Annotated in this window: 53 protein-coding genes and 6 tRNA genes (1 of these 59 running past the window's edge); 16 read left to right on the forward strand and 43 right to left on the reverse strand. The window is 57.4% G+C overall.

The features are described 5' to 3' along the window. Positions 1-128: 128 nt before the first annotated feature. The 11 genes from RRB22_11115 to RRB22_11165 form a co-directional block, all read right to left on the reverse strand. Positions 129-204, reverse strand: a tRNA-Val gene (locus RRB22_11115). A 13-nt stretch (positions 205-217) separates the two neighbouring features. Continuing rightward, on the reverse strand, positions 218-490 hold the full coding sequence (locus RRB22_11120; protein MDT8384959.1) for an HU family DNA-binding protein: 273 nt from the start codon (positions 488-490) through the stop codon (positions 218-220). Between the two features lie 280 nt (positions 491-770). After that, on the reverse strand, positions 771-3,206 hold the full coding sequence (lon, locus tag RRB22_11125; GenBank protein MDT8384960.1) for an endopeptidase La: 2,436 nt from the start codon (positions 3,204-3,206) through the stop codon (positions 771-773). A gap of 273 nt (positions 3,207-3,479) precedes the next feature. Continuing rightward, positions 3,480-4,760, reverse strand: coding sequence for an ATP-dependent Clp protease ATP-binding subunit ClpX (gene clpX / locus RRB22_11130; GenBank protein ID MDT8384961.1), 1,281 nt, complete (start codon positions 4,758-4,760; stop codon positions 3,480-3,482). Positions 4,761-4,876: 116 nt separating this feature from the next. Further along, positions 4,877-5,512, reverse strand: a complete 636-nt coding sequence (gene clpP, locus RRB22_11135; GenBank protein ID MDT8384962.1) for an ATP-dependent Clp endopeptidase proteolytic subunit ClpP — start codon at positions 5,510-5,512, stop codon at positions 4,877-4,879. A gap of 104 nt (positions 5,513-5,616) precedes the next feature. Continuing rightward, positions 5,617-6,924, reverse strand: coding sequence for a trigger factor (tig, locus tag RRB22_11140; GenBank protein ID MDT8384963.1), 1,308 nt, complete (start codon positions 6,922-6,924; stop codon positions 5,617-5,619). Positions 6,925-6,998: 74 nt separating this feature from the next. Next, positions 6,999-7,083, reverse strand: a tRNA-Leu gene (locus tag RRB22_11145). Positions 7,084-7,336: 253 nt separating this feature from the next. Further along, positions 7,337-7,412: transfer RNA gene (locus RRB22_11150), tRNA-Lys, on the reverse strand. Between the two features lie 88 nt (positions 7,413-7,500). Then, a tRNA-His gene (locus RRB22_11155) sits at positions 7,501-7,576 on the reverse strand. An 82-nt stretch (positions 7,577-7,658) separates the two neighbouring features. Beyond that, positions 7,659-7,735 (reverse strand) — tRNA-Arg (locus RRB22_11160). A gap of 82 nt (positions 7,736-7,817) precedes the next feature. Further along, positions 7,818-7,894, reverse strand: a tRNA-Pro gene (locus RRB22_11165). A gap of 185 nt (positions 7,895-8,079) precedes the next feature. On the opposite strand from RRB22_11165, the gene folD reads away from it, so the two are divergent. Next, positions 8,080-8,934 (forward strand): bifunctional methylenetetrahydrofolate dehydrogenase/methenyltetrahydrofolate cyclohydrolase FolD, encoded by an 855-nt coding sequence (gene folD, locus RRB22_11170; protein ID MDT8384964.1) that lies wholly within the window; start codon positions 8,080-8,082, stop codon positions 8,932-8,934. A gap of 19 nt (positions 8,935-8,953) precedes the next feature. Here folD and cysS read toward each other — a convergent pair whose 3' ends face one another. After that, entirely contained in the window at positions 8,954-10,381 is a 1,428-nt protein-coding gene (gene cysS, locus RRB22_11175) for a cysteine--tRNA ligase (GenBank protein MDT8384965.1), read from the reverse strand. 317 nt (positions 10,382-10,698) lie between these two features. Here cysS and RRB22_11180 point away from each other — a divergent pair, with 317 nt between their 5' ends. From RRB22_11180 to RRB22_11190, 3 genes are all read left to right on the forward strand, one after another. Continuing rightward, positions 10,699-11,223 carry a peptidylprolyl isomerase gene (locus RRB22_11180; GenBank protein ID MDT8384966.1) on the forward strand — a complete coding sequence of 175 codons (525 nt, stop codon included), beginning with the start codon at positions 10,699-10,701 and terminating at the stop codon, positions 11,221-11,223. Positions 11,224-11,290: 67 nt separating this feature from the next. Beyond that, positions 11,291-11,791, forward strand: a complete 501-nt coding sequence (locus RRB22_11185; GenBank protein MDT8384967.1) for a peptidylprolyl isomerase — start codon at positions 11,291-11,293, stop codon at positions 11,789-11,791. A gap of 172 nt (positions 11,792-11,963) precedes the next feature. After that, the gene (locus tag RRB22_11190; protein ID MDT8384968.1) at positions 11,964-12,704 is read left to right on the forward strand and encodes a UDP-2,3-diacylglucosamine diphosphatase; all 741 of its coding nucleotides are present in this window, start codon (positions 11,964-11,966) and stop codon (positions 12,702-12,704) included. Between the two features lie 6 nt (positions 12,705-12,710). On the opposite strand, the gene RRB22_11195 is transcribed toward RRB22_11190, so the two are convergent. Further along, positions 12,711-13,475 carry a hypothetical protein gene (locus RRB22_11195; protein MDT8384969.1) on the reverse strand — a complete coding sequence of 255 codons (765 nt, stop codon included), beginning with the start codon at positions 13,473-13,475 and terminating at the stop codon, positions 12,711-12,713. Positions 13,476-13,597: 122 nt separating this feature from the next. After that, complete coding sequence (locus RRB22_11200) at positions 13,598-14,401, reverse strand: ferritin-like domain-containing protein (protein ID MDT8384970.1); 804 nt, start codon at positions 14,399-14,401, stop codon at positions 13,598-13,600. A 336-nt stretch (positions 14,402-14,737) separates the two neighbouring features. On the opposite strand from RRB22_11200, the gene RRB22_11205 reads away from it, so the two are divergent. Next, positions 14,738-15,376, forward strand: coding sequence for a PEP-CTERM sorting domain-containing protein (locus tag RRB22_11205; protein MDT8384971.1), 639 nt, complete (start codon positions 14,738-14,740; stop codon positions 15,374-15,376). A gap of 132 nt (positions 15,377-15,508) precedes the next feature. On the opposite strand, the gene amrS is transcribed toward RRB22_11205, so the two are convergent. Next, a complete protein-coding gene (gene amrS, locus RRB22_11210; GenBank protein MDT8384972.1) occupies positions 15,509-16,627 on the reverse strand; it encodes an AmmeMemoRadiSam system radical SAM enzyme in 1,119 nt (372 codons plus the stop codon). Positions 16,628-16,742: 115 nt separating this feature from the next. Between amrS and amrB the strand changes: the two genes are divergently transcribed. Together amrB and amrA are read left to right on the forward strand one after the other, a co-directional pair. After that, positions 16,743-17,561 (forward strand): AmmeMemoRadiSam system protein B, encoded by an 819-nt coding sequence (amrB, locus tag RRB22_11215; GenBank protein ID MDT8384973.1) that lies wholly within the window; start codon positions 16,743-16,745, stop codon positions 17,559-17,561. Further along, entirely contained in the window at positions 17,548-18,168 is a 621-nt protein-coding gene (gene amrA / locus RRB22_11220; protein ID MDT8384974.1) for an AmmeMemoRadiSam system protein A, read from the forward strand. The genes amrB and amrA overlap by 14 nt, the downstream gene beginning before the upstream one ends. Positions 18,169-18,217: 49 nt before the next feature. Here amrA and RRB22_11225 read toward each other — a convergent pair whose 3' ends face one another. Further along, entirely contained in the window at positions 18,218-19,180 is a 963-nt protein-coding gene (locus RRB22_11225; GenBank protein MDT8384975.1) for a pentapeptide repeat-containing protein, read from the reverse strand. 274 nt (positions 19,181-19,454) lie between these two features. On the opposite strand from RRB22_11225, the gene RRB22_11230 reads away from it, so the two are divergent. Together RRB22_11230 and RRB22_11235 are read left to right on the forward strand one after the other, a co-directional pair. Beyond that, the gene (locus RRB22_11230; protein ID MDT8384976.1) at positions 19,455-20,972 is read left to right on the forward strand and encodes a flagellar hook-length control protein FliK; all 1,518 of its coding nucleotides are present in this window, start codon (positions 19,455-19,457) and stop codon (positions 20,970-20,972) included. Beyond that, a complete protein-coding gene (locus tag RRB22_11235; protein MDT8384977.1) occupies positions 20,969-21,271 on the forward strand; it encodes an EscU/YscU/HrcU family type III secretion system export apparatus switch protein in 303 nt (100 codons plus the stop codon). The genes RRB22_11230 and RRB22_11235 overlap by 4 nt, the downstream gene beginning before the upstream one ends. 28 nt (positions 21,272-21,299) lie before the next feature. Here the strand turns inward: RRB22_11235 and RRB22_11240 are convergent, their stop codons facing one another. The 22 genes from RRB22_11240 to RRB22_11345 form a co-directional block, all read right to left on the reverse strand. Then, positions 21,300-21,692: a DUF2802 domain-containing protein gene (locus tag RRB22_11240; GenBank protein ID MDT8384978.1), complete on the reverse strand. Its 393-nt coding sequence runs from the start codon at positions 21,690-21,692 to the stop codon at positions 21,300-21,302. A 271-nt stretch (positions 21,693-21,963) separates the two neighbouring features. Continuing rightward, entirely contained in the window at positions 21,964-22,449 is a 486-nt protein-coding gene (locus RRB22_11245) for a chemotaxis protein CheW (GenBank protein MDT8384979.1), read from the reverse strand. Positions 22,450-22,636: 187 nt separating this feature from the next. Beyond that, entirely contained in the window at positions 22,637-23,371 is a 735-nt protein-coding gene (locus tag RRB22_11250; GenBank protein ID MDT8384980.1) for a chemotaxis protein CheW, read from the reverse strand. A 41-nt stretch (positions 23,372-23,412) separates the two neighbouring features. Continuing rightward, positions 23,413-24,219, reverse strand: a complete 807-nt coding sequence (locus RRB22_11255) for a ParA family protein (protein MDT8384981.1) — start codon at positions 24,217-24,219, stop codon at positions 23,413-23,415. Then, complete coding sequence (gene motD, locus RRB22_11260; GenBank protein MDT8384982.1) at positions 24,220-25,143, reverse strand: flagellar motor protein MotD; 924 nt, start codon at positions 25,141-25,143, stop codon at positions 24,220-24,222. Positions 25,144-25,181: 38 nt separating this feature from the next. Beyond that, positions 25,182-25,922 (reverse strand): flagellar motor protein, encoded by a 741-nt coding sequence (locus RRB22_11265; protein ID MDT8384983.1) that lies wholly within the window; start codon positions 25,920-25,922, stop codon positions 25,182-25,184. Between the two features lies 1 nt (position 25,923). Then, positions 25,924-27,039 (reverse strand): chemotaxis response regulator protein-glutamate methylesterase, encoded by a 1,116-nt coding sequence (locus tag RRB22_11270; protein ID MDT8384984.1) that lies wholly within the window; start codon positions 27,037-27,039, stop codon positions 25,924-25,926. Positions 27,040-27,177: 138 nt separating this feature from the next. Next, complete coding sequence (locus tag RRB22_11275; protein MDT8384985.1) at positions 27,178-29,283, reverse strand: chemotaxis protein CheA; 2,106 nt, start codon at positions 29,281-29,283, stop codon at positions 27,178-27,180. A gap of 43 nt (positions 29,284-29,326) precedes the next feature. Then, positions 29,327-30,088, reverse strand: a complete 762-nt coding sequence (locus RRB22_11280; protein ID MDT8384986.1) for a protein phosphatase CheZ — start codon at positions 30,086-30,088, stop codon at positions 29,327-29,329. Between the two features lie 2 nt (positions 30,089-30,090). Continuing rightward, a complete protein-coding gene (locus RRB22_11285; GenBank protein MDT8384987.1) occupies positions 30,091-30,471 on the reverse strand; it encodes a chemotaxis response regulator CheY in 381 nt (126 codons plus the stop codon). 64 nt (positions 30,472-30,535) lie between these two features. Beyond that, on the reverse strand, positions 30,536-31,291 hold the full coding sequence (locus RRB22_11290) for an RNA polymerase sigma factor FliA (protein ID MDT8384988.1): 756 nt from the start codon (positions 31,289-31,291) through the stop codon (positions 30,536-30,538). After that, a complete protein-coding gene (locus RRB22_11295; GenBank protein ID MDT8384989.1) occupies positions 31,288-32,166 on the reverse strand; it encodes a MinD/ParA family protein in 879 nt (292 codons plus the stop codon). The genes RRB22_11290 and RRB22_11295 overlap by 4 nt, the downstream gene beginning before the upstream one ends. After that, positions 32,159-33,604, reverse strand: a complete 1,446-nt coding sequence (gene flhF / locus RRB22_11300) for a flagellar biosynthesis protein FlhF (GenBank protein MDT8384990.1) — start codon at positions 33,602-33,604, stop codon at positions 32,159-32,161. The genes RRB22_11295 and flhF overlap by 8 nt, the downstream gene beginning before the upstream one ends. Positions 33,605-33,640: 36 nt before the next feature. After that, positions 33,641-35,716, reverse strand: coding sequence for a flagellar biosynthesis protein FlhA (flhA, locus tag RRB22_11305; GenBank protein MDT8384991.1), 2,076 nt, complete (start codon positions 35,714-35,716; stop codon positions 33,641-33,643). A gap of 2 nt (positions 35,717-35,718) precedes the next feature. Continuing rightward, on the reverse strand, positions 35,719-36,855 hold the full coding sequence (gene flhB / locus RRB22_11310; protein ID MDT8384992.1) for a flagellar biosynthesis protein FlhB: 1,137 nt from the start codon (positions 36,853-36,855) through the stop codon (positions 35,719-35,721). A 15-nt stretch (positions 36,856-36,870) separates the two neighbouring features. Beyond that, a complete protein-coding gene (fliR, locus tag RRB22_11315; protein ID MDT8384993.1) occupies positions 36,871-37,650 on the reverse strand; it encodes a flagellar biosynthetic protein FliR in 780 nt (259 codons plus the stop codon). 25 nt (positions 37,651-37,675) lie between these two features. Next, positions 37,676-37,945 carry a flagellar biosynthesis protein FliQ gene (fliQ, locus tag RRB22_11320; protein ID MDT8384994.1) on the reverse strand — a complete coding sequence of 90 codons (270 nt, stop codon included), beginning with the start codon at positions 37,943-37,945 and terminating at the stop codon, positions 37,676-37,678. A 187-nt stretch (positions 37,946-38,132) separates the two neighbouring features. Continuing rightward, positions 38,133-38,873, reverse strand: a complete 741-nt coding sequence (gene fliP, locus RRB22_11325; GenBank protein MDT8384995.1) for a flagellar type III secretion system pore protein FliP — start codon at positions 38,871-38,873, stop codon at positions 38,133-38,135. Positions 38,874-38,914: 41 nt separating this feature from the next. After that, positions 38,915-39,439, reverse strand: a complete 525-nt coding sequence (fliO, locus tag RRB22_11330) for a flagellar biosynthetic protein FliO (protein ID MDT8384996.1) — start codon at positions 39,437-39,439, stop codon at positions 38,915-38,917. A gap of 13 nt (positions 39,440-39,452) precedes the next feature. Next, the gene (fliN, locus tag RRB22_11335) at positions 39,453-39,914 is read right to left on the reverse strand and encodes a flagellar motor switch protein FliN (GenBank protein ID MDT8384997.1); all 462 of its coding nucleotides are present in this window, start codon (positions 39,912-39,914) and stop codon (positions 39,453-39,455) included. Next, a complete protein-coding gene (gene fliM / locus RRB22_11340) occupies positions 39,907-40,923 on the reverse strand; it encodes a flagellar motor switch protein FliM (protein MDT8384998.1) in 1,017 nt (338 codons plus the stop codon). Before fliM ends, fliN begins: the two co-directional genes overlap by 8 nt. 67 nt (positions 40,924-40,990) lie before the next feature. Further along, positions 40,991-41,557, reverse strand: coding sequence for a flagellar basal body-associated FliL family protein (locus RRB22_11345; protein MDT8384999.1), 567 nt, complete (start codon positions 41,555-41,557; stop codon positions 40,991-40,993). A 321-nt stretch (positions 41,558-41,878) separates the two neighbouring features. Between RRB22_11345 and RRB22_11350 the strand changes: the two genes are divergently transcribed. Beyond that, on the forward strand, positions 41,879-42,919 hold the full coding sequence (locus tag RRB22_11350; protein MDT8385000.1) for a cytochrome c peroxidase: 1,041 nt from the start codon (positions 41,879-41,881) through the stop codon (positions 42,917-42,919). Between the two features lie 40 nt (positions 42,920-42,959). Here RRB22_11350 and RRB22_11355 read toward each other — a convergent pair whose 3' ends face one another. From RRB22_11355 to RRB22_11370, 4 genes are all read right to left on the reverse strand, one after another. Beyond that, positions 42,960-43,262: an STAS domain-containing protein gene (locus RRB22_11355; protein ID MDT8385001.1), complete on the reverse strand. Its 303-nt coding sequence runs from the start codon at positions 43,260-43,262 to the stop codon at positions 42,960-42,962. A 217-nt stretch (positions 43,263-43,479) separates the two neighbouring features. Continuing rightward, on the reverse strand, positions 43,480-44,943 hold the full coding sequence (locus RRB22_11360; GenBank protein ID MDT8385002.1) for a flagellar hook-length control protein FliK: 1,464 nt from the start codon (positions 44,941-44,943) through the stop codon (positions 43,480-43,482). A gap of 182 nt (positions 44,944-45,125) precedes the next feature. Next, positions 45,126-45,557 (reverse strand): flagellar export protein FliJ, encoded by a 432-nt coding sequence (fliJ, locus tag RRB22_11365; GenBank protein ID MDT8385003.1) that lies wholly within the window; start codon positions 45,555-45,557, stop codon positions 45,126-45,128. A gap of 153 nt (positions 45,558-45,710) precedes the next feature. Then, positions 45,711-48,623 (reverse strand): EAL domain-containing protein, encoded by a 2,913-nt coding sequence (locus RRB22_11370; protein MDT8385004.1) that lies wholly within the window; start codon positions 48,621-48,623, stop codon positions 45,711-45,713. Between the two features lie 251 nt (positions 48,624-48,874). Here RRB22_11370 and RRB22_11375 point away from each other — a divergent pair, with 251 nt between their 5' ends. The 4 genes from RRB22_11375 (at position 48,875) to hflD (ending at position 51,764) form a co-directional block, all read left to right on the forward strand. After that, positions 48,875-49,516 carry a pseudouridine synthase gene (locus RRB22_11375; protein ID MDT8385005.1) on the forward strand — a complete coding sequence of 214 codons (642 nt, stop codon included), beginning with the start codon at positions 48,875-48,877 and terminating at the stop codon, positions 49,514-49,516. After that, a complete protein-coding gene (locus RRB22_11380) occupies positions 49,434-49,880 on the forward strand; it encodes an NUDIX hydrolase (protein ID MDT8385006.1) in 447 nt (148 codons plus the stop codon). The genes RRB22_11375 and RRB22_11380 overlap by 83 nt, the downstream gene beginning before the upstream one ends. A gap of 67 nt (positions 49,881-49,947) precedes the next feature. Then, entirely contained in the window at positions 49,948-51,066 is a 1,119-nt protein-coding gene (mnmA, locus tag RRB22_11385) for a tRNA 2-thiouridine(34) synthase MnmA (protein MDT8385007.1), read from the forward strand. A 53-nt stretch (positions 51,067-51,119) separates the two neighbouring features. Then, complete coding sequence (gene hflD, locus RRB22_11390) at positions 51,120-51,764, forward strand: high frequency lysogenization protein HflD (GenBank protein ID MDT8385008.1); 645 nt, start codon at positions 51,120-51,122, stop codon at positions 51,762-51,764. 116 nt (positions 51,765-51,880) lie between these two features. On the opposite strand, the gene acnB is transcribed toward hflD, so the two are convergent. Then, the gene (acnB, locus tag RRB22_11395) at positions 51,881-54,451 is read right to left on the reverse strand and encodes a bifunctional aconitate hydratase 2/2-methylisocitrate dehydratase (GenBank protein MDT8385009.1); all 2,571 of its coding nucleotides are present in this window, start codon (positions 54,449-54,451) and stop codon (positions 51,881-51,883) included. Positions 54,452-54,704: 253 nt separating this feature from the next. Here acnB and purB point away from each other — a divergent pair, with 253 nt between their 5' ends. Both purB and RRB22_11405 read left to right on the forward strand, forming a co-directional pair. Next, a complete protein-coding gene (gene purB / locus RRB22_11400; protein ID MDT8385010.1) occupies positions 54,705-56,072 on the forward strand; it encodes an adenylosuccinate lyase in 1,368 nt (455 codons plus the stop codon). A gap of 72 nt (positions 56,073-56,144) precedes the next feature. Beyond that, positions 56,145-57,671: the 5' portion of a transporter substrate-binding domain-containing protein gene (locus RRB22_11405; protein ID MDT8385011.1), read on the forward strand. 900 nt of this gene lie beyond the right edge of the window; 1,527 of the gene's 2,427 nt are visible here — the first part of the coding sequence; its start codon is at positions 56,145-56,147; its stop codon lies beyond the right edge, outside the window.

The following is a 57,671-nucleotide window of genomic DNA, read 5'->3' on the forward strand; positions in this document are numbered from 1 at the left end:
CCCGCGACCCCCGGCGTGACAGGCCGGTATTCTAACCAACTGAACTACCACTCCCCAACATAAACCTGATTCCCTAATTAACTTCAAGCTATTAACGTTTAATTTATAGCCAAAGCCAATTAAAGCAATGGTGGGTGCTGAGGGACTTGAACCCCCGACATTCGCCGTGTAAAGGCGACGCTCTCCCAACTGAGCTAAGCACCCCCAGGAGAGCGCGCTAGTTTACGGCATCCTTCAGCGCTTTACCAGCCTTAAAGACAGGATTTTTTGAGGCCTTGATTTCAATGGCTTCGCCGGTACGCGGGTTGCGGCCGGTGCGGGCTGCGCGATCCTTCACACTGAAGGTACCAAAACCGATCATGGCAACCTGGTCCCCATTTTTTAAGGCGCCGGTAATAGCTGCGACTAAACCGTCAACAGCACGACTGGCGGCGGCTTTGGAAATATCTGCACTGTCTGCAACGGCATCGATCAATTCTGCTTTGTTCACGTTAGAACACCTCTCTGTGTAGTTTTTCTATGGCTTTATTAGGAGTTGCGAGTCGTCTCGCAAAAAAACACCGCCTGCACGTTATTATTATCCAGGCGGCTGATGTGTGTCGCCACGTTTTATACCAATGGCGGTTCACCTGTGTCAAGGATTGTGCGGCATTTGGGCCCAATTCACCAGCCTTTTCCGGCAAATCACTCCTCCAAAAATAATAGCGACCGACCAAAAAAAAGCCGCCACCGGAAAATTCCGGGGCGGCATTTCAAATCAGAAATGGTGATTAATGCGTCTGGATGGTTTTGCGTTTCGGCGCTTTGCGTGTCGGTGGCACCTTGGCGCCGGGTTTACCCTGCGGCAACGGTTCCGGCATATGTTGCAAGGCCACCTGTAGCACCTCATCGATCCAGCGCACCGGCCGAATATCGAGATCCTGCTTGATATTCTTGGGAATATCCGCCAAATCACGTGTATTTTCGAACGGTATCAGCACCGTTTTGATGCCGCCACGGTGTGCCGCCAACAGCTTTTCCTTCAGGCCGCCGATGGGCAAAACTTCACCACGAAGGGTGATTTCTCCGGTCATCGCGACATCGGCACGCACGGGTATTTCCGTCAACACCGAGACCAGCGCCGTGCACATGCCCACACCGGCACTCGGGCCATCTTTCGGCACGGCACCTTCCGGCACGTGGATATGGATATCGCTCTCGGTATAAAACTCCGGGTCCAGGCCCAGGGTTTTGACGCGGCTCCGCACCACGCTCATCGCGGCCTGGACGGATTCTTTCATCACATCGCCCAGCTGACCGGTCACGCTGTGTTTGCCCTTACCTGGCATCTTCACGGCTTCGATGGTCAGCAGTTCGCCACCCACTTCGGTCCAGGCAAGGCCTGTGACCTGACCGATCTGATCGGTCTCTTCGGCACTGCCAAAGCGGAACCGTCGCACCCCTAGAAACTTTTCAAGGTTGCGAGAAGTCACGTTAATTTTTTTGGTCTTAGGCTCCAACAAAATTTGTTTGACGACCTTGCGACACAGCTTTGAAATTTCGCGTTCCAGCCCGCGCACACCCGCTTCACGGGTGTAATAGCGAATAATATCGCGGATCGCAGGCTCATTAATGTGAATCTCGCTTTCTTTCAGGCCCGTTTGCTCAACCTGCTTGCTCACTAGATAACGCTCGGCGATATTGACCTTTTCGTCTTCGGTGTAACCGGCAAGTCGAATCACTTCCATTCGATCCAGCAATGGTCCAGGAATGTTAAGTGAGTTCGCGGTGGCCACAAACATCACGTCCGACAGGTCGTAATCGACTTCCAGATAGTGATCATTGAAGCTGTTGTTTTGCTCTGGATCGAGCACCTCCAGCAGGGCGGAGGCCGGGTCGCCACGGAAATCCATGGCCATTTTGTCGAGCTCATCCAGCAGATACAGTGGATTACGCGTTTCAACCTTGGCCAGATTTTGCACAATCTTGCCCGGCATCGCGCCGATATAGGTGCGCCGATGACCGCGGATCTCGGCCTCGTCACGCACACCACCCAGAGACATGCGAATAAATTTGCGATTGGTCGCACGCGCAATGGATTTACCCAACGAGGTCTTGCCCACACCGGGAGGTCCCACCAGACACAGAATGGGTCCTTTCACTTTTTTCGCACGCTGCTGCACGGCAAGGTACTCGAGAATACGTTCTTTTACCTTCTCCAGGCCATAGTGATCCGCTTCCAGCACTTCCATTGCCCTGGCGAGGTCGTGCCGCACCTTGGTCCGCTTCTTCCACGGCACATTGACCAACCAGTCGATATAATTTCTGACCACGGATGCTTCTGCCGACATCGGCGACATCATGCGCAGTTTTGACAATTCCGCATCGGCCTTTTCACGGGCCTCTTTGGACATGCCGGCCTTTTCAATCTTGCTGGCCAGTTCATCCAGTTCATTATGGCCATCATCCATATCACCCAGCTCTTTCTGGATGGCCTTCATCTGCTCGTTGAGATAATACTCGCGCTGGCTTTTTTCCATCTGGCGTTTGACGCGGCCACGAATGCGCTTTTCGACCTGCAACAGATCGATCTCCGCCTCCATCAGCGCGATGATATGTTCAAGACGTTCGCGCATGTCATCAATTTCGAGAATAGCCTGCTTCTCCTCGATTTTCAGTGACATGTGCGCGGCGATGGTGTCGGCAAGACGGCCCGGCTCTTCGATACCGGCCAATGACGACAGAATCTCTGGCGGGACTTTTTTACTGAGTTTCACGTACTGGTCAAACTGTGCAAGCACAGAGCGCATCAGCACCTCGCTTTCACGTTCATCCAGTCCTTCGCTTTCGTTACCCAGCAGGCTGACCTGCGCCTGGAAATAGTCTTCGGTGCCCAGGTAATTCAACACCTTGGCGCGCTCGCTACCCTCGACCAGCACCTTGATGGTGCCATCGGGCAATTTCAACAGCTGCAGGATATTGGCAACCGTGCCGGTACGATAAAGATCATCGGGCTCAGGGTCGTCCTGTGAGGCGCTCTTTTGGGCGGCGAGCAGGATCTGCTTGTCATCTTCCATGGCGGCCTCAAGGGCGTTAATGGATTTGTCACGCCCCACAAACAGGGGGATGACCATGTAGGGATAGACCACTACATCACGCAGCGGCAGGACAGGCATGATCTGCGGCTGATCGTTGATTACATCTGAAGTTTTGTCTTTGTCCGACATTTCGGGCATCCCTCGAGTGGCATATATGAGCCGAGTATGGCACGTACCTATCAAGTCGGCAGAAATCGCGCCGGCCTTTAGTTTAATAAAGTTCAATAACAATCTTAGGGCTCTGCCCCCCGACTTCAAGGCTTGAGTCGATATTTGATTACTTATATGTACATAAATGCCGCATACGAGTGGGTTTCAGGGGAGGCAAAATAGAAAAAAGCCGGGAAAACCCGGCTTTTATAATAAAAATCTATGACATTCAGCCCGTTAGAGGCAGTTTGTCTAGTCGGAAGCAGCCCGATGCTGCTCGCCCCCCTCATAGATCAGCAGAGGTTTCGATTTAGCATTAATCACATCGGCATCAATGATGGCCTTGCTCAAACCTTCCAGAGTTGGCAGGTCATACATGGTATCCAGAAGAATCTTTTCCAGGATGGAGCGTAAGCCACGCGCGCCGGTCTTCCGTTCCATGGCCTTTTTTGCCACGGCATGCAGGGCCTCGTCACGGAATTCCAGTTCGCAATCTTCCATTTCAAACAATTTGGCATATTGCTTGGTAATCGCATTTTTTGGCTCGGTCAAAATCCGTACCAGCGCATCCTCATCCAGTTCTTTCAAGGTCGCAATAACCGGCAGACGACCGACAAATTCCGGAATCAGGCCATAGCGGGTGAGATCTTCCGGCGCCACATCTTCAAGAACCTCACCAATACTTTTCTGATTGGCTTTGCTCTGTACCACGGCCGAAAAACCGATGCCGCTCTTTTCGGATCGCTCACGGATCAACCGATCGAGACCATCAAAAGCGCCACCACAGATAAACAGGATATTGGCCGTGTTGACCTGCAAAAATTCCTGCTGGGGATGTTTGCGACCACCCTGTGGGGGGACCGAGGCAATGGTACCCTCGATCAGTTTCAGCAAGGCCTGCTGCACACCTTCTCCCGATACATCGCGGGTGATCGAGGGATTGTCGGACTTGCGGGAAATCTTGTCGATTTCATCAATATAAACAATGCCGGTTTGGGCCTTGTCCACATCATAATCGCATTTCTGCAGCAACTTCTGGATGATGTTTTCCACATCTTCGCCAACATAACCCGCCTCGGTGAGGGTGGTCGCATCGGCAATGGTGAATGGCACATCCAACAGTCTGGCCAGGGTCTCCGCCAACAGGGTTTTACCGCTACCGGTTGGACCGATTAGCAAAATATTACTTTTGGACAGCTCCACATCGTCTTTCTTGGTGCCTGCCTCAAGCCGCTTATAATGGTTGTAAACGGCGACCGAGAGGATTTTTTTGGCACCGGGCTGACCGATGACATATTCATCCAGTCGTTGATTGATTTCACGCGGCGTTGGAAGCTTGCTATTCCCATGACCGGCGACCTTCTCCTCCACCTCTTCGCGGATGATGTCGTTACACAGCTCAACACACTCGTCACAGACAAATACAGAAGGCCCAGCAATGAGCTTCCTGACTTCGTGCTGGCTCTTTCCGCAAAATGAGCAATACAGCAGCTTGCCGCCATCATCACCCTTGTTTTGCCTGTCGTCGCTCATGATTACCTCTGGAAATTTCTAGGGGATGGACATCCAGATGAGCCCTCACCCTTAGATAAAATATCGTCGTTAGCCGGGATTTACTTTAGCGTCACCGGGCAGACGTGGCAACCGTATTAAATATCAGTCTTTTCCGGAATGGCGCGTCGCTGCAGTACTTCATCAATTAGCCCGTAAGCCACTGATTCTTCACCACTCATGAAGTTGTCGCGATCGGTATCCTGGGAGATTTTCTCCATCGGCTGGCCGGTGTGATCCGACATGATTTTGTTCAGGCGGTCACGGATCGAGAGAATCTCCCGGGCGTGGATTTCGATATCCGTCGCCTGTCCCTGCACACCGCCCAGGGGTTGATGGATCATCAGGCGAGAATGTGGCAGACAAAAACGCTTACCCTTGGCGCCGCCGGTCATCAGTAAGGCGCCCATACTTGCGGCCTGGCCGATACACATGGTGCTCACGTCACAGCTGATGAACTGCATCGTGTCATAGATCGCCAAACCCGCCGTGACGGAGCCGCCCGGTGAGTTGATGTAAAAACTGATATCTTTATCCGGATTTTCGGATTCCAGGAACAGCATCTGCGCCACGATGACATTGGCAACGTGATCATCCACCTGCCCGACCAGAAAAATGACGCGTTCCTTAAGCAGCCGAGAATAGATGTCGTAAGAACGCTCACCACGTGCAGATTGCTCTACCACGATGGGAATCAAATTCAGGTTCTCAATCGGATTACTGACACCGGCCATCATTCCTGTTCCTGCGTAAGGCGAGTTTTTCATGGGTATGTGCAATCTCTCTTATTGGCTATTGAGTCATTAGTCTATGCAGTGGACGCACCAGGCGCCATAGATCAGCTCGCAGTCTGCCCCGGATTCATAAGAGCGTCAAATGAGATCGGTTGGTCGCTAACCTTGGCCTGCGCCAGTACGGATTCGACCGCCATCTCTTCCAGGGTGACATTTTCCAGCTCTTTCAAGCGGTCTTTGTCACTGTAATAATATTTCACCACGTCTTCGGGGCGCTCATAGGTTGAGGCCAGCTTTTCTACGGCCTCGCGCAGGCGGGCCGGCGGCACACTGATATTATTGGCCTTGATCACCTCCGAAAGGATCAGGCCCAGTGACACACGACGCCGCGCCTGAGTCTCAAATTGTGCGGGATCCACATCCTGCACCTGACCGGCGCCGGCATATTGCTGCAGGGCCTGCTGGCGTTGCTTCACCAGGGTATCGATTTCACTGTCGACCAGCGCCTTGGGCACTTCCAGCAGGTCCAGACCCATCAGACCGTCGAACACCTGTTCTTTGATGCGATTATTGATAGCCTGGTCGGCCTCACGCTGCATATTGTCGCGCACCTGCTGTTTCAGGGCAGCCAGACCGCCTTCCTTGACACCGAAATCGGCCGCGAATTCATCATTCAGCTCCGGCAGTACCGATTCTTCCACCTTACGCACGGTGGTTGCAAACGCCGCGGCCTTACCCGCCAGCTCTTTTGCATGGTAAGCCTCGGGGAAGGTCACGTTTAACGTCAGCTCCTGCCCGGCCTTGGCGCCCGTCAGCTGTTCTTCAAACCCACTAATCATGCGTCCGGCACCCAGCTCAACCGGCACCTGCTGACCTGCACCTCCAGGGAATTCCTCGCCATCGATGGAGCCAACGAAATCGATAGTCACCTGGTCGCCAGTCTTGGCGGCGCGATCCACTTCCTGCCAGGTTTTGCGTTGGGCGCGAATGGTGTCCAGCATCTTGTCGATATCGGCATCACCGATCTCCAGCACAGGACGTTCCACTTTGATTTTGTCGAAGCCTTTTAGTTCAAACTCAGGGTAAACCTCAAAGGTCGCGGTAAACTCAAAATTCTCAGTCGCATTACCGGGCTCGATCAGCGGCATGCCGGCGGGGCGCAGTTTTTCCTGCACCACGGCCTGATAAAAGCTGTTCTGCATGACTTCGCTCATGACTTCCTGGCTTACCGAACCGGCGAACTTCTTACGCACCACGCTGAACGGCACCTTGCCGGGGCGAAAACCATCAATTTTGACACGCCCAGCCAGGTCTTTCAGGCGCTTTTCGACTTCGCCATCGACGTTCTCTTTAGGCACTGTCACCGTCATCCGACGTTCCAAACCGCTGGTCGTTTCAACAGAAACTTGCATTGCTATTTCCCCACTTAAAGATGAATTCACCCAATCAGACCAACGCGAACGCTAGCCTTCATGTTATCAAAATATGGTGCCGCCCCCCGGACTCGAACCGGGACGGGTTGCCCCACCAGAACCTAAATCTGGCGTGTATACCAATTTCACCAGGGCGGCGTAATAAAAATTATAAGCGCGACTTCATATCAGTCACACCTATGGGCTCTCACGGGTTGCCCCATCAGAACCGGGTTGGGCCGAACCATGCCACCGGCCTTGAATCTGTGGTGACCCTGACCGACCCGCACTGCATTCTACCATCGCCTTGTGATGACAGAAATCGAAACCAGTGATTTTCTGTGGATCAAGCTCGCATCCACAAAAAAGCCCGGCATTTACCCTCTGGGGCATAAAGGCCGGGCTTTTGGACTGGTGGGCCATGTAGGACTTGAACCTACAACCAATTGATTAAGAGTCAACTGCTCTACCAATTGAGCTAATGGCCCAAACTGGGCACCCTGTAACTTTCCCGTACCAGGGTCAAAAACTGATGTCATTCATACCGCCTGGCGCGAATGACTTACTCATAATATATGGGGTGGACGATGGGACTCGAACCCACGACGACTGGAATCACAATCCAGGGCTCTACCAACTGAGCTACGCCCACCATCGGTCATCAAACCGGGCCGCGATTATACATTACGCGGCAATAAAATGAACACCGAGTGACGGCGAACATCTGAAAAACATGGCGCGCCCGGCAGGATTCGAACCTGCTACCCTCGGCTTAGAAGGCCGATGCTCTATCCGAATGAGCTACGGGCGCATCGTTTGGTCAACAGGTTGAACCGAGTGCCTCATGCCTACAACTTGCCTAAAACTTGCCTAAAACTTGCCTACAAAAAATGTGGTCGGGGTAGAGAGATTCGAACTCCCGACATCCTGCTCCCAAAGCAGGCGCGCTACCAGACTGCGCTATACCCCGAACTGAGGGCGGGCATTATAGCGGCAGTGTCCGACGGATGCTATCCGCAGGCGCAGACTTTTCGGTAAAATTTTTGGCCCGCGCACAATCACGACAAAAAAGGCGGGGATATTGGCGAAACAGCGAAGGCCATGCGATTATAGCGCCCCTGAAATTTCACGGCTTTACCAACCTCTGAGTCACCCATGAGCGCACATATTATTGATGGCAAGGCCATTGCCGCCGAACTTCGACAAGACATCAAGAGCCGCGTCGAGCAGCGGCTTGCCAAGGGGTTGCGCGCGCCGGGGCTGGCGGTGGTCCTGGTGGGGTCGGACCCCGCCTCACAGGTCTACGTCGACAGCAAGCGCCGCGCCTGTGAAGAGGTGGGCTTTGTCTCCGTGGCACACGATCTGCCCGCGGACACCCAGGAGGCCGCCCTGCTGGCGCTGATCGACGCACTCAATGACAATCCGGACATCGACGGTATCCTGGTGCAACTGCCCCTGCCCGCCCACATCGGTACGGAAAACGTCATCGAACGCATCCACCCCGACAAGGACGTGGACGGTTTTCACCCCTACAACGTGGGACGCCTGGCGCTACGCCAACCCGTGCTGCGTCCCTGCACCCCGCGCGGCGTCATTACCCTGCTGGAAAAGATCGGTCAGAACCTTCGCGGCATGGATGCCGTGATAGTCGGCGCCTCGAATATCGTCGGTCGGCCCATGGGCCTGGAACTGTTGCTGGCCGGCTGCACCGTGACCACCTGCCATCGTTTTACCCAGGATCTGGAGGCGCACGTCCGTCGCGCTGACTTGCTGATTGTGGCGGTCGGCAAGATCGGTATCGTCGATGCCGAATGGATCAAACCCGGTGCAGTGGTTATCGATGTGGCGATCAATCGCAATGCGGACGGCAAGCTGGTGGGCGACCTGGACTTTGAGGCCGCCCGCCAGCGTGCCGGATGGATCACCCCGGTGCCCGGTGGCGTGGGACCGATGACCGTCGCCACCCTGTTGCAGAACACGGCGGATGCCGCTGACCAGCTACACCGATAACCGGCCTAGCGCGTTAGACCTATTCCCGTCGCCAGGTGGTGCCGGCGGCGCCATCTTCCAGCACAATACCCTGTGCCGCCAGGGCGTCACGGATGCGGTCGGATTCGGCCCAGTCCTTGTGGGCGCGGGCCTGCAGGCGCTGATCGATAAGGCTCTCAATCTCGTCAGAGGACAGGCCCTGGCCTGCCGCGCCAGACCCGCCCTGTGTCTCACCCTGTAAAAATGCTTCGGGTTCACGGGTGAATAATCCCAAATAGCCACCAAGATGTTTTAATGTTCTACCCAGTTGAGCCGCCTTTTCGGGCGCTTCATTCCGCATCCGGTTTATTTCCCCTGCCAACTCGAACAACACCGCAATCGCCTTGGGGGTATTAAAATCATCATCCATGGCTTTTGCGAAGCCTATCTCATAAAAACCCTCTTCAAATTCGGCACCGACCTTATCCTCAATTAAATCAAGACCCCGTAAGGCCATATACAAAGTGGTCAGCGCCGCCCTCGCCTCATCCAGGTGTTTGTCGGAATAGTTCAGCGGGCTGCGGTAGTGGCTGTTAAGGACGAAAAACCGCACCACTTCGGGATCATAGCGTTCAAGCACCTCACGGATGGTGAAAAAATTGCCCAGCGACTTGGACATCTTTTCCTCATCGATACGCACGAAACCGTTGTGCATCCAGACATTGACGAACTTTTCGCCAGTGGCCGCCTCGCTCTGCGCGATCTCGTTTTCGTGGTGCGGAAACTGTAGATCCAGCCCGCCGCCATGAATATCAAAATGATTGCCCAGACAACAGGTCGCCATGGCCGAGCACTCGATATGCCAGCCAGGACGGCCGGCGCCCCAGGGCGAGGGCCAACTGACCGCTTCTTCGGGCTTGGCCATTTTCCACAGCACGAAGTCCAGCGGGTCATCTTTCGCCGCCACCACCTCGACACGCGCCCCGGATCGCAGGTCATCGGTATTTTTGCCCGACAACTGGCCGTAGGACGTAAACCGGGACACATCGTAATAGACGTCCCCGCCATTCGCCCCCTGATAGGCATAGCCCTTGTCCATCAGGGTCTGGATCATGGCGATGATCTCATCCATGTGCGTGGTGGCGCGGGGCTCCTCATCCGGGCGCAGCACACCCAGGGCAGCGGCATCGGCATTCATCTCATCAATAAAACGCTGCGTCAGGGCGCCGATGGCCTCGCCGTTTTCATTGGCGCGGGCGATAATTTTGTCGTCCACATCAGTGATATTGCGCACGTAGGTGACATGCCCATCGCCGAACACCTTGCGCAGATAGCGGTTCACCACGTCAAACACCACCAGCACCCGGGCGTGGCCGAGATGACAATAGTCGTACACCGTCATCCCGCAGACGTACATGCGCACGTTATTCGGGTCGATGGGCACGAAGGCCTCTTTCGTTTTGGTGAGATTGTTGTGAATCCTGAGCATGATGAGATCTACAGTTGTGGTTGGTGGCGTCAATGGCGGGCAATGGTAGCGAAATCCCCTCTTGACTACAAAGCCGGCAATTGACCACAAGGCCGCGAATCACAATGCCATGCCGCCAGGCGCAAGCGGCCGGCGGCTTTCTCGAAGGGAACAAACCCGCTAGAATTGCCGGTCACTGCGGCCGACACCCCACCGCACCCACCGAATCAAGAGGAATACATTGCATGAAAGCCCTGAATCGACTCACCCTGCTGTGCGTTTTGCTCGTTTTGTCTCTCGGCCAGGCCGGCGCAGACGACCAGCACCCGCGTGTGCGCATGGTCACCACCTTCGGTGACATCCTGCTGGAGCTGGACCGCGAAAAGGCCCCCAGAAGCGTCGAGAACTTTTTGAGTTATGTGCAGGACGGTTTTTATGACGGCACCATTTTTCACCGTGTGATCGATGGCTTCATGATCCAGGGTGGCGGCTTCACCCAGGATTTCCAAAAAAAGCCCACCCGTGCACCCGTGGAGAATGAGGCCAATAATGGGCTAAAAAATCTCAATGGCACCATCGCCATGGCGCGCACCAATGACCCCCATTCAGCGACTGCCCAATTTTTCATCAACGTGGCCAATAACGACTTCCTCGACCACCGCTCGCCGACCCCGCGCGGCTGGGGTTACGCGGTGTTCGGCAAGGTGGTCGAGGGCATGGATGTCGTCGACAAGATCCGCCGTTCGGCCACCGGCAGTGGCGGGCCCTTCCCCTCCGATGTGCCACGCACGCCGGTCATCATTGAACGCGTCACACTGGATGCCGCAATGCCTGCCGCCCCTCCGGCACCAGTGGCGCAATAATTTTCGCCCGGTCTCGTTAGCGCCATAGACATCATCACACTCAATAAGCCATACAAGGAAAAAACACATGATTCGTATGACCACCACGATGGGCATCATCGACATTGAACTCGATTTCGACAAGGCGCCCAAGAGCGCCGCCAATTTCGAGCAATATGTGAAAGACGGCCATTTCGACGGCACCATCTTTCACCGCGTGATCAACAACTTTATGATCCAGGGTGGCGGCATGCTGCCCGACATGTCCCAAAAGAAGACCCGCGCGACGATCGAGAACGAGGCCGACAACGGCCTGAAAAACGTCAAGGGCACCCTGGCCATGGCGCGCACCAACGACCCGCACTCGGCCTCCTCGCAGTTTTTTATCAATGTCGCCGACAACGCCTTTCTCGACCACACCTCACCCACGCCACAGGGCTGGGGTTATGCCGTGTTTGGCAAGGTCGTCAATGGGATGGATGTCGTTGAGAAGATAAAGGCCGTGAAGACCACCTCACGCGCCGGCCATCAGGATGTACCCGCCGAGGACATCATCATCGAAAAGGCCGAAGTGATTGACGACGAATAAGCGCCGCGGGCCTGTCTTGCCTGCGATCGCGGGTGGAAGGATCAACTGATTCAATAATTGATTCAGCTCTTGATTCAGCTCTTGATCCAAAAAGGACAGCGTACGGACGGCCATGCGCGTTAAGCCCCGCTACGTTTAACTGACCGCACAGCGCCTACAGCAAAGACCCACGATGGCCACTCTGTTTATTTCTGACCTGCATCTCACGGAGGAACGTCCCGAAATCATCGCCCTGTTTCGGACCTTTCTCCGTGAACAGGCAGCGCATGCTGAGGCCCTGTATATTCTCGGGGACCTGTTCGAGGCATGGCTGGGAGACGATGCGGTATCTGCCGGCATGCAGCCGGTGCTGGATGAACTTTCCAGGCTAACGGAAAGTGGTGTGCCGGTGTTTGTGCTGGTGGGGAATCGGGACTTTCTGATCGGTGAGCGGTTTGCAGAGATGACCGGCTGTACATTGTTGCCGGATCCCAGCGTCATCAAGCTGTACGGGACAGACACCCTGTTAATGCACGGTGACACGCTGTGCACCGACGATGTGGACTATCAGCAGTTTCGCCGCCAGGTGCGCGACCCCGCCTGGCAAGCAGCCGTGTTGGCGAAGACCATCGACGAACGCATGGCCATGGCGCGTGAGGCGCGGGCCGAAAGCACGCTCCGCACCCGGGAAAAATCCGACGCCATCATGGACGTCAACGAAAAGTCGGTACTCGAGGTTTTTCGCAGCCACGGTGTCACCCGGCTCATCCATGGACACACACACCGTCCCGCCATTCACCAGCTATGGGTGGATGAGACAGCGGTGACGCGCATTGTGCTGGGCGACTGGTACGATCAATCCAGCGTGTTATCCGTCAGTGAGGACGGTGTGGAGTTGACCAGCCCGGCACCCACACAGACCGACCAACACTGACACCGGCTATTTCGGTTCCGCCGGTTTCTCAGCGTCGGCAGCCAGCATATCGCCCACCGAATAACGCTCATAGTCCGGCGGCAGATCAAAGGCACCTTCCGAGGCCTGCAGGTTTTCACGATAGTCTTTCAGGAAACGCCGGTAGCCGTGCCGGTCCCATTCGCGGATCGGCAGGCCATGATCCATATGCTGGGTGGCGTGAAAGATATTGACCGACAGATCACAGGCGTCGAGTAATGACTTGGGTGTGAGGTGCACCGTGGTCGCGTGCTCACCAGCCAGCACCTCGCGAAATTCGCGCATGGCCGCTACCACGTCCGGCATGAACGCTTTGGGCATCACCACCGCGTCATAACAGTGTTCGCCATTCGCCGTGTACAGGTAATGCGTGGCCTGCTGACCATTAATTTTGGGGATCGCGCCAGAGGGTTGCGACTCTTCCTGGTAATCCAGTTCGATGGGCGAGGCGACATTCACCGGCTTATCCTTGATCACCAGGATGGTTTTATCTTCTGCGGTGACGTTATAAATGGTCCTCTCGCTGCGATTAAACAGCATATAGTCGGCGGGTGAGCGATTGTCGGACATGTGCAGATAACCCTCGTTGACGAATATCCGGGTGGTAAAGGTGGCATCACCACCCTCGCTCTCCACCATGATCAGCAGGTTACCCGGCATGGCCTTTAGCTCTTCAGCCGTTTTTGGCGGGGCGCTCTGCAGGGTGCTACACGCCGCCAGCGTGACCAGCAGGCCCGCTGCAACTCCCCGCATACTCCGCCTCACCAATATCGTCGCTGCCGTCTTGTCTCGCTGCACACATTTCACCATTGCTTTTCCTTTACGCTTTTGCTTTTGCTTTTGCTTTTGCTTTTTAGTTAACAGATATCTGCCCATCAATTCCCTTCCAGAAAGGCCAGTTCATTTTCGCTGAAGCCGGCGGCGAGCCGGGCATCACGGTGCAACGGCCCGGAGGCGCGCCCCCTGCCCACACCCCCCATATATGCCTCATAGAGACCCCGAAAGGTCGCCTCGGGTTCCAGACCGCGGGCGGCGCAGAGATAATGAAACCAGCGGGTGCCGATTTCCACATGCCCCACCTCATCCCGCAGGATGATCTCCAGCACCGCCACCGCCGCCTGATCGCCGTGATCGGAGAGTTTTTTCATGATGCCTGGGGTGACGTCCAAACCCCGCGCCTCCAGCACGCGAGGCACCAGGGCCATGCGCACCAGGGGGTCGTCTGCGGTCTTCTGCGCCATCTCCCACAGGCCATCGTGGGCATCAAAATCCCCGTAATCATACCCCAGGGTGTAGAGATGATCGCGCATCAACTGAAAATGATAGGCCTCCTCATCCGCCACGCGCATCCAGTCGTCGTAATAGGCCGCCGGCATGTCACGAAAACGGTACACCGCATCCAGGGCCAGATTGATGGCATTGAACTCGATATGGGCAATCGCATGGATCAGCGCCGCGTGGCCCTCGGGCGTGTGCAGGCTGCGACGGTGGAGCCGCTTTGGCGCCACCAGAGCGGGTTTTGCGGGTCGCCCCGGCGTACCGATCGGCTCGGGATCACCTCCCAAAACCAGGGGTATCTTCCCCGCCCGCCACTGCCGCGCAGCGGCACGGGTTTCAGATGCCTTTTCCTGCGCATCACAGCGCGCCAAACACCGCCAGACCGTCCCCATTAAGCCCATAGCACCTCGCCCACCCCATGAATCAACCCTGACACACTCCCGCGGGAGACCGCCCCAATCCACAACCGTCGGATTATCTTACGCCCTGAAACCATAATAGGTTATTGATTATATAGAAATAATGATCCAGACGCTGAGGCGATCCCCTTGCGCCCAGACAGAAACCCACGCTTTCATCCTCACGCGCTGTCGATTTTCTTTACATCGCACTGATCCATATCCCGAAGACCATCAATAAACACTTTAATTTCAATCAATTATTGATTTTGGCCCGATACCTGCTTACGGCCTGGAAGCGACAGTCGATTTTATAGGGTTTTACCTGAGGTAGTTGTAATGAAAAAGATAGTGATGAAAAAGTTATTGGTATTACTAGCACTGCTCATTCCCGCCTATGCCGGCGCGACGGTCATTTCGTACGACCTGAATGTGGAATTTAGTGGCGCCTATGCACCCGGGGGCGCCACACCCTGGGCCACCGTGGTGTTCGATGACGAAGACAGCGCAGGCACGGTCAGACTGACCCTGACCACGGTCAATCTGTTGCCAGGTGAACATATCAAGAACCTGTTCTTTAACATGGAACCCTATTCCGCATGGTCAAGCATTGGGCCCTTTTTGAATGCCAGCCTCGATACTAACGAAAATGCCCACAAGGCCGATGGTGTCGGCGGCTGGTTCGATTTTAAATTTGATTTCATCAATAGTCTGCAGCAGGGCGATAGCTTTAGCACGCTGATCACCGGCACCGGTATCACTGCGACCAACTTTGCCTATGGCAGCCACAATAACAATGGCGCCTACGATTACCATGTGGCGGCACACATTGGCGGCATTGGCACTGACAACGAGTTCAGTGGCTGGGTCACCGCGAGCGGCGATACCACCACCGTGCCAGAACCTGCCTCGCTGGCGCTGATGGGCCTCGGTCTGCTCGGCATGGGTGCCGCAACGCGCCGCCGCAGACAGGCATAAACCGGACGGTTGGTCACCAAAAAGGCGCCCTTCTCACAGGGCGCCTTTTTTATTGCGTGCGATTTATCGCCTACGTTCTACTGAGCGCATTGTATTGCACGCAACTTTCGCCTCCGGCACGCCCCAGCCTTTTCATCCTTCCCGTTCGTAATCGGCCAATCTTACCGGCTGTCGCCGGGGCCCCCAGTCACCGGGCGGGCCGTCGAACACCCCTGCGCAGGCGGTGCCACAGGCGGTACAGTGACCGTCATCGGTCAGGTGCCACTCGGATAACACGTACCAGTCTCGGCCGATCACCTTCGTGCCACAGTGGTGGCAGTAGGTACTCTCTCCCTTCGCATCATGCACGTTGCCGGTGTAGGCATAACGCACGCCATTGTTGAGCGCAATCTCGCGGGCATGCACCAGGGTCTCCAGGGAGGTCGGCGGGACGTCCTGCATCTTCCAGTCCGGGTGAAAGGCGGTGAAGTGCATGGGGACATCGGGGCCCAGTTCCTTGACCACCCACTTCGTCATCGCGTCGATCTCGGCGTCGGCGTCGTTATAGCCCGGGATCAACAGGGTGGTGGTCTCCAGCCAGACAGCGGTTTGGTGTTTGATGTATTGGAGGGTATCCAGCACGGGCTGCAGGTGGCCGCCAGTGACCTTGTGATAAAAGTCCTCGGTGAAGGCCTTGAGATCCACATTGGCAGCATCCATATGTTCGAAAAACTCGACCCGCGGCTCCTCGCAGATATAGCCGGCCGTCACCGCCACGTTTTTGATCCCCAGCTTGCGACATTCCCTGGCCACATCCACGGCATATTCCAGAAAGATCACCGGGTCGTTATAGGTATAGGCGATGCTGCGACAACCCAGCTCCTTGGCCGCCCGGGCCAGGGTTTGCGGCGCGGCACTATCCGCCAGGGTGTCCATCTCGCGGGATTTGCTCATGTCCCAGTTCTGGCAGTACTTGCAGGCCAGGTTGCAGCCGGCGGTGCCGAATGACAGTACCGACGTGCCCGGCAAAAAGTGGTTGAGCGGCTTTTTTTCGATGGGATCGATACAAAAGCCGCTGGAGCGGCCGTAGGTGGTGAGTACTATCTGGTCACCCTGCCGGGCCCGCACAAAACAGAGCCCCTGCTGGTTGTCATGTAATTTGCAGAACCGCGGACAGAGATCACACTGCAGTCGGCCATCGTCCAGCCGGTGCCAGTAGCGGGCCGGCACCACGGTGGCGGATAAGGCTGCTGAGTGTTTTGCCGCGGTCATGTGGGATTCCTTTTCACTTAAATCATTCTCAAAATGTCATTTGGGTTGCCTACACGGTTACTTGAGATCACCGAGGCCAGCCTATACTTCAGTATAGTAAAGGGGAGAAGAAGACATGACGCCTGTCCACACCGCCGCGCAGACTACCATTCGACCACCCGCCGTGGCCGGTATGTTCTATCCCGCTGATCGCCAGCAGTTGCATGACGATGTGACCGATTATCTGGCATCGGCCGTCGCTACGCGCCCCAATGCGCCGGTACCCAAGGCGATTATCGCGCCGCACGCCGGTTATGTTTACTCCGGCCCGGTGGCCGCCAGCGCCTACGCGCGTCTGCTGCCGGCGCGGGATCGCATCCATCGGGTGATCCTGCTCGGCCCCTCGCACCGGGTGCCGTTTCGGGGCCTGGCCAGCAGCAGTGCCGACGCCTTCACCACCCCGCTGGGGCAGATTCGTCTGGATCGCGCCGCCATCGACAGCCTGGCCGACCTCCCCCAGGTACAACGTCTGGACGCGGCTCATGCCCAGGAACACAGCCTGGAGGTGCATCTACCGTTTTTGCAGGAGGTGCTGGATGACTTTCAGCTGGTACCGCTGGTGGTGGGTGACGCCAGCCCCGCCGAGGTCGCCGCCGTACTGGAGCGGCTCTGGGGCGGGCCGGAGACGCTCATCGTGATCAGCTCCGACCTCAGCCACTACCACGATTACACCACCGCCAGGCGCCTGGATCGCCACACCTCCAATGCCATCGAGGGGCTACGGGCAGAGGCGGTGCATTCGGAAGATGCCTGCGGCTGCGTGCCGGTCGCCGGCCTGCTGTATCTGGCCCGCGAGCACGGCCTGCAGGCCAGCACCATTGATCTGCGCAATTCCGGCGACACCGCCGGCCCCCGGGATCGGGTGGTGGGATACGGCGCCTATGTCTTTAACTGATCCCTACTTCGCTACTAGCACCAGTACGACTGGCAGTAGTGACGCAAAACCCACCGGCCTCTGTGAGGAAGAACATATTCTGCTACATCAGGTCGCCCGCAAGGCGGTGGAACAGGGGCTGCGCCAGGGCGGGCACCTGGTCGTCGACACTCCCTACTACCCCCGCCCGCTGAGAGAACCGGGCGCGAGTTTTGTCACCCTCAAACAACACGGTGAGCTGCGCGGCTGCATCGGTTCGCTGGAGGCGCGCCGCCCGCTGGTAGAGGATGTCGCCTACAACGCCTATGCGGCGGCCTTTGCCGACCCGCGCTTCCCCCCGCTCACCGAACAGGACTTTTCGGAGGTGGATATTCAGCTGTCGGTATTGAGTCGGGCCGAGCCGATACAATTCGATGGTGAGGCGGATCTGCTGCGCCAGTTACGACCGGGGATTGACGGGTTGATACTGGAAGACGGGCGGCATCGGGGCACCTTTCTGCCCGCGGTGTGGGAATCCCTGCCCCAACCGGCAGCCTTTTTACAACATCTAAAAATGAAGGCGGGATTGCCGGCGGATTACTGGTCGGACACCCTTAAGGTTTCACGCTATACCACGGAGTCCTTCTGATACGGCAATAAATCATTTCGTAAACCGTATCGTAACCCGCACCGCCAAACTACTTATCGCACTTGCCCACCGAACCCCGGGCGCAGATACGCCCATCCAGCCAGATGGCCTGGTCCAGGATGGCCCCAGTCAGATTGGCCGTGTCCAGCGTGGCGCCCTGTAGATCGGCGTTCGTCAGATTGGCATGACTGAGATTGGCGTTGCGCAGATCCGCCTTCTGGAGAATCGCGTAGGCGAGATTGGCGCCGGACAGGTCGGCGCTGGCCAGATTGGCGTTACGCAGGTTGGTTCCCAGCATCGTCACCTGGTGCAGCTCGGCCCCCGAAAGATTGGCTCCCACCAGACTGGTGTAGGCGATATCGGCGGCGGACAAATGCGCCCCGCGCAGATCGGCGCCGGCCATGTTGGCATTACGCAGCTGCGCGCCGCGCAGATCGGCGGTCACCAGTTTCACGCCCTCCATCAGGCAGTTATTCCAGTTCACCCAGGGCTGGGGGACGGCGTTGCAATCGGTGGTTTCCTGATTCTGCCAGGGCTGGAAGTACCAGGCGGCCACAATCACACTGGTGAGAAACAGGGTCGACACGACCCCGCGCAGAAAATAGTGCTGTTTGCGTTGCAGGGCGGCCTCGGCAATGGCGGTCTTGATCTCGCGGTGGCGAATCATCGCCTCCTCTTCCGACTGCCGTCGGCCCGGGTCATTGGCCCGGCGCTCCTGTTTCGGCTGCCCCGGTTCATCCCGATCCCGCCTGTCCCGGGCGTTACGCTCATCCTCCCGCATGCGGGCGATCTTCAGGCGTTCCGCCGCCTCCGGGTCGTGCAGGTCGGCCTTCAGTTCCTCCGGCAACAGGATGGGGATCTCCGTCACCTTCTGCCAGTGGCGCTGATCCGTGCTCAGCTCATCGCTGTCCTGGATTCGTCCCAGCAGGATAAATCGCGAAATCTGTGGCGCCGGAAATGGCCCGCGAATTTGATCGCCACGGCGGGTGTACCAGCGTTGTTTTATCTGCATTCGTGTTCCTAGTGGCTGTCCGCCGCTGCCATCAATGATCGATTGGCCTGGATGATTCGGCCTGGGAGCCGGTTGGATTCAGGGTCACTCACCGCACGTACCGCTGTTGCGGCCCCGCCTTCTGAGGGCGGCCGGATCCCATAGAGATGTTCGGCCGTTTGGGCAAAAATTTTAGCGGCATCTTTACCCTTTCGACGGAAAATCCCGTATGTTATGAAAAATCGATGACCCCGACCGATGACCCCGAAACAGGTTATCCCACGATCAGGACTGAATGGACATCTCCGGTATCCAGAACACGCTCAAGCTGGATCTGCTCGCCAGATCCCCACAGGCCGTGGTGGATGCCTGGAAGGTCGGTCAACTGGTCACGGCAACGGCGGTAACGACCCCCAGGCATGGACAGGCGACCCTCACCATCGGCGGTGCCCTGGTCAGCGCACAACTGCCCGCGCAGACCCCGTTCGGGCTGACGCCGGGGCAGCCCCTGCAACTGGAGGTCAGCCGACTCGCGGAGCTGACGGTGTTACGGCTCATCACGCAGACCGCCAACGCGGGCCGACCCGAGGCGGCGGCGCCGATCACCATCAGCCTGCTGCCGCAGCCCGGCTTGATCCGACAATTGACGCCGGGCCAGCAATTGATGGCCCGCTTGCAGATCCCGCTCGAGCAACAGCCCACCCGCGCCATACTGGAGTGGGCTGGCAATCGTATCGCCGTGCAACTGTCGCAGGCCTTACCCGCCACAGTCAACCAGCCACTGAAACTGGAAGTCCTCCACCCGGGGGCCATCGCCGCGCTGAAGATACTCACCCCCGCCACTACCGCCAGCGACAGCATTCCCCAGGCATTACGCGCCACCCTGCCGCGTCAGGCCCCGCTGCCGCCGCTGCTGTCCAATCTGGCGCTCATCGCCGGCGACGGCCGTTACTCCTTCCTGCCCAACGCTCCCCGACCGGCTCCCGCCTTGCCCCCGGCCGTGGTGGAACTGAGCCGCGCCATCATCGAGCGCCTGCCGCAGCCGGCGACACTGGGTACCGCGGATGGCGTCAGGCAGGCGGTGGCCCAGTCCGGGCTGTTTCTGGAGGCCCGACTGGCGCAGGCCCTGCAGCAGTCGCCGCAGCAGAACCTGAACCCCCTCGCGGCCGCGATCCCAATCGATTTCAAGGGCGGACTGCTCGGCCTGTTGGTGACCCTGCTAGGCCTCATAAAATCCAGCCCGGCGACGCCGACGCCTGCCACACCGCCGATACCCACCCACGCCCCGTCGGCAGCTCCGGCCGCAGGCCAGGCCACCCTGAACCCGTCCATGGGCCTGCAACAGGCATTGGCGGAACTGCTGCGCAGCGTGGAAAGTGGCGTCGCCCGATTGCAGCTCAACCAACTGGTCTCCAGCGCCCCGGAGGAAGAGGGAAAACGGAGCTGGGTGCTGGAACTGCCCGTCCGTGGCGAGGGGCACATCGACCTGATCCGGTTGTGCATTGATCAACAGCGCCCACCACAGGGCAAAAAGGACACCGCTTTCTGGACAGTCACCCTGTCACTCAGCCCCAAAGGGCTGGGACCCGTGCAGGTCCGTGTCAGTCTGGTGAAGGGGACTATCCACACCCGCTTCTGGTCGGAAAATCCGCACACCAGCGACTTCATCCGCGATCACCTGCCGCTGCTGAAACAGCGGTATCGCGAGGTCGGACTCAGCATCGGCCAACTCCAGGCGCACCAGGGCAAGGCCCCCGGTCCCAGCTCGGCTGATGATTATCTGCACCCCGCACTGCTGGATGAACAGGCATGAACGAGCCGCACGACACCCCCACCACCGCCGTTGCCCTGCACTATGACGGCAAGAATGCGCCGCAGATCACGGCCAAAGGCACGGGTGAACTCGCCGAAAGGATCATTGCCCTGGCGAAGCAGCATGGCATCCCCCTGCAGCAGGATGCGGCGCTGATTGGGCTGTTATCGAAACTGGATCTGGGTGACGAAATCCCCCAGCCACTGTACACCGCGGTGGCCGAGGTGATTGCCTTCGCCTATATCCTGAGCGGCAAGCGGCCGGAGGGATTTGAGCCAACGCCCGACGCGCCGGAATAAAATCGGGGAGCTCGGATGATCGGAGAAACTAGGAGGCCTTCTTGATACGCTCCGCCAGGGCCACCAGCTCGGCCTCGCCACGGGCGATACCGCAGTCGGCCATCACCTCTTCCAGCTCCGCACCCTTGTGCATCATCTTCCTGGCCTGGCGGTAACTCTGCGAACCCGAGGCATTCATCTCCAACTGATCCTGACGCTGTCCCAGGCGATGGGTACGCTGTTCCATATGCGCCAGATGCTCCCCCAGCTTAACGGCACCGGCGCAGACGGCACGGATATCGGATTGCAGGGTAGTGATGGTGGTTTGCTGCTGTTCCAGCAGTGAGCGCAAGCGGGCGTGTTTTGAAAAGGCCATCAACAGGGTCACTAGCGCCGTGACCAGTGCGGCTATGGCAATTACTTCAAAGGAGATGTTCATCATGGTATTACCTTTCTTCGTCAGTCAGCGGGTTATTCACTGCACACGCCAGTTACCTTCAGCGCCGGTACTCAGGCATATTCATCAATACCGGGTCGGTCATCATCTTTGTTCGGTTTTTTGGGTACGGGAGGTTTGGGCTGTCGTTTGGGCTGCTGCTTATCGGACGGCACGGAATGAGGCTTTGGCAACGGCTGGCTGATGCCAACGGGGGGTATGAGTGTCGAGTCCGCCATTCGCCCTCTCCTTTTTCGCGAAGATCACCCTGCCCATCTCAGAGCAGCATATCCGCCCATTCTTCATCACTGAGCAGTTTGTTCAGGTCCACCAGGATCAGCAGCTCGCTATCGTGGCTCGCCACCCCCTGGATAAACTTGGAACTCTCTTCCGTGCCCACATTGGGCGCGGTCTCGATTTCAGAGGCCTTCAGATCCACCACCTCGGCAACGCTGTCCACCAGGATGCCCACCACCTGCTCGTCGGATTCAATGATCACAATCCGGGTCGAGTCATCCAGCTCCGCCGGATTCAGACCAAACCGACTGCGGGTATTGATCACTGTCACCACATTGCCGCGCAGATTGATGATGCCCATCACATAGCTGGGGGCGCCGGGCACCGGCGCAATCTCGGTGACCCGCAACACCTCCTGCACCTGCATCACATTGATGCCGTATTTTTCATTCTCCAGCCGAAACGTGACCCAGCGGAGGTTTTCATCATCGGACTTTTTATTGGTGTTAGTTGCTGTCGTACCCATTATGGCTTCCACCTTACAAGTTAAATTTCCGTCACGCCTGGCCCTGAAACAGGTCCCTATACCCGTTGCATAGCAGTCACGTGTCAATTCATTGTCGTTTCGCGATCAACGACGGCCACTGGTTGCGCGTTGTGAAGATAAATGCAGGATTCATACCACCCTGCCAGATCACCTGCCAGAGTCTGTGCTAAGCACCCTTCAGGCCGGCGCGCAGCTGCACGCACAGCTGCTCCATCTCTAACAGGGCGCACATCCGATCAATCACCGTGCCCGCCAGCCACGGGCGACGCTGCTGGCTGCCGCGCCAGCGCACAGCCGCGCGATCCAGGGTGAGGACCTCGGAGATGCTGTCGGCGGCCAGGCCAAATTTTCCACCGGCTATCAGCACCAGATATTTGACCCGCTCATGGGCGGGCGGCAGCGCCGCACGGCGCTCATCCGGCATGATGATCTCCGCGATATCCACCACCTGGACGTTTTGCCCCCGATGCGGCAACAGGCCCAGCACCCAGGGGGCATAGCCGGGCAGCTCGGTGATGGTCTCCTTCAATTCCACGATGCCGTCCAGCGCCTCCAGTGGCGCCGCCAGGGTCACGCCCGCCACCTGAAAGCTGAGACACTGAAAGCGACCCTGCGCCCAGTCCGGATAGCTAACGTCCTCCGGCTCGGCCACAGTGGAGCTAGCGTCGCACGGATGATCTGCCGCCGCACTCCCGGCAAGCGCCGGCGCTGGGCCTGGATCCGGCTGCGACACAGGCACCACCGTGGCCGCCAGGGCTTCGGTCATCACCGCGCCCGGAGCCCGCGCCGCGTCTTCCGCGGCGACCACAGCAGAGGCCTCACACAGCAGGGCATCCAGATACACCCGTAAGGCGCGGCTCGGTTCGTCCAGGGTGTAGGTTTCGAACGGCTGTTTTTTCATCGTGGATTTCAGTGTGAGTTTCAGTATGAAAAGGAATCGTCTTACCGAGTGGCCATAGCCATCGGCAGATGCCCCTGTATCGCAGGTTCCAATAGATCGTTGAGCAATTCCGCATACGCCAGCGAGCCGCGATCGTTCGGTGACTTGATGGTCAGCGGCACGCCCAGTCGGCTGGCCTCACGAAACTGGGTGTCGACAGGAATCACCGAGCGCCACAGGGAGGTCGCGTGGCGCTCGCGCAGCAGGCGCAGCGTGGAAACAGACGCGCGGGTGCGGCGATCAAACATGGTCGGCAAAATCGTGTACTCGGGCACCCGGTGATTGGCGCGGCCGATCATGCTCAGGGTGCGCAGCATACGTTCCAGCCCCTTCACCGCGAGAAACTCGGTCTGTACGGGAATGATCAGATGCTCACAGGCGGCCAGGGCATTCACCATCAGCACGCCGAGCAAGGGGGGGCAGTCGATCAGCGCATAGTCATATTCGGCAGACAGGGCCGCCAATGCCTGTTGCACCACCAGACCCATTCCATTCGAGGTACCCAACTGCCGGTCCAGCGTCGCCAGCGCCGTAGAGGCCGGCATCAGGGACAGGTTTTCATAGTCGGTACGATGTATCAGATTCTGCAGCGGAACCGTCACCGGCGACTGTTTATTCTGAAACAACCGATACAGGCTGTTTTCGATGTGATCCGGGTCCAGCCTGAAATAGGAAGACATTGAACCATGCGGATCCATGTCCAGCAGCAGGGTGCGATAACCCCGCGCCGCCAGCAGACCACCCAGACTCACCACCGAGGTGGTTTTTCCGACCCCGCCTTTCTGGTTGGCGACCGCCCAGACCTTCACTCAGGAACCTCCGGGCGATTGGCGTGCCGGGGGCAGGATATTGATCGGCGGATTTATCACTGACACGCCGGGCGTGGATTTTTCCCGCTCAATGCGCCGCTTTGCGGAAACGGTGGCATCCAGTTGTTCCGCGCGACTGGTCCGGCGCGCTATCGCATCCGATAGGACAACAATCTTGACACGACGGTTTTCACGCCGACCCTTGGCGGTAGTGTTATCAGCCACAGGCTTGAATTCCGCATATCCAACCGCCGACATTCTCTGGGGCTTCACCCCGTTTTGCGCGAACAGGTGAACAACGCTGGCGGCTCGCGCTGCGGACAACTCCCAGTTAGAGGGGAACTCGTCAGTACTAATGGGAATGTCGTCGGTAAATCCCTCGACCTGCACCTGGTTGTTAATGTCGCTGATGATGGTCGCGACCTTGCGCAGCACAGGCACAGCCTGCGATTCAAGCTGCGCCTTGCCACTGGCGTAGAGGATACTGGAGTTGATCTCGATCTCGATCCACAGATCATTTTTGGTAACCTTCACCAGTTCCTTGTCAATCAGCGGCGCAAGGCCTTTTTCGACAAGGGAGGAGATCTTTTTAAGAGTAACCTTATCCTCCTCGCTGGCATCCACGCCGCCATAGGCAGAGGGATTGAGATTTTGCGCACTCTCCGCGGTATCCGAACTGGAGCGTACCGGGCGCGAAACGATAGGGGCCTTTAACGGGTTATTAAATTTAATCGGCAGGCCACGCTCCGATGGATCGAAGGCGGATGAGATGGAGTCGGAAAGGACGCGATATTTACCCTCATTCACCGAGGATATCGAGTACATAACCACAAAAAAGGCGAACAACAGGGTGATGAAATCGGCATAGGACACCAGCCATCTTTCATGGTTTACATGTTCCTCTTTTTTCTTTTTTCTGGCCATAACTAACTACCACCGTCGTAGAGGAATCCGTTGCTGGATCAACTCACGAAGCCTCGTAGCTTGGTCTCGATGTTGCGAGGGTTCTCACCCTCGGCAATGGAAATGACGCCTTCCACGATCATCTCGTGCAGCTGTGTCTGGGCATGCACCTGTGATTTCAGTTTTCCCGCGATGGGCAGGAACAGCAGGTTTGCCAGACCGACGCCATAGATAGTGGCGACAAAGGCCGTAGCGATACCGGAACCCAGCTTGGAAGGATCGGCCAGGTTCTGCATCACATGGATCAGCCCCATAACGGCGCCAATAATGCCGATGGTCGGACTGTAGCCACCCATATTCTCAAACACCTTGGCCGCCTCGGTGCCGAAGTGTTCCTTGGCATCCAGTTCCACTTCCATTACGCGGCGAATAATCTCCGGCTCGCTGCCATCCACCAAGAGCTGCAAACCCTTTTGTGCAAAAGGATCGGTTTCGTTCTCAGCGACATCCTCCAGACCCAGCAGCCCTTCCTTTCTGGCGATATTGCTCCACTCCATGATTTTCTGGATCGCCTCTTCGCTGCGCAATTTTGGCGGGAACAGGGTCCACATCATCATCTTTATCGATGACATGAATATGCCGAACGGCGTCTGCAACATCACCGCGCCGACGGTTCCCCCCAATACAATCAGACATGCCGGGCCATTAACCAAGGACCCGATATGCCCGCCTTCCAGGAACTGGCCGCCGAGGATTGCACCAAAGCCGACGATTAATCCAACGAGACTTAAAATATCCATACTAGATACTGTCAGCCAATGACTTGCCAACATTGTCCAGCGGCAAAATCTGATCAGCCAGACCCGCATCGATGACGGCCGCCGGCATTCCATAGACCACGCACGACGCCTCGTCCTGCGCCCATATTCTGGAACCGCCCTGCTTGATCAACCTTGCGCCTTCCCTGCCGTCCGCGCCCATACCGGTGAGCACAATCGCCAACACCACGCCCGGATAATTTTTGGCCACCGAGGTGAAGGTGACATTGACACAGGGTTTGTAATTCTGCCCCGGCTCACTGTCGGTGATCTTCACAAAACCACGACCACCGCGTTTCTCCACGATCATCTGTTGACCGCCTGGCGCCAGTAGTGCCAGACCCGGTTCCAGTTCATCTCCATCCTGTGCCTCGCGCACAGTGATGTCGCATAAACCATTCAGGCGATCGGCGAAGGCCTTGGTGAAACTGCCCGGCATATGCTGGATCAGCAGGATAGGTACCGGAAAATTCGCCGGCAGTTGCTTCAGCACATTCTGCAGGGCCACGGGGCCACCGGTTGAGGTGCCGATGGCAACCAGCTGTATGCTGCCTTTTGGAAAACCCGCCCCGGATGATCTGTGCACCGGGGTTGGACTTGTCGATAACTTTTGCTGACCTGAGGTCAATGCAGCACCCGGCACGGTTCTCGATGGAACGGGACGCGCCGGGGTCGCAGCTGCGGTCGAAAAAGAGGGACGGCGCCGGGTACCCACCGCCCGCACGCGCTCGCATAACAGCCGCCGCGCCTCATCACGATCATTGGAGATATCCTCGAAGCGTTTCGGCAGAAAATCGACGGCGCCCGCCTCCAGCGCATCCAGGGTTGATTTGGCGCCATCGGTGGTCAGCGAGGAAAACATCAGAATGGCGGTGGGACTCGCAGCCATAATCTTGCGGGTCGCGGTAATGCCATCCATGACGGGCATTTCCACATCCATGGTAATCACATCCGGTTTGAGTCGTGATGCCTTGCTGACCGCATCCAGACCATTTTCCGCCGTGTCGATCACCTTGATCTGCGGATCGGACTCCAGCATCTCGGTAACGCGGCGCCGGAAAAATCGCGAGTCATCGACCACCAATACACGCACGGTCATCAGCAACGATCCTGCAGTGTTGCAGAGATATTCACAGCGGGCGTATTAACGGCGCGCGCCATGCATCGGTAGTAAGAAAATGGCTGTGAAATAGTTTTCATTATTATCAATTTTCATTGAATTCCTGAGTAGGCCTGGTTAAAGCCTCCGGGCATACGTCTGCATCAGGCCCGGGATATCCAGAATCAATGAAATACGGCCATCGCCGGTAATCGTGGCGCCGGCAAGGCCTTTCATTCCATGCAGCAGGGCACCCAGTGGCTTGATCACCACCTCTTCCTGACCGATCAACTGGTCCACCACAAAACCGACCCGCTGTGCGCCGATACTCACCACCACCACATGACCCGCCTTAGGCAGCTCCTCATACTGGGCACCCGCCACCAGCCAGCGACGCAGATAAAACAGCGGCAGCGCCTTGTCTCTCACCATCACCACCAGCTGACCATCGATCACATTGGTACGGGTCAGATCGAGATGGAATATTTCATTCACGCTGGCCAGCGGTAAGGCAAAAATCTGTTTTTCCAGCAGCACCATCAAGGTCGGCATGATGGCCAGCGTCAGCGGCACCTGAATCCGAATGATGCTGCCACGACCCTCTACCGAATCGACATCGACCGTACCGTTGAGCTGACTGATGCGGGTTTTCACCACATCCATACCGACGCCACGGCCGGACACATCGGAAATCTCTACCTTGGTGGAAAATCCCGGGGCGAATATCAGGTTGTAACACTCTCGGTCTTCAAGCCGATCCGCCGCCTCCTGATCCATCATCCCCTTGGCGACCGCGGCCTGACGGAGATTGTTCGGATTCATTCCCTTGCCATCGTCCTGAATCATCAACAGGATGTGATCGCCTTCCTGTTCGGCGGTCAATACCACCGTGCCGGTGCGCGGCTTGCCGGCGGCCTCGCGCTGATCGGGCATTTCAATACCATGGTCGACGGCATTGCGCACCAGATGCACCAACGGGTCCGCCAGGGCCTCGACCAGATTCTTGTCGAGATCGGTTTCCTCGCCCCGTAATTCGAGATTCACCTCTTTCTTGAGGTTGCGCGCCAGATCACGCACCACGCGTGGAAAACGACCAAATACCTTTTTGATGGGCTGCATGCGGGTCTTCATCACCGCGGCCTGCAGGTCGGCCGTCACCACATCCAGATTGGCAACCACCATCGCCATTTCATCGTCACGCTTGGCCAGGCCGAGCGTGGCAACGCGATTGCGCACCAGCACCAGCTCACCGACCATATTCATGATGTCGTCCAGGCGTTTGGTGTCGACACGCACCGTGGTTTCTGCCTGCGGCGGCGGTTCTTTCACGGCCGTTGCGGCGACTGCCACCTTCTCTGGTGCCGCTTCCGGCTTTTCGGCCGGTGTACGGCTGGCGGTGACGGGTGCTGGAGTGTCGGCCTTCGCCGCGCCGACCTTGTCCTGCGCGGCCGGTGTCGCCTTTACCGCAGCCGCGGGCGCCGGAGCTTTGCTGCCGGTCGGTTTCCCGCCACCATGCAATTGATCCAGCAGGGCCTCGAATTCATCATCGGTGATCTCGCCATCGTCTGCCGCTGCCGGAGCGCTAGTTTTTGTTATGTCCTTGTCGGCGGCAGGTTTACCGGCCGGCTTTCCGCCACCGTGCAGTTGGTCGAGCAGCGCCTCGAATTCATCTTCGCTGATTTCATCGCTGTTCGCCTTAGGGGCAGGAGCGGCGGATTGGGCCGCATCGATAATGGCCTCAAACTCGGCGTCCAGTGAATCGGCGCTGGCTGGTTCTGCCGGCGCCGCTTCCTGTGGCGCGTCAGCCGCGGGACTATTGTTCGTTGCGGCACTGTTGTCGGGCTCGGCCTCTGCGCTGGGGTGTAGCAAGGATTCAAGCTGCGCCATCAGTGCAGGTTCGGCGGGCGTCGGCTCCTCGCCGGCCCGGATCTCATCAAACTGATGATTGACCACGTCCAGCACCGGCAAGATCACGTCCATCAATTTCGCGTCGACCTTGCGCTCGCCATTACGCAGCGCATTAAACACGTCTTCCGCCCGATGACAGACCTCAACCAGCGCAGTGAGGCTCAAAAAGCTGCCACCACCCTTGATGGTGTGAAAACCTCTAAAAACCGCATTCAGCAGTTCAGAGTCATCCGGTCGCTGCTCCAGATCGACCAATTGCTCATTTAATTGTTCAAGAATCTCTCCGGCCTCAACCAGAAAATCCTGCAACAATTCTGCATCATCATCCATTGCCATGCTTAACCCTTTGCTCGCCTATTCGTTACTTTGATTAGTCGCATCAGAATCCAAGGCTCGACAGCAGGTCATCAACATCATCTTGTCCGTTGACAACCTTGTTGTCACCCAGGCCAGGGACATGCGGACCCTCGGCCTTGATTGCTTCTGCCCGGTCATTATCATTCGTCGTCGAGGGCGTCTTACGCACGCCGGTCAGGCGAACCAGTTCGACAAGGTTGCCTTCAACCTCTTCAACCAGCTCAATGACACGGGTGATAATCTGTCCGGTCAGGTCCTGGAAATCCTGGGCCATCATGACCTCATTCAGGCCGCTGCGGATGGCGGAGGTTTCCTCCTCGGCCTCACTGAAAAATGTCTCCAGTTTTGTACTCAGCTCACGAAACTGCTCTACCGACATCTCGCGGCGCTTGAAATTCTGCCAGGCCTTGCCCAGCTCACTGATCTTGCCGGACAGTTCGTCACAGCGAGGCAAGGTATTTTCGACGGCGGTCAGCGACCGATCGGCCGATTTCTGCGTCAGGGTAATCACATGACGCAGACGCGATCTCGCATCAGGAATTTCATCCTCCGCCAGTTCATCAATGCGCGTCTCTGAACAAAATGTGTTTAACGCATCGTGCAGGCCACGGGCCATTTTCCCGACTTCGTTATACAGTCCGGATTCACGGGCACTGGATATGTACTGCAACAGCTCACCTGCCTGCCTGTCATTACCCTCCTGCATCGCCCGCACCATTTCCTCGGCACGATAGAGGATATCCTCATCCACTCCCTCAATATTTTCCTGCACATCGCCCCCCATAATCAGCCCCCGCCTTCAATGCGCTCAAAAATCTTATCGATTTTTTCCTTGAGTGTTTGTGCCGTGAATGGCTTAACGATGTAGCCATTAACCCCGGCCTGTGCCGCCTCGACGATCTGTTCGCGTTTTTGTTCTGCGGTCACCATCAACACCGGAAGGCTTGCCAGACTGGCGTCTGCCCGGACCTCTTTGAGCAGCTCGATCCCCTGCATGCCGGGCATGTTCCAGTCGGTCACCAGGAAGTCAAAATTGCCACCCTTCAACATCGGCAGTGCGGTCAGGCCATCATCCGCCTCCTGGGTATTGGTATAACCCAGGTCGCGTAGCAGATTTTTGATAATGCGCCTCATTGTCGAAAAATCATCCACAATGAGGATTTTCATGTTGTTATCCAAGACATCCTCCGGTTCCAGATCTGTTTTGCTTCTTCATACATAGCGACAGAAATCAGTCGCCATTGACCCAATGCGTCATTCGTGACTGGAGACGAATCACCGCCTGGCTGTGAATCTGGCAAACACGCGATTCACTCACGCCCAGGATCGAGCCAATTTCGCGCAGGTTTAACTCTTCATCGTAATACAGGGTCATCACCAGCCGTTCGCGTTCCGGCAGGCCGGCAATCGCATCGGCAAGGCTGCGTCTGAAATCTTCTGTTTGCAGCCCTTCCAGGGGACCCGATACCTTTTGCGTTAGGGATTCCGCGCCACCATGCGACTCGACATCCAGTTCTTCATAACTGAACACCCGGTGACCGCTGGCCTCCTGCAATAACCGATGGTATTCCTCCAGCGACACATCCAGTTCCCTGGCGATTTCCTGGTCGCGGGCATCACGTCCGGTGCTGTTTTCGATATTGCGCACCACCTCGGCCACCATTCTTGCCTTGCGATGCACGGAGCGTGGTGCCCAGTCATTCTTGCGAATCTCATCCAGCATGGCGCCGCGAATACGGATGCGTGCGTAGGTCTGGAAACTGGCCCCCTGGGTGGCATCATAATTTCGCAATGCCTCCAACAGGCCGATCATCCCCGCCTGGATGAGATCATCCTGTTGCACGCTGGGTGGCAGGCGTGCCATCAGGTGATACGCAATGCGTTTCACCAGTGGCGCATACTGTTTTACCTGTGAGTCAAAATCTATGCTCTGATCAAAGGGTTGATCATAAGCTTGTGCCTCGGCATACATAACAGCTCCACTCATATCGACGCTCCTGTTCCGTGCTGGCTGGCCATAATTAGCCTCTCAACAAAAAATTCCAATTGACCGCCAGCACTCGCAGGCACTGGCCAACTATCGACTCTACTGGCAAGTTTCTTGAATGCCAGTGCTGATTTACTGCGCGGGTAGGCTTCTACCACCGCTCTTTGCTTCTGTACTGCCTTACGTAAAAATTCATCAAACGGGACAATCCCCATGAAATCCAGGGCCACATCCAGATATCGATCCGTCACTCGCAGGATTTTGTTATACAGCGCGCGTCCGTCCTGTGCGCTCTCCACCATATTGGTGACCACGCGAAAGCGGTAAATGCCGTATTCACGATTGAGGAGTTTGATCAACGCATAGGCGTCGGTAATGGAGGCCGGCTCATCACACACCACCACCACCACTTCCTGCGCGGCGCGTGAGAAGGTCACCACGTTATCCGAGATGCCTGCCGCGGTATCCACGATCAACACGTCGGGTGGGCAACTGATTTCACTAAAGGCGCTGATCACGCCGGCGTGTTGCACGGTGCTCAGCTCCGCCATGGCCTGAATGCCCGACGAGGCAGGAACCAGTTTTATGCCCTGGGGTCCGGTGCACATCACCTCATCCAGGGTGCGTTCGCCGCTTAACACATGCGACAGGTCGTATTTCGGCTGTAGACCTAACATCACATCCACGTTTGCCAGGCCCAGATCGGCATCCATCAGCATGACGTCCTTACCCTGACTGGCGAGGCTGATACCGAGATTGACGGAGACATTGGTTTTACCCACGCCGCCCTTACCACTGGTTACTGCGATCACTCGCACCGGTTGCGGTTTTACCATGCGGCGCAACCCTGCTGCTTGATCAATTGTTTCAGCCATGAGCATTTGCCACCATCCCGCTAAACGCTAGATTTAAAGATTCCTGTTTCAGGGCCTGGTTGGTCTCCTGTGCGATCAGCACCGCCTGATTGATCAGGCTATGGCCTCGCGCAATATGAATATCCTCCGGCACCCGCTGTCCGTCACTCACGTACGCGACCGGCAATTCGTGTTCCATCACCGCAGACAGGGCGCCACCCAGGCTGGTGGTCTCGTCCAGTTTTGTCAGAATGCAGCCGTCCAGTTTTGCCTCACCGAAGGCGGTGGTGATTTCACGCAGCCCTGCGCGGTGGGTGGTGCTGGACAATACCAGATAGGTCTTGATGCTCGGCGCGCTCTTCTGGATGAGCTGGAACTGCTCGGTCAGGCGGATATCACGCTGGCTCATGCCGGCGGTATCCACCAGCACCAGATCGCGGTCCGACAATAGCTTCAATGCCTCCACCAGTTCATCGTGGTTGTTGGCGATGCGCACCGGGATATCGAGAATGCGGCCATAGGTGCGCAGCTGTTCGTGTGCCGCGATGCGATAGCCGTCGGTGGTGACCATGGCGACGCGCTCGCTGCCATGACGCAGGGCATAGCGTGCCGCCAGTTTGGCAATGGTGGTGGTTTTGCCGACGCCGGTGGCGCCGACCAGTGCCACCACGCCACCCTGCTCCAGAAAATCGGTGCTGTCGACGGGCAGGCTATGGGCCAGGATGGCCAGCGCATGCCGCCAGGTGTTATCGAAGTCTGCATGCTTGCCGGCGGCGTCCGCGACACGTTCGCAGATGGTGGGGCTCAGGCCCAGTTCCAGCAGGCAGCGGGTCAGCTTTGCGCGTAGCGGATCACGTCGCGTCAGCTCGCCCCAGGCCAGGCCGGACAGCTGCTGCTCCAGCAGGCTGCGCATGTCCTTGAGTTCATTTTTCAGTTCCAGGATGGCCGGATCCTGCGACCACTCGATGCGTTCATAACCGTGGCCAGCGGCCTTTGCCGGTCGGTCGTGGTACGTCGTTGAAGAGGTAGATGAAGAGGTGGCTGATGCGTTGTCTGAGGGTGCTGATGCGTAACGCGAGGCCAGGGAGGGTTGATCAATGCTATTGCGGGGGATCTCGCCCAGCGCGTGTTGCTGCTCACGCAGCGTGGAAAATTTCAGCTCGGGCAAGGCGGCGCTACTGATCGACACGCTGTCCGCTGCCAGCGACGACTCAGCGGCGAAGGGATTCGCCCTGGGCGCTGCCTTTTTGCCTGCCGGCGCACTCGCCGGGTTGCTCAGCACATCCTGCCCCACCGTCTCGGCCTGCAGCAGTGATTCGTCGTAATCCACCGCGGCCACGATCTCCACACCCCCGTTGACCCGCGTATTCGATAAAATGACTGCGTCGGCACCCAGTGCTTCACGCACCTGGCGAATCCCCTGTCGCATCTCCTTCGCAAAAAAACGCTTTATCTTCATCTCTAACTACCTCTGGTGATCATTGCCGACAACCTTCTAGGCGCCCACCGTGGCCATGATCTTGACCTGTTTGTTGTCCGGTATTTCGTTAAATGCCAGTACATGCAGATTCGGTATGCTGTGTCTGACAAAACGCGCCATCAGTGTCCGAACCGCCTGCGACACCAATAACACCGCCGGGCGCCCCGCTGCTTCCTGACGCTGGGTCTCTTCGACCAGGGACCGGTGCAGTTTTTCTGCCAGCCCCGGCTCCAGTCCACCACCCTCTGCGCCGCCGTGCAGGGTCTGATGCAATATCTGTTCCAGAGTTGGGTCCAGGGTGACAACCGACAGATCGGCCCCCATTCCACTGATCTGCTGAACGATAGAGCGCCCCAGAGCGACCCGCGAGGCGGCCGTCAATGCGCCGGCGTCTTGACTCATGGGCGCGTGTTCCGCCAATGTTTCGGCGATGGTGCGCATATCGCGGATCGGGATCTTTTCCTGCAACAGGCTCTGCAGCACCTTCAACACCGTCGCCAGCGACAGCTGTTTGGGCACCAGATCTTCCACCAGCTTGGGGGCGGACTTGCTGAGCTTGTCCAGCAGCTGCTGCACCTCTTCATGGCCCAGCATCTCGGCGGCGTGCTCCTGCAGGATGTGGCTGAGATGGGTCGCCACCACGGTGCTGGAATCCACCACCGTGTAGCCGAGGCTCTGCGCCTGATCGCGCTGGGCCGATTCGATCCACACCGCATCCAGGCCGAACGCGGGGTCCTTGGTCGGCGTGCCCGGGATGGAACCGAACACCTGGCCGGGATTGATGGCCATGTCGCGCTCCGGCTGGATCTCGGTCTCACCCACGGGTACCCCCATCAGGGTGATCCGGTAGGCATTGGGGGCCAGGTCCAGGTTGTCGCGGATGTGCACCGAGGGGATCAGGAAACCCAGCTCCTGCGACAGTTTCTTGCGTACGCCCTTGATGCGGCCCATCAACTGACCACCCTGACTACGGTCCACCATGGGGATCAGCCGATAGCCCACCTCCAGGCCGATCATGTCGACGGCCTCGACGTCATCCCAGCTCAATTCGCGGCTCTCCTGGCTGGGCACCGGCGCCGGCGCGGCCAGCGGCTGGGCCTCGGCCCTTTTGTTGCGCTGCGCGATCCAGTAGGCGGCGCCACCGGCAAGCGCGGCAAACGACAGAAAGGCCACATTCGGCATACCCGGAATCACACCCATGACAGCCAGAATACCGGCGGTGATGGCCAGCGCCCGGGGATGGTTGAACAGCTGCGCCAGCACCTGGCCGCCCATATCGCTGGAGGTCGAGGCCCGCGTCACCATCAGGCCCGCTGCGGTCGATAACAGCAGGGCGGGAATCTGGGCCACCAGGCCGTCACCGATGGTCAGCAAGGTGTAGTTATGGGCGGCGTCGGCGAGGCCCATGTCGTGCTGTAACATCCCCACCGTCAGGCCGCCGATGATGGTGATCACCAGGATCAGGATGCCGGCCACGGCGTCACCACGGACAAACTTGCCCGCACCGTCCATGGAACCGTAAAAATCCGCCTCCTGCGAGACCTCGTCGCGGCGCGCCCTGGCCTGCTCCTGGGTAATCATCCCGGCATTGAGGTCGGCATCGATCGCCATCTGCTTGCCCGGCATGGAGTCCAGGGTAAAACGCGCACTCACCTCCGCCACGCGGGTGGCGCCCTTGGTAACCACCACGAAGTTGATGATCACCAGAATCAGGAACACCACCAGACCGACGGCGGTGTTACCGCCCACCACAAATTCACCAAAGGCCCGAATCACCTGGCCCGCCGCATCGGTGCCGGTATGACCTTCCAGCAGCACCACGCGGGTCGAGGCGATATTCAGGGCTAACCGTAACAAGGTAGCCAAGAGGATCACCGTGGGGAAAGCGGCAAAATCCAGCGGCCGCTTCACATACACCGCCGCCAGCACAATGATCAGGGCCAGCGAAATATTGAAGGTGAAAAAGATATCCAGCAGGAACGGGGGTAATGGCACCACCATCATGCCCAGTAGCATCATCAACAGAATGGGCGTGCCCAGGCCGTTCTTCAATAGGCGCTGTGCCGATGCGGTAAATTCAGTAAAGTTCATGATCAGGTATCTCTTCTAAGGTCATCAGGGATGGGCACATCAGAATTAAACTTGGGTGACAGACCCCCTTCCCGCTCGTAATGACGCAGTTGATAGACATAGGCCAGCACCTGCGCGACGGCGAGGAACAGGCCAGTGGGGATTTCATCATTCAGCTCACAGTTGTGATAAAGGGCGCGCGCCAGCGGTGGCGCGGATAAGATCGGCACATCGTTGGCGAGTGCAATGCGACGGATATGACCCGCCACCTCATCGGCGCCGGAGGCCACAATAATCGGTGCGCCCATCACCGACTGGTCGTAACGTATGGCCACGGCGTAATGGGTCGGATTGGTGATGACCACGTCGGCCTTGGGCACCTCCTGCATCATGCGCCGCTGCGATATCTCGTGCTGCTTCTGCCGCACCCTGCCCTTCATCTCAGGGTTGCCATCGGTTTCCTTGTGTTCGTCCTTGACCTCCTGGCGGGTCATCTTCTGCTTACGGCTGTGATCCCACAGCTGAAACGGCGCATCTGCCGCGGCGACCAGCAACAGGGCGCTACTCAGCAGAATGAAGGCCCAGATCAGTTCGGAACCCAGTTGCGAAAGTCCCTGCTCCAGATTCTGATTACTGAGGCCCAGGAAGTCGTCCAGCTTTCCCTGTAACAACCAGTAGCCAACCGCGCCGACGAGTAGAAATTTGGCCAGCGCCTTGACCAGTTCCATCAGGCCCTTGACGGAAAAGACCCGTCCCATGCCCTTAATCGGATCGAGTTTCTTGAGATCCGGCGTTATCGGTTTAAGGCTGAACGACCAGCCACCCATGGCCATCGGCGCAATGACCGCGGCAATCACCAGCAACAGAAACAGCGGAAATACGGCCGAAATCGCCGTGTGCACGGTATCCAGAAACAACACGGGGTAGGTGCCGATATCGAAGATTCTGTCGCGCTCGATGCTCAGGCTGTCACGCAGGATCTGCATCAGGTCCTTGATCAGGCCACTGCCCAGAAAAAAGAAACCGCTGCCCGAGACCAGCAACAGGATCACCGTCGTCAATTCCTTGGAACGCGCAATCTCGCCCTTGTCGCGCGATTCCTTTTTGCGTTTCTCCGTCGCCTGTTCGGTACGTTCCTGACCGTTCTGATTCTCAGCCATAGTCGTCTGCCTCCCTTAAATCCCACCCGCCAGCGCGCGCATAAATTCAAAGGACGCGGCCAGCTGGTTATTGATTTGTGGAAGCAGCACCGAGAGTGTCGCCATCATGATAAAAAATCCGGCCACCATGATCACCGGAAAACCGATCGCAAAAATATTAAACTGTGGCGCAGAACGGGTAACCACGCCGAAGGTGAGATTGATCAGCAGCAGGGATGCAATGGCGGGCAAGGCAATCTGCACCGCGCCGGCATACATGTTGCCGCCCCATAACACCAGCTGCCACATACCCTCTCGGGTCAGACCATTGATGCCGATGGGCAGGGTGCGGAAGCTGTCCACCACCACGTCGATAAACACCAGATGTCCATCCAGTGCCAGAAACACCAGGGTAAGAATGATCACGTAAAACTGACTGATCACCGGCACCTGGGTGCCGGAGCCAGGATCCACCATGGAGGCGAAGCCCAGCCCCATCTGGAAGGCGATGATCTGGCCGCCGACAATAAACATGGCGAACACCAATTGCAGTGCCAGACCCATGGCCGCACCGATTAACAGCTGGTTGAGCACAATCAGAATCGCTTCGCCACTCAGGGGATCGACCACCGGCACGGGCGGCATGATCGGTACCACGATCATGGTCAGTACGACCGAGAAGGCCAGCTTTGCGGTGACGGGAACGGTGCGTGCGCCAAACACCGGCGCGGCCCCCACCAGGGCCGCGATGCGAAACAGCGGCCACATGAAGGTTCCGACCCATGACATGATTTCTGAACTGGCAAGGGTCATCATTTAGATCACATCCTGGGTATTGTTGTTAGCCGATAATCATGGGGATGTCGGTGATCAGGCGTTTGGTATAGGTCATCAGCAACTGCAACAGCCACGAACCGGCCACCAGCAGGGTCACGAAGGTGATGCCCAGCTTCGGGATAAAACTGAGAGTCTGTTCGTTCAACTGGGTGGCGGCCTGGAACATACTCACCAGCAGACCCACCGCCAGTGCGGGCAACAGGATCACCGCCGTCATCAACAGCACCAGTTCGAGGGCCTGCTTTGCAACCGTCATTACCATTTCTGGAGTCATTTTCGTTATCCGTTAAAAGCCGTGTTCAAAACGCGCGGCGGCATTACACATACTAACAAGGCGCATGGAAAGGATGCCCTTCAATCAAGACCGTCAGCAGCAGGATGCTGCTGTCGAGCGTACACGGATGTATTTTCAGCGCGTCTTGATTGAAGGGCATCCTTTTCATGTGACTTAATAATAAAAACTACACATAAAAACTGGAGGCCAGCGTTCCCATCACCATTGCCCAGCCATCAACCAACACAAACAGCATGATCTTGAACGGCAGTGAAATGATCATCGGGGACAGCATCATCATACCCATCGCCATCAGCACACTGGCGACCACCAGGTCGATGATAAGAAAGGGAATAAAAATCAGAAAGCCGATCTGGTAGGCCGTTTTCAGTTCGCTGGTCACGAACGCCGGCATCAGCAGTGTGAAGGGAATATCGTCGGCGGTATTGATCTCACCGACGTCGGCAATCTCGGCAAACAGGCTCAAATCCTTTTCGCGTGTTTGCGCCAGCATAAATTCCCTGAAGGGCCCGGCCGCTTTATCAAACGCCTCCCCGGCCTGCAGCTTTTCTTCCAGATAGGGATTGATGGCATCCTCGTAGACCTTGGTAAATACCGGCGACATCACAAAGATGGTGAGAAACAGCGCCAGCCCGATCAAGATCTGGCCGGACGGTGCCTGCGGCATACCGACGGCCTGCCGCACAATCGACAACACGATAATGATGCGTGTAAATGAGGTCAGCATAATCAGCGCCGCCGGTAGCAGGCTGAAGGCCGTCATCAGGGCCAGCACCTGCAGGCCCATGGTATAGGTCTGGCCACCATCCGCTTCGGTGGTTACCGACAGCACCGGCATACCCGGATCAGCGGCAAGCGAGATTGACGGGAAAAGTGCCAATAACAGAACCGGGGTTAACCAGGCCATGGTCGCGGCGATGCATCTAAATCCTGTTAGCTTGCCTGCCATCAGTTTTTGCCAGCCGATTTATCCACCATCGAGTCCCTGCCGACAGTGCGTTTCGCCACATGCCGGGCCATGGCGGATTGCAGCTTCGAGGAGAAACTCGTGGCGGAGTCACCGTCAGCATCGACCGGCAGAGGCGTATCCAGCACATGCAGGGTCTGTATCTGGCCGGGCGCCACGCCCACCACCAGCTGCGTATCGCCGACCTGCAACAACACCACCCTTTCGCGGGCACTGAGCGAAATGCCACCGACAATCTTCAGTTTTCCCTGCACGCCGGTCTGAAAATTGCCAAACCGTTTGAATGCCCAGGCCGCCCCACCGATCACCGCCAGCACCACCAGCAGACCCAGGGTGGTCTGCAGCAGACTGCCGGCCATATTGGGATCGGATAGACCGCTACCCGAAAGCGGTTTTGTTTCGGCCAGTGATTCGGCCAGCTTTCCCGCACCGGACTCAACGACCGCATGCACAAGACTACTGGCCTGCATCAGCAGCATAAAACCGGATATTCGGAGGGTCATCATATGAAGGTATCTGCTATTTCAGTTTCTGAATGCGTTCAGCCGCGCTAATCACATCCGTCAGGCGAATGCCGTATTTCTCGTTCACCACAACCACCTCACCATGCGCAATCAGGGTGCCATTGACCAGGACATCCAGCGGTTCGCCCGCCAGCCTGTCCAGCTCTACCACAGAGCCCTGATTGAGTTTGAGAAGGTTTCGTATGCTGATTTTGGTTGAACCAATCTGCAACGCGATCGAAATGGGGATATCAAGAATGGCATCCAGGTTCCTGTCACCGATATTGCCAGCACCACCCTCATCCACAAGATTCTGCATCGCCACCTGTTCAACACCCTTAGATTCGGCCATCTCCTGCTCTTCAAGAGCAGCACCCCAGTCGGCATCAGCAGATGACTCTGCCTCGCCCTGCTCATTCAGGGCATCCGCCCATTCATCTGCAACACTTTCATTGTCAGCACCCGTTTCATCAACCATGGGTCACCTCTTTACCAGTTGTTTGAGCCTCGTGACTCGAAATTGAAACCTGTTCCCTGATTTTCACCGCCATATTGCCGCGAGAAATACCGTACTTGCCTCGAAATACCGGCACGCCCTCCGCACACAGGGTCACCAGGTCAGGAATATCCAGCGGAATAATGTCGCCCTTTTTCATCTCGACGACATCACGCAAACTCAGCTCGGTGTGCGCCAGGGCGCAGGAGAGGGCGACATTGGAACTTTTCACTTCTTCCCGTAACGAATGCACCCAGCGATCATCCATATCATTACGATCGCTTTGCACACCCGCACCCAGAATTTCACGAATCGGCTCCAGCATTGCGTAGGGCATGGTGATGTGGAAATCGCCACCACCACCCTCGATCTCGACATGAAAGGTGTTTACCACCACCACTTCGCTGGGGCTTACGATATTGGCGAACTGCGGATTCACTTCCGAGTTCAGTTTCTCGAAGGCCAGTTTCATGACCGGCGACCAGGCCTCTTTCAGATCCACGAACACCTGCTCGAGAATCATGTCCACAACGCGTAATTCCGTCGGCGTAAACTCCCGGCCTTCAATCTTTGCGTGGAAGCGGCCATCGCCCCCAAAATAATTATCCACTACGGTGAATACCAGGCGTGGATCCAGCACGAACAAGGCCGTGCCGCGCAATGGCGAGACACGCACCATGTTCAGGCTGGTGGGGACGAACAGGCTATGCACATATTCTGAAAACTTCAGCATCTGCACACCACCCACGGATATTTCCGCACTGCGCCGCAGCAGATTAAAAATACTGATGCGGAATAAACGGGCGTAACGCTCGTTGATCATTTCCAGCGTGGGCATGCGCCCACGGACAATACGGTCCTGCGTGGTGAAGTCATAGGTTCTGGCTTCACCATCTGAAAATTCATCAACGTCGGTATCAATATCGCTACTGGAAACACCATGTAGCAAGGCATCAATTTCGTCTTGAGATAAAAGGTCGTTAACTGCCATGTCGTCAATGCATCTCTAGTTAAGGTTAGTCATCATCAAGTACGGAATGGGCCAATCGACACATCGGTTACTGCATCACAAAACTCGTGAAATAGACGGCTTCGATACCGGGATCGCCGGTTTCCTCTTCCAGGATTTGCTGCACCACTTCCAGCGACTCTTCGCGCAGCGACTCCTTGCCTTCCAGGGTGCTCACGGTGTCGTAGGTCTGGGTGCTGAACAACAGCATCAGATTGTTGCGGATCACCGGCATGTGTAACTTGACCTTGTCGGGCACCGTCGCATCACGGGTCATCACCTCGACGGTAATCTGCAGGAAGCGCGCCTTGCCCTGACTGGCAAAATTCACCACAAAGGCCGGGTCTATAGGCATATACACAGCGGGTCCCGTATGTTCCACCGCTTCACCGCCCTCTTCGCCATCACCCTCCTCGCCATCCTCGCCCTCGCTGTCGGCCGCCACCGTCGTCGCGTTGTCAGCCGCACCGGGGATGACGCCGGCAATAAACAGGCTGCCAACCACCAGAATCGTTCCCGCCATCAATGGCAACACACCAAACAGCAAGATCTTGGTGATCAGTGAACCCTTTGGCTTTGCTGGTGCCTGTTCGTTCTCGTCTTCATCAACCATCATTATTTCCTTTCAATACCTGTTTGCAGTACCTGTTTACTGAAGGACCTGTTTGCAGTACCTGTTTGCGTAAGGCGCCTACGCACACTTGTAGCAAATGCTATGCCAGCACCGACGTGATTATATTAACGAATATATTCAATGAGTTAGAAATGCTCTGGGCGAGGTTGCCGGTTTTTTGACTGACTGGGCCGCCCTCCGCAGCCGGGATTCCGTCAGACACTCCAGCGCCTCGCGCGCTACGCAGCACGGTTTGCCGCTCGACACCCCGGGTCGCTCAGGTAAAATGCGTGGCCCACACGACCCGCACACACTGGAGAAAAAATGGCTCGGTTGACCCATTTCACTGTCACGGCATTAGTAACGGCATGGCTATGCCTTTTGCTGACGAGTCCGGCACTGGCCTTTGATTACCTGCAGAGCCTGCCGGAAACGCCGTCCTTCCCGGCGGACAATCCCCCAACCCCCGCGAAGATCGCCCTGGGCAAACGCCTGTTCTTCGACCAGCGGCTGTTGGGTGCCGGTAGCAAACTATCCTGCAACAGCTGCCATCAGCTGGCCAAGGGCGGCGATGACAACCGGGCGCTCGCCATCGGCCAGCATGGCAAAACCAGCCTGCGCTCGGCACCCGGCCTCTGGAATATCGGTTTTCAAACCGTGTTGTACTGGGACGGGCGCGCCACCAGCCTGGAGGCACAGACGCTGGATCATCTGCGCGACCCGGTCATTTCCGGCTGGCCAAACATCGGTGCGCTGGTGCTCTGGCTCGGCCAGGACAGCGAGTACCAAAAGGCCTTTAGTGCGGCATTTCCGGCGGACAGTGGGGTTTTCTACGGTATCAGTGGGGACAATATTGCCCGCGCGATCAGCAGCTATGAACGGACCCTGCTGGCCCGCAATAGCGCCTTTGACCGCTATATTGCCGGCGACGAGGCGGCGATTTCCGCGGCGGCCAAACGGGGGATCGAGGCATTCAACGAGGCGGGCTGTCTGGCCTGCCATTTTGGCGCCAACTTTGCGGGACCGGCACCGGGGCCGGCATTGAAAATGGGGGATGGTTTTTACGAGCTGTTCCCCAATAACCTGGGCTCACATTACGACCGGCAATACCACCTGCTCGATGATTTAGGGCGATTTGCCCACACGGGCGATCCGCAGGAGCGTTACCTGTGGCGGGTTCCGCCGCTCAGAAATATTGCGCTGACCGCGCCCTATTTCCACCATGGCGCAGTCGACACGCTGGAAGAGGCAATACGGGTGATGGGGAAGACTCAGTTCAACAAGCCGCTGTCAAAAGCGGCGGTCAACGACATTGCGGCCTTTTTGCGCAGCCTGACGGGGGAATTGCCACCGCAGGAAGACTAGCCTGAAAAGCGGCCGGCAAATGAAAGAGTTCGCAAACGCCCTATTCGACGATGAACATCTTGTCCAGGTTCGATATCGAGAGGATCTTGCGGACATCGGGTTTGCAGTTTTGCAGGCGGATACTCTCCGTCTTCTCGCCGACATGCTCCCTGAGCAGCAGCAACATGCCCATCGCCGAGCTGTCCATAAAGGTCGCCTTGCCCAGGTCAATCACGAACTTTGTGGTCGCCGGCAGATCCCGGTAGGAATTGCGAAATTCCGAATGGATATTAAAATCGAATCGCCCTTCAATCGCCATCGTCAGCAGGCTGCCGTCGCTCGATAAATTTGCACTAAATCCCATATCTCACCTCAAGTTAATCAGTTTTCGTCCCTGCCATGCGCCAAAATTGCCACCGCCTGGCGGCCAGTGACGATAAAACGGGCATCAGCAATGATTCCATTCCCGAATACTATCGAGTCCTGACTGCGAAACTTTAGTGGCGTGGATCACGTGACGGGACGGATCGGAATTATAGCCTGGCGGGCCTGGCCTGGTCGCCTCCCGCTGCGAAGAAGTACTAGGCGTAGGCGTCGAGCATGCCCCTGCCCATCAACAGGACGTTCGACACTGTGGCCTGTTCGGTGAGGCTATCGACCTCGCTGGACCAGGTACCGGGTCGCGGTGCCGTATCGCCTTCCTCACCCTGCTGCTGACGCTGATCCGCAAAGGAGTGCTGGGAGATATTCGCATCCGCAAGGGTCAGCCCCTGCTGTTCAAACATTTCACGCAGCCGCGGCAGGGCGGCATCCAGCGCCTCCCGTGCCAGCGGGTTGGCGGCGGTAAAACTGACATTCAGCTGCTGCTCGTGGCCATAGGCAATGCGCACCTCAACCGGACCGAGACTGCGGGGGTGAAGTTGCAACTGCGCCTCCCGCAGCTCGCCCTGTGCCAGCCAGGCCACACGTTGCCCCAGCTCGTTCGCCCACCCCGCCTGCCCAACCGGCGTAGAAACCGGCAGCGTCGGCATAAAACCGGCGCCCAGGCTACTGCTGCTACTCAAGGATGCTCCCAGGGGTAACAGACTACTAATGCCCTCGGCGCCACTGGCCGTGGGCAATGGGGTCACTGCGCTGAACGCCGCCGGCTGAGGCGCCACAAGGCGGCTGGCTGCGCCGGGTTCAAAACCCTTGGCGGACACCGCCTGGGGTGTCATCCCCGCCCACTGCATGGCGGCCATCAGCCCGTTGGGTAAGGGTGCAAGGCCCGACTGTCGTGCGTTGAGGGCCGGGGAGGCCTCGGCCTGACCCGCCGCTACGGGCGCAACCCGCTGGCCCAGACCGGCCTCGTTCATCGCCAGCACCAGGGCCCGGTGGGCGGATTCGGAGACGGGTTGGGCCAGTAAGGCGGGGGTGATATTGAGCGCCTGCATCCGGCCGTTATCCGGCCGGGCATCCTGTTTCTCCGCCGCAAGCCCCTGGGGCGCGACCGGCAGGAATGGCCGTGCAAGACCCGCTGCGGTGTCCAGTGGTGCTAGCACGGCGGCGCCCGTCGGCTGGGCGGTCGGCAGCACCGTCTGCCCAGCCGGCAGCGTGCCAGACAGCGTGTTAAGCAAACCGTCCGCGGCCAGCACCTCGGCAGTCGCCGGCGTCTCCAGGGAATCGGCCGTTGCCACCGTCGTCGGCTGGGCGCGTGGCGCAGATTGCGTGATCGCCGCGAGTAAGGCCGCATCGGCGGCGAAGCCAGCGGACAACGGATCCTGAGGGGACACGGCCTCGTATGCATCCAGAAGCGGCAATGGGCTGCCAGCCACCGGCGCCGCAGTGCCGCTTTCCGGCACAGGCCGGGCCGCCTGCGCCGCTGCCGGGGCGGGCCGGGCAGCCCCTGGTGGAGGGGCTTGCGACGGCCCGGCAAGCCCCGCCTGCAGGCGTTCGCCCAGCAGACCGGAGAAACCCCCGGCGGCATCCGACGACACCGCGGCAGCCCCGCGCCCGGCGGGCAATGCGGCATCTCTGGTATCGACAATAAAGGCCAGCTCAGTCATCTTTTTTTACGGGTGAAAACGCAGTGTGTGCATCATGAATTATCTCAGCCTGGGTTATTCGGCGAGCCTTTGATGAAGAATGTCGTTAAGGGCTCGACTAGATATTGCAAGGAGCGTGCCAGACAGGCAGGATGTGCGACAGGGACTATCGCGAGAGGAGCGAGTAGGAGGGAGAAAGGATATTAGCGTTTGGTGTGCTGGGCGCGGTCATCCTGATCGCCCTGTTCTTTTCGGTCGGCGTCGCGCTGCTCATCGGCCTGGAAGCGGGCCACCACCGTATCCAGCATTTTCACCTTGCCGCGGTGGCTGAACCATTCGTGGCGCTGGCGTTCGACCAGCCTGCCCGCCTGCTCCACTGCCAGGCCCTGTTCCTTGATCGCCCGATCCAGCTTCACCAGAAAGGCCCGGTAATCCAGCATTTTCGCCGCCGACATGCCCATGGCGCCGGTCGCATGGAAGCGCTGGATATATTCTTCACGGTAATGCTCCAGCTCGGCCAGCCGCTGCTGGGCCTGGGTCAGCGCCGCCTGCGCCTCACCCAATGCCTGGGCGGCCTGCTGTTCGCGGTTTTCCGCCACCTTGACTACAGGTTCAAATCGTCGTGAGCGTTTCATGGTGATACCGATACTGCGTGATAGGAGCCAGGATAAGCAAACAGAGCAAATTGGATGCCAATAACGATCATCTATTCAGGCGGGTGGAAATCCTGGCGGAAATGACAAAAGGAAAAAACCGACATGCGTGACATGCATTGGCGCCAGACTCAGCTACACCAGACGAATGACATTCGTCTCGGTCCGAAACAGAACATCATCGCCCAGCAGGCGCGGGACCCCAATGTAATAACCCTGGATAAAATCCACCCCCATCTCTTTCAGAATACACTTGGCCTCATGGTTGTCGACAAACTCCGCCACCGTATACTTGCCCATGGCATGGGCAATGTCGTTCATCGATCGCACCATGGCCAATTGCACGTTGTCGCGATGAATATCTCGCACAAACGAACCATCAATCTTCACAAAGTCCACCGGCAGATCCTTAAGATAGGCGAACGAGGAATAACCCACGCCAAAATCATCCAGCGCCGTCTGACAACCCATATTACGCAGCCGGGTCAGGAATTCGACCGCCGGGCCCAGATTGGCAATGGCAACGGTTTCCGTTATTTCGAAGGTCAGCGCGGTCGGTGGCACGGCGTGGCGCTGCAAGGCATTGGTGATGGTCTCCAGCATGATGAAATCGCCCACCGATTCGGCGGAAAGGTTCACCGAAAAATGTAGCCGTGGATTTCGACGCAACTGTTCGCCCAGATACTGAATCGCGTGATTGACCACCCAGGTATCGACCGCACGCATCAGGCCAAAACGCTCCGCAGAACCGATAAAGCCCGCGGGCAAAATCAGATTGCCGATCTCATCACGCATCCGCAGCAGGACTTCCTGACGAAAGACCTGGCCGCTGGATAATTCCATGATCGGCTGACAGGCCAGACAGAAATGGTCTTCCTCTATCGCCGTTTTGATCTTGTTTGCCCAGCCCATGTCTTCCGTCATCGCGGTCATGTTTTGTTTATCGACAGTGTCATAAACATGTACGCGGTTACGGCCGGAGCGTTTTGCCAGATGACAGGCAACATCCGCCCGCACCAGCAGATCCTCCCGACTGGTGGGTTCCTGACCAAACAGAGTGACACCGATGGAACAACCGACCTGAATAACGGAACCCTCATATTTAAACACGTAATCGTCCAGTAATTTGCGATGCGCCTCCGCCGCCTGCAAGACCTGCTGCTCCTCAATGTCATACAACAGAATGGCAAACTCATCACCACCCAGGCGCGCCAGCAGATCGCTTTTCCGATTACGCTGCTGCAACATCCCCGTCACTTCGATGAGGACCTGATCACCGGCCATATGGCCCAGGGTATCGTTGACGAACTTGAAGTTATCGAGATCGATATACAACAGGGCAAAATTGCGTCGGCTACCGCGACGCACATTCTCCACCACACGATCCAGCTCCGACAGGAGATACTGGCGATTGTGTAGTCCGGTCAATGAATCGTGTTCCGCCATTTCACGCAAATGTTCCATCATCGCGATGCGGCTACCGACATCCTCAACAATGGCGATATACAGAAAGCGCCCCTCAATCATCAGTCGATTGGCCTTGATAGACATCGGGAAACTGGTTCCATCCAGGCGCACGACACTCACCGTGGTCTCCTGACTCCCGTCTTCCAATACCGGGGATGCCAGCAGATCCAGAAAATCCTTATAGGCGCTATCCTGCGGGAATCGCACCAGGGTCATGATGGAGTTACCAATGGCCATTGTGGCGTCGCAGCCAAACAGTTTCTGCGCGGCATCATTAAAGGTCTCGACAATACCGTGTTCGTCGATGGTAATGATCCCCTCCGCCGCATTGTCCAGAATCGATTCCAGGCGAATCTGTCGTGAAGTGACCTGCCCCTGCATATGCCGAAAGGCATTCACCAGGGTAGTGGTTTCCTTGGTCGGCGCTCGCAGCAGCGGGGTATAGTTTTCGCCCCGACCGGCGGCATCCAGCGCCTTTGAGACCTCGAGCAAAGGCTGACGAATCGAAAACTCAAACACCAGATAGGCAAGCACCAGTAACAACAACATGAAGCCAACAAAGCCCCAGATAATAGTGGAGAGTGTGTCGGCGGTGTCCAGGGTTTTCAGCACATTTTCCTGGGCCAGACCATCGAGCTCTTCCTGCATCAGCGCGATGATCCCCCATGCCTGATCGAGGATGGGACGAATGTTGTCGCGCAGCAGGGGCAGATCGGCACGCCAATCCCTGGAAGAATAGATCTTCTCCGCTTTCAGGAAGGCATGGTCATATTCCAGCTTTGATTCCAGCAAGGTGTTTAATGACTGGGACTGTTGAAAACCGAGTTTCCCGGCATTGTCGTATTCTTTCAGTTGGGTCAGCAAAACACCCACGCGCTGCGCGTACACCTCGCGATTGGTTTTGTTCTTTTTCATGCTGGTGTCTGGCTGGCCAAAAACGCCGGAACGATTGGCGATAAAAATGCGCACTGAACTGATTTGCTGTGCCCAGGTATAACGCAGGTCTTCCAGCAGGCGCAGCACCTGTTGTTGATCGGCAGAATCGGGATAGTCGGTGGCCTCGACCATCGACAGTTCAACAGCCTGGATAAAGCGTTGATTAGAGGGTAATAACTCATCGACCAGAATGGGCGCTGCAGAATAGCGTGTCTCGACATTTGACAACACCGCTAACAGATGCCTTGTCTCTTCATCCAGACGGTTGAGCACAAAATCCAGATTGGCCGCGAAATCGCCAAACTGCTGGTGGCGATTCACCACATAATGTTCGGTAATCTTCTGCGACTGAAATTTGGTTTCCGCAATCCTCACCAACACCTTTCGATAGGTACTATCATCAAGCAATACGGGATATTGATAGATGGCGCTTTCCGCCACCTGTAGTGAATCTTTCAGCGAGTTCAGCACCCAGCCAAGGTCACGATGGTCCTGCACCAATTGAGAACTGTCCTGTGAGGCGTTCTGCAACTGGGACTGGGTATAAAAAACGGCAGGCAGGGCCAGCCCAATGACAACCAGGGCCGCAAGCACAAAGCGCCAACGAATACTGGTACCCTGTGGTAAATTGAGATTAGATTCCATACTGACTGATCCAAAGCATCTCTATATATTGCCGCAGAATTGCCGCAGAATAATTTTCATTATTAAGCACTTTGCGGCAACCTCATTGCGATCCGCCTACCTTCAACCACTGTTCACCAGGATGGGGACACGAAGACATGTATTTGTTTATAATGCTATTTTTACTTATTAGCCTTATCGCAATAGCACCCCGGCCGGCCGGGTGCTACCACTGTCCCACTGTTTTCTAATTGTGTTTGAATGTCAACTATATGTTGTTGTTGCTAAACAAGCCGTTTAACGTCCTCTGCCAGTTCACGGACAGTGAAAGCCGCCAGACCCTGGCCGATTTTGTGAGCCTGCAGGGGGTCTATCCCGCAGGCCGGCTGGACCGTGACAGCGAAGGCCTGGTGTTGTTGACCGACGATGGCGCCCTGCAGCACCGGATCAGCCACCCTCGCCACAAGCTGGAGAAAACCTACTGGGTACAGGTGGAGGGCATACCAGATGATACAGCCATCGCCGCCTTGTGCCACGGGGTCAGCCTAAATGACGGCATCACCGCGCCGGCCAAGGCGCGGCTCATCGCCGAGCCCGCACTGTGGCCTCGCCAGCCACCGATACGAGTGCGCGCAGAGATCCCCACCCGCTGGCTGGAACTCACCATTACCGAGGGGCGCAATCGGCAGGTGCGCCGCATGACCGCCGCCATCGGCCACCCTACCCTGCGCCTGATCCGCTGCAAAATCGGTCCCTGGTCCCTCGACGGCCTCGCCCCGGGCGAATGGCGGGAAGGGAAAATAGGCGAGGAATGGCGTACAATTCCCGAGCATGAGATGGACACCCCGCGTCACCGTAGCCGCCATAATCGAAGACCAGGGCCGATTCCTCGTGGTCGAGGAAAGGCACGCTGACAAAACGGTCGTCAACCAGCCTGCCGGGCAACTGGAAGCGGGAGAAAGCCTGCAGGAGGCGGTGATCCGCGAGACCCTCGAAGAGACCGCCTGGCAATTTCTGCCCGAGGCCATCACCGGCATCTATCGCTGGGTACACCCGGAGAATGGGCTGACCTTTCTGCGCGTCTGTTACAGCGGCTCGGCCAGCGGACACGACCCGGATCGGGTGCTGGATGAAGGCATCCTCGGCGCCCACTGGCTGAGTCGCGAGGAGCTATTGAAACAATCGCTGCGCAGCCCCATGGTACTGCGCTGCATCGATGACTACCTGGCGGGCTACCGTTACCCCCTCTCGCTTTGCGACGACGTCATCAACCCCTGATACGACACTATTTATAACGATACTCTCGATACTGTGAACCCAGCGACACCGTGAACCCAACGCCACCGTGAACACAAGCACACAAGCCACGCCACAGCAGCATGCGCAACACGACCCGCAGCGGATCGTCGTGGGCATCTCCGGCGGCGTCGATTCATCGGTGACCGCCTGTTTGCTGCAGCAACAGGGGCACGAGGTGCAGGGCCTGTTCATGAAAAACTGGGAAGAGGACGACGACAGTGAATATTGCAGCGCGGCCGTCGACCTGCAAGATGCCACGCAAATCTGCACGGCGCTCGGCATCCCCCTCCACACCCGCAATTTCGCCAGCGAATACTGGGATAACGTGTTTCACTATTTCCTGGAAGAGTACCGCATCGGGCGCACCCCCAATCCCGATGTGCTGTGCAACAAAGAGATCAAGTTCAAGGTGTTCCTGCAACAGGCGCTGGAATTAGGCGCCAGCCACATCGCCACCGGTCACTATGCCCGGGTGGCCTATCGCGACGGCTATTACCGCCTGCTCAAGGCCAGAGACAGCAACAAGGACCAGACCTATTTCCTGCACGCCCTCAATCAACAGCAACTGGAAAAGACCTGGTTCCCGCTGGGTGAGCTCACCAAGCCCGAGGTGCGCCGCCTCGCCGAACAGGCTCGCTTCGCCAATCACGCCAAGAAAGACAGCACCGGCATCTGTTTTATCGGCGAACGAAAATTCAAGGATTTTCTCAGCCAGTATTTGCCAGCGCAGCCCGGTCCGATGCAGACCCCCGACGGCAAGCTCATGGGCCAGCACGATGGCCTGATGTACTACACCCTGGGCCAACGCCAGGGGCTGGGTATTGGCGGGGATCGAAACAGCAGTGGCGACCCCTGGTACGTGGTGGGAAAAAATCTGGCGGACAATATCCTTATCGTCGCCCAGGGTCACGACCACCCCCTGTTGTTCCGTAACCAACTCAGTGCCGACCAGCTCAACTGGATCAGTGAACCACCTCAGCAGCTGCCGTTTCGCTGCACTGCAAAGACACGTTACCGCCAGGCTGACCAGCCCTGCACCATCACGCAACTGGACGCGCATCAGTGCCACGTTCACTTCGACGCGCCACAACGCGCCATTACGCCGGGACAGTCTGTGGTGTTTTATCAGGCCGATGAATGTCTCGGCGGCGGGGTCATACAATAACCCGGCACCTTTTTTCTTGTGCTTAACCTATTAATAGCGATTTAAAATCACCCATGACCCATACCCTCACAGACCGAACCATTGCCCTTGCCGGAATATTTCAGGCTACACAGCTGGTGCAACAGATAGCCAACACCGGCAATGCCGACGAACAGGCGCTGGAGGCCTGCATCCAGAGCCTGTTTCGGATCAACGTCGATAAGGCCGAAGATGCCTATGGCAATAGCGACCGGCTGGCGATCGGATTGCGCACCCTCATCGAACAGCTGGGCGGACAGTCCGAGACCGAAGGCAAAAGCAGGGATCTATATATCTCGAAATATGCCGCCGGCATCATGGTGCTGGAACGCCGGCTGACAAAAAATCCGGGCATGCTGGAAACCATCGGCAACGGTATCGAACGTGCCAGCAGCCAGGTCGAACATTTCTCACTGCTGCATGAAAACGTCATTGCCAACCTGGCGCACATTTACTCCCAGACCATCAGCACCATTAAACCGCGCATCATGGTGCAAGGCGAACACGTTTACATTTCAAACGCCAATCTGGCGAACCGGATTCGCGCCGTGCTATTAAGCGCGATTCGCTCTGCCGTGTTATGGCGACAATGTGGAGGCACACGCTGGCAGTTGCTGCTACAACGACGCGCCATTGTGCAAGAGGCGAAACGATTATTGGAAATGGCCAACGCAGACTGATCATCGTCCTGTGCATTGACCATGGCGCTCTCGGCGCTTACCAAATCCAACAATAAAAAAGGCGCCCTTTCCATTCAAAAGGACGCCTTTGGCAACAGGGAATTTTTTAATCCAGTTTAGGCAAGCACCACCTGCATCACCGTATCCGCTACCGATTTGTAATCCTGCATCTGATGGAAATTGAGATAGCGATAGATATCATCCGCCATCGGTTCCAGATGTTTCACCGCCGCGCGATATTCCTCCACCGACGGCAGTTTACCCAGGCTCGCCGCGACCGCCGCCAGTTCCGCAGAACCCAGATACACGTTGGCATCCTTGCCCAGCCGATTGGGGAAATTGCGGGTAGAGGTGGAAAACACCGTCGCGCCATCGGCGACGCGCGCCTGATTACCCATGCACAGCGAGCACCCCGGCACCTCGGTACGCGCGCCCACGCGACCGAAGATGGCGTAATAACCTTCTTCGGTAAGCTGGTGCTCATCCATTTTGGTGGGCGGTGCAATCCATAACCGCGTCGGCACCGCGCCACTCTGCTCCAGCACTTTACCGGCGGCCCGATAATGACCGATATTGGTCATGCAGGAACCGATGAAGACCTCATCAATAGGCGCGCCCGCCACTTCGGACAACAGCTTCACGTCATCCGGATCATTGGGACAGGCAACAATGGGTTGCTTGATGTCGTTGAGATCAATCTCAATGATCTCGGCGTATTCGGCATCGGCATCGGGTTCCAGCAATTGCGGATCGTCCAGCCAGGCCTGCATGGCATTGATACGGCGTTGGAGGGTACGCTCGTCATCATAGCCATCGGCAATCATCCACTTCAGCAGGGTGATGTTGGATTCGAGATATTCCTGAATCGGCGCCTTGCCCAGCCGCACCGTGCAGCCATTGGCCGAACGTTCGGCCGAGGCATCGGACAACTCAAAGGCCTGCTCGACCTTCAAATCCGGCAGACCCTCTATTTCCAGTACTCGTCCGGAAAACACATTTTTCTTACCGGCCTTTTCGACGGTGAGCAAACCCTTTTGAATCGCCACGTAGGGAATGGCATTCACCAGATCGCGCAGGGTCACGCCCGGCTGCATCTTGCCCTTGAACCTAACCAGCACGGATTCCGGCATGTCCAGCGGCATCACGCCCAGCGCAGCCGCAAAGGCCACCAGTCCCGAGCCCGCGGGAAAACTGATGCCAATGGGAAAGCGGGTGTGAGAATCACCGCCGGTACCGACCGTATCGGGCAGCACCATGCGGTTTAACCAGGAGTGGATGACGCCGTCGCCGGGACGTAACGACACGCCACCACGGGTCTGGATAAATTCCGGCAGCTCATGCTGGAGGGAAATATCCACCGGCTTGGGATAGGCGGCGGTGTGGCAAAAACTCTGCATGACCAGGTCCGCCGAAAAGCCAAGACAGGCCAGCTCTTTCAGTTCGTCACGGGTCATGGCACCGGTGGTATCTTGCGAACCCACCGTGGTCATGCGTGGTTCACAGTAGGTGCCGGGACGCACGCCGCCAATACCGCAGGCCTTGCCCACCATCTTTTGTGCGAGAGTGTAACCCTTGCCGCTGTTAGTGGCAGAAAGGGCAGGCGCTATCGGCCGCAGGAACATATCAGAAGCAGGCAGTCCCAATTCTTCACGGGTTTTATCGGTGAGTGTGCGGCCGATAATCAACGGGATACGACCACCAGCACGCATCTCGTCCGGCATCGAGCTGGGCATAAGTTTGAAACTACAGAGTGTTTCCCCCGCCTCATTGGTAATTTTTCCGGCGAAGGGATGAATCGTAATCACCGCGCCCATTTCCAGTTTGCTGACATCACACTGAATGGGCAAACATCCCGAGTCTTCCGCGGTATTGAAAAAGATCGGCGCAATATTGCCGCCCAGCACTACCCCGCCCTGGCGCTTATTGGGCACGAAGGGAATATCGTTGCCCATGTGCCATAACACGGAGTTGATCGCCGATTTACGCGACGATCCGGTGCCGACTACATCACCCACATAGGCCAGCGGATGTCCCTTTTGTTTCAGCTGTTCGATCTTCTGCAGCGCATCCGGCATCCTGGAATTGAGCATGGCTTTGGCGTGCAGGGGAATATCCGGGCGGCTCCAGGCCTCGGAGGCCGGGGAAAGGTCGTCGGTATTGGTTTCACCCGGCACCTTGAACACGGTGACGGTGATGGCCTCAGCCAGGGTCTCGCGGCGGGTAAACCACTCGGCATTGGCCCAGGCGTCCACCACCTGTTTTGCATAGGCGTTGTTTTCGGCCTTGGCCACCACGTCATGATAGGCATCGAACACCAACAGGGTATGCGACAGCGCCTTGGCGGCGATGGGCGCCAGGGTCTCGTGATCCAGCAAAGTCACCAGCGGCTCGATGTTGTAACCGCCCAGCATGGTGCCCAGCAGCTCGGTGGCGCGGGTCGGATCGATCAGCGGCGAATCCACCTCGCCCCTGGCAATCGCCGCCAGAAAACCGGCCTTCACATAGGCCGCCTGATCCACGCCCGGCGGGACGCGATGGACGAGCAGATCCCGCAGAAAATCCTCCTCCCCGGCGGGGGGCGCCTTCAACAGCTCCGCCAGCAAGACCACCTGTTCGGCGTTGAGGGGCAGTGGCGGCAAGCCATCTTCGGCCCGTTCGGCGACATGCTTTCGGTAGGTTTCCAACATTTCTATCATAGGTTCTCTCAAACACAGGTTGCTTTGTAAAAACGGCATGAAATCCGTACAGGGCGTTTGTGGGCCCGCTGTCGGCATTTATCCGCACGATCGCCCCCAAGGCGCCGGATTATAGCCGATACCGCCCCCGGCACGCGAACCCGCGGCCAAAACCCCATCAACACCCGCAATCATCGGTCTGGGTAAGCGGGCGGCGATTATAGTATTATGCGTACCCATTCCCACTAACCGTTTTGGAGTCACCATGGATCTCAGCAGCTTGACGGCTATTTCTCCCATCGATGGACGTTATGGTGCTAAATGTGCCGATCTTCGGCCTATCTTCAGCGAATACGGCCTGATTCGCCACCGTGTGCTGGTCGAGGTGCGCTGGCTACAGATGCTTGCGACCCACCCCGGTATCCCCGAGGTACCGGCCTTCAGCGCCCATGCCGACAAGCTGCTGGACGCCATCGTCGACAATTTCCATGAGGAAGATGCCCAGCGGGTCAAAAACATCGAGCGCACCACCAATCACGATGTGAAGGCGGTGGAGTATTTCCTGAAGGAGAAGATCGCCGGTAACGACGAGCTGGAGGCGGTCAGCGAATTCATTCACTTTGCCTGCACCTCCGAAGACATCAACAACCTGTCTTACGCACTGATGCTGCGCGAGGCCCGCACCCAGGCACTGCTGCCGCAAATGGACGAGGTCATCGATGCGATTCGCGCCCTGGCCCACGCTCACGCGACACAGCCCATGCTATCCCGCACCCATGGCCAGCCAGCTTCCCCCACGACCCTGGGCAAGGAAATGGCCAATGTGGCGGCGAGACTGATGCGCCAGCGCGCCCAGCTCGTCACCGTGCCCCTGCTCGGCAAAATCAATGGCGCTGTCGGCAACTACAACGCCCATCTGTCTGCCTATCCCGAGCTGGACTGGGCCGATATTGCGGAAAAATTCGTCACCAGCCTGGGCCTGGACTTTAACCCCTACACCATTCAGATCGAGCCGCACGACTACATCGCCGAGCTGTTCGATGTCGTGGCCCGTTTCAACACCATCCTGCTGGATTTTGACCGTGACGTGTGGGGCTACATCGCCCAGGGTTACTTCAAGCAAAAGACCATTGCCGGCGAAGTGGGCTCATCCACCATGCCACACAAGGTCAATCCCATCGATTTCGAGAACTCCGAGGGCAATCTGGGGCTGGCCAACGCCATCTTCAATCACTTGTCGGCCAAGCTGCCCATCTCCCGCTGGCAGCGGGACCTCACCGACTCCACCGTGCTGCGCAATCTCGGGGTCGGGGTCGGGCATTCGGTGATCGCCTACCAGTCCACCCTCAAAGGCATCAGCAAGCTGGAAGTGAATCCCGCCCGACTCAACGCGGACCTGGACAACTGCTGGGAGGTACTGGCGGAACCGGTGCAGACCGTCATGCGCCGCTACGGTATCGAGAAGCCCTACGAAAAGCTCAAGGAGCTGACCCGCGGCACGGGCATCGATCAGCAACGATTGCAGGCCTTCGTCAGCGAACTGGATATCCCCGATGGTGCCAAGGCTGACTTACTCAAGCTGACGCCAAGCACCTACCTCGGTAACGCCGCCGAGCAGGCCGCTGCGATCTGATCCGCAACAAAGGAGACAAACCTAAGGTCTGTCCCCACTCCCCTTTCGGGAGACAGAGGGAAGATCATCGTGATGACATCAATACGCCTGTTTTTTCTGGTCCTGCTCTACGTGCTTTGCACGGGCGTATGCCTTGCAGAGAATACGCTGCCTCAATACAACTCTCCCAAGTTGGTACTGACGGCGGAAGAACAGGCGTGGGTCGACGCGCACCCCGTCATCCGCGTTGCTTCCGACCCCGATTACGCACCCTTTCAGTTCAAGAATGATGCGGGTAAGTCCGTCGGGGTGGCCAATGACTACCTTGAGATCATCTCCCAAAGGCTAGGAATTCGCTTTGAATATAGGCTTCCTGACAGCTGGGCACAGGCGCTGCAACTGGTGAAGAAGCACGAGGCCGATATGGTCGCGGTGGCGACGGAGACGCCGGAGCGGTTGGAGTACATGCGTTTTACCGCGCCCTATGTAGACTTTCCGGACGTGATCATAACGCGCTCGGGGGATAGTGTCTCTTCACTCGAAGAGTTGCATGGCAGGCATCTGCTTACCATCAAAGGTTTCGGCATCAACGAATTCCTGCGCAACCGTCATCCGCAAATTGAGCTTCGCTTGGTGGCGGATGTAAAGACCCTGCTGGAAAGGGTCTCCACGGGCGAGGCGGATGCCGGGGTGCTGAATTTGGCTACTACCAGTTATGCGATCGGAAAGTGGAAGATCGCCAATCTGCATATCAGCAGTCAGACTGGATTCTCATACAAGCTGGCACTCGCCTCGCGTCGGGATTGGCCCATGCTACAGCGCTTGTTGCAGAAGGGTATCGACTCCATTGGCGGCAATGAGCGAGAAGTTATCGCTCGCAAATGGGTTGGCTTGAAGTCCGAATCCTGGAAGCCCACGCGGGAGCAAGTCGTCGCCTTTGCCGTTACGCTGATTATTGTCGGCTTTGGTGTCACGCTGATCTGGAATAGGCAACTGAGAAAAACAGTCGAGTCCAGAACCCAGGAGCTGCGGGCGAGTGAACAGGAATTCCGGAATCTCTACAAAACGGCCCTGGTCGGCTTATATCGAACCACCATTGACGGTACCAAGGTGCTAGCCGCCAACCCGGCGGTGGCCAGCCAATTCGGTTACGATTCGGTGGACACTCTCATGGAGCACTTCTCGTCCAAAGATGTTTACGTGGAACCCGGACGACGCGAGACGTTGCTAAAGATGCTGAGGGAAAATGGCAGGGTGGATAATTTCGAGTTTCTTGGGCGCCTGCTCGACGGCTCGGTGAGAAACTTTCTGTTGAGCGGCACGCTCTACGAAGACCAGGGTTATCTCGAAGGCGCCATTCTCGACATCACGGACCGAAAACGGGCGGAAGATGAGGCCAAGGTGGCGCGTGAAACAGCGGAACAGGCAAACCGTGCCAAAACGGATTTTCTCGCCGCCGCCAGCCACGACCTGCGCCAGCCCTTGCATGCCATGAGCCTGCAGATAGGGCAGTTGAAAGAATCATTGCAGGATGAGAAGGCGGAAGAGATCCTGACACAGATCAGCAATTCGCAATTTGCCTTGAGTGACGTCCTCAATGCCCTGCTCGATATTTCGCAC

This window comes from Gammaproteobacteria bacterium, from assembly GCA_032250735.1.
GTDB lineage: Bacteria > Pseudomonadota > Gammaproteobacteria > SZUA-152 > SZUA-152 > SZUA-152.

What these genes read in the sequence shown, in the direction of transcription:
- tig (MDT8384963.1), bottom strand. Translation starts at nt 6,924, where the DNA reads ATGCAAGTTTCTGTTGAAACGACCAGCGGTTTGGAACGTCGGATGACG.
- folD (MDT8384964.1), top strand. Translation starts at nt 8,080, where the DNA reads ATGAGCGCACATATTATTGATGGCAAGGCCATTGCCGCCGAACTTCGA.
- RRB22_11360 (MDT8385002.1), bottom strand. Translation starts at nt 44,943, where the DNA reads ATGACTGAGCTGGCCTTTATTGTCGATACCAGAGATGCCGCATTGCCC.
- fliO (MDT8384996.1), bottom strand. Translation starts at nt 39,439, where the DNA reads ATGATGACCCTCCGAATATCCGGTTTTATGCTGCTGATGCAGGCCAGT.
- RRB22_11345 (MDT8384999.1), bottom strand. Translation starts at nt 41,557, where the DNA reads ATGATGGTTGATGAAGACGAGAACGAACAGGCACCAGCAAAGCCAAAG.
- cysS (MDT8384965.1), bottom strand. Translation starts at nt 10,381, where the DNA reads ATGCTCAGGATTCACAACAATCTCACCAAAACGAAAGAGGCCTTCGTG.
- RRB22_11230 (MDT8384976.1), top strand. Translation starts at nt 19,455, where the DNA reads ATGGACATCTCCGGTATCCAGAACACGCTCAAGCTGGATCTGCTCGCC.
- lon (MDT8384960.1), bottom strand. Translation starts at nt 3,206, where the DNA reads ATGTCGGACAAAGACAAAACTTCAGATGTAATCAACGATCAGCCGCAG.
- acnB (MDT8385009.1), bottom strand. Translation starts at nt 54,451, where the DNA reads ATGTTGGAAACCTACCGAAAGCATGTCGCCGAACGGGCCGAAGATGGC.
- RRB22_11350 (MDT8385000.1), top strand. Translation starts at nt 41,879, where the DNA reads ATGGCTCGGTTGACCCATTTCACTGTCACGGCATTAGTAACGGCATGG.
- RRB22_11285 (MDT8384987.1), bottom strand. Translation starts at nt 30,471, where the DNA reads ATGAAAATCCTCATTGTGGATGATTTTTCGACAATGAGGCGCATTATC.
- fliQ (MDT8384994.1), bottom strand. Translation starts at nt 37,945, where the DNA reads ATGACTCCAGAAATGGTAATGACGGTTGCAAAGCAGGCCCTCGAACTG.
- amrA (MDT8384974.1), top strand. Translation starts at nt 17,548, where the DNA reads ATGTCTTTAACTGATCCCTACTTCGCTACTAGCACCAGTACGACTGGC.
- RRB22_11375 (MDT8385005.1), top strand. Translation starts at nt 48,875, where the DNA reads ATGTTGTTGTTGCTAAACAAGCCGTTTAACGTCCTCTGCCAGTTCACG.
- fliN (MDT8384997.1), bottom strand. Translation starts at nt 39,914, where the DNA reads ATGGTTGATGAAACGGGTGCTGACAATGAAAGTGTTGCAGATGAATGG.
- RRB22_11180 (MDT8384966.1), top strand. Translation starts at nt 10,699, where the DNA reads ATGGTCACCACCTTCGGTGACATCCTGCTGGAGCTGGACCGCGAAAAG.
- RRB22_11295 (MDT8384989.1), bottom strand. Translation starts at nt 32,166, where the DNA reads ATGGCTGAAACAATTGATCAAGCAGCAGGGTTGCGCCGCATGGTAAAA.
- RRB22_11280 (MDT8384986.1), bottom strand. Translation starts at nt 30,088, where the DNA reads ATGGGGGGCGATGTGCAGGAAAATATTGAGGGAGTGGATGAGGATATC.
- RRB22_11290 (MDT8384988.1), bottom strand. Translation starts at nt 31,291, where the DNA reads ATGAGTGGAGCTGTTATGTATGCCGAGGCACAAGCTTATGATCAACCC.
- RRB22_11205 (MDT8384971.1), top strand. Translation starts at nt 14,738, where the DNA reads ATGAAAAAGATAGTGATGAAAAAGTTATTGGTATTACTAGCACTGCTC.
- RRB22_11370 (MDT8385004.1), bottom strand. Translation starts at nt 48,623, where the DNA reads ATGGAATCTAATCTCAATTTACCACAGGGTACCAGTATTCGTTGGCGC.
- flhA (MDT8384991.1), bottom strand. Translation starts at nt 35,716, where the DNA reads ATGAACTTTACTGAATTTACCGCATCGGCACAGCGCCTATTGAAGAAC.
- motD (MDT8384982.1), bottom strand. Translation starts at nt 25,143, where the DNA reads ATGGCCAGAAAAAAGAAAAAAGAGGAACATGTAAACCATGAAAGATGG.
- clpX (MDT8384961.1), bottom strand. Translation starts at nt 4,760, where the DNA reads ATGAGCGACGACAGGCAAAACAAGGGTGATGATGGCGGCAAGCTGCTG.
- RRB22_11245 (MDT8384979.1), bottom strand. Translation starts at nt 22,449, where the DNA reads ATGGGTACGACAGCAACTAACACCAATAAAAAGTCCGATGATGAAAAC.
- RRB22_11380 (MDT8385006.1), top strand. Translation starts at nt 49,434, where the DNA reads ATGAGATGGACACCCCGCGTCACCGTAGCCGCCATAATCGAAGACCAG.
- flhF (MDT8384990.1), bottom strand. Translation starts at nt 33,604, where the DNA reads ATGAAGATAAAGCGTTTTTTTGCGAAGGAGATGCGACAGGGGATTCGC.
- RRB22_11200 (MDT8384970.1), bottom strand. Translation starts at nt 14,401, where the DNA reads ATGGGCTTAATGGGGACGGTCTGGCGGTGTTTGGCGCGCTGTGATGCG.
- amrS (MDT8384972.1), bottom strand. Translation starts at nt 16,627, where the DNA reads ATGACCGCGGCAAAACACTCAGCAGCCTTATCCGCCACCGTGGTGCCG.
- RRB22_11250 (MDT8384980.1), bottom strand. Translation starts at nt 23,371, where the DNA reads ATGAAAAAACAGCCGTTCGAAACCTACACCCTGGACGAACCGAGCCGC.
- RRB22_11190 (MDT8384968.1), top strand. Translation starts at nt 11,964, where the DNA reads ATGGCCACTCTGTTTATTTCTGACCTGCATCTCACGGAGGAACGTCCC.
- flhB (MDT8384992.1), bottom strand. Translation starts at nt 36,855, where the DNA reads ATGGCTGAGAATCAGAACGGTCAGGAACGTACCGAACAGGCGACGGAG.
- amrB (MDT8384973.1), top strand. Translation starts at nt 16,743, where the DNA reads ATGACGCCTGTCCACACCGCCGCGCAGACTACCATTCGACCACCCGCC.
- RRB22_11275 (MDT8384985.1), bottom strand. Translation starts at nt 29,283, where the DNA reads ATGGCAATGGATGATGATGCAGAATTGTTGCAGGATTTTCTGGTTGAG.
- fliP (MDT8384995.1), bottom strand. Translation starts at nt 38,873, where the DNA reads ATGGCCTGGTTAACCCCGGTTCTGTTATTGGCACTTTTCCCGTCAATC.
- RRB22_11240 (MDT8384978.1), bottom strand. Translation starts at nt 21,692, where the DNA reads ATGATGAACATCTCCTTTGAAGTAATTGCCATAGCCGCACTGGTCACG.
- RRB22_11185 (MDT8384967.1), top strand. Translation starts at nt 11,291, where the DNA reads ATGATTCGTATGACCACCACGATGGGCATCATCGACATTGAACTCGAT.
- fliR (MDT8384993.1), bottom strand. Translation starts at nt 37,650, where the DNA reads ATGATGACCCTTGCCAGTTCAGAAATCATGTCATGGGTCGGAACCTTC.
- RRB22_11265 (MDT8384983.1), bottom strand. Translation starts at nt 25,922, where the DNA reads ATGGATATTTTAAGTCTCGTTGGATTAATCGTCGGCTTTGGTGCAATC.
- RRB22_11270 (MDT8384984.1), bottom strand. Translation starts at nt 27,039, where the DNA reads ATGACCGTGCGTGTATTGGTGGTCGATGACTCGCGATTTTTCCGGCGC.
- fliM (MDT8384998.1), bottom strand. Translation starts at nt 40,923, where the DNA reads ATGGCAGTTAACGACCTTTTATCTCAAGACGAAATTGATGCCTTGCTA.
- clpP (MDT8384962.1), bottom strand. Translation starts at nt 5,512, where the DNA reads ATGGCCGGTGTCAGTAATCCGATTGAGAACCTGAATTTGATTCCCATC.
- RRB22_11235 (MDT8384977.1), top strand. Translation starts at nt 20,969, where the DNA reads ATGAACGAGCCGCACGACACCCCCACCACCGCCGTTGCCCTGCACTAT.
- fliJ (MDT8385003.1), bottom strand. Translation starts at nt 45,557, where the DNA reads ATGAAACGCTCACGACGATTTGAACCTGTAGTCAAGGTGGCGGAAAAC.
- RRB22_11195 (MDT8384969.1), bottom strand. Translation starts at nt 13,475, where the DNA reads ATGCGGGGAGTTGCAGCGGGCCTGCTGGTCACGCTGGCGGCGTGTAGC.
- hflD (MDT8385008.1), top strand. Translation starts at nt 51,120, where the DNA reads ATGACCCATACCCTCACAGACCGAACCATTGCCCTTGCCGGAATATTT.
- RRB22_11225 (MDT8384975.1), bottom strand. Translation starts at nt 19,180, where the DNA reads ATGCAGATAAAACAACGCTGGTACACCCGCCGTGGCGATCAAATTCGC.
- purB (MDT8385010.1), top strand. Translation starts at nt 54,705, where the DNA reads ATGGATCTCAGCAGCTTGACGGCTATTTCTCCCATCGATGGACGTTAT.
- RRB22_11355 (MDT8385001.1), bottom strand. Translation starts at nt 43,262, where the DNA reads ATGGGATTTAGTGCAAATTTATCGAGCGACGGCAGCCTGCTGACGATG.